At 65.4% G+C, this 57,671-nt stretch carries 48 protein-coding genes and 1 riboswitch (2 of these 49 running past the window's edge); of the genes, 25 read left to right on the forward strand and 23 right to left on the reverse strand.

The annotated features are described in order from the left end of the window. Window positions 1–1,383 carry the 5' portion of a TonB-dependent vitamin B12 receptor gene (btuB, locus tag QP457_RS02735; protein ID WP_205405369.1) on the reverse strand. Its footprint begins 459 nt before the window's first position, so 1,383 of the gene's 1,842 nt are visible here — the first part of the coding sequence; the start codon lies at window positions 1,381–1,383; its stop codon lies off the left edge, out of view. 117 nt (window positions 1,384–1,500) lie between these two features. After that, window positions 1,501–1,722: riboswitch (cobalamin riboswitch) on the reverse strand. Window positions 1,723–1,898: 176 nt separating this feature from the next. Between btuB and QP457_RS02740 the strand changes: the two genes are divergently transcribed. Further along, complete coding sequence (locus QP457_RS02740) at window positions 1,899–2,477, forward strand: histidine phosphatase family protein (protein ID WP_205405368.1); 579 nt, start codon at window positions 1,899–1,901, stop codon at window positions 2,475–2,477. 84 nt (window positions 2,478–2,561) lie between these two features. Here QP457_RS02740 and QP457_RS02745 read toward each other — a convergent pair whose 3' ends face one another. Beyond that, complete coding sequence (locus QP457_RS02745) at window positions 2,562–2,924, reverse strand: TfoX/Sxy family protein (protein ID WP_205405367.1); 363 nt, start codon at window positions 2,922–2,924, stop codon at window positions 2,562–2,564. Then, window positions 2,921–3,403, reverse strand: coding sequence for a GAF domain-containing protein (locus QP457_RS02750; RefSeq protein WP_205405366.1), 483 nt, complete (start codon window positions 3,401–3,403; stop codon window positions 2,921–2,923). Before QP457_RS02750 ends, QP457_RS02745 begins: the two co-directional genes overlap by 4 nt. A 67-nt stretch (window positions 3,404–3,470) precedes the next feature. Between QP457_RS02750 and bioD the strand changes: the two genes are divergently transcribed. Then, entirely contained in the window at window positions 3,471–4,157 is a 687-nt protein-coding gene (gene bioD, locus QP457_RS02755) for a dethiobiotin synthase (protein ID WP_205405365.1), read from the forward strand. 82 nt (window positions 4,158–4,239) lie between these two features. Here the strand turns inward: bioD and QP457_RS02760 are convergent, their stop codons facing one another. The 4 genes from QP457_RS02760 to msrB all read right to left on the reverse strand — a co-directional run bounded on the left by QP457_RS02760 (window position 4,240) and on the right by msrB (window position 8,988). Further along, complete coding sequence (locus tag QP457_RS02760; protein ID WP_205405364.1) at window positions 4,240–5,682, reverse strand: PLP-dependent aminotransferase family protein; 1,443 nt, start codon at window positions 5,680–5,682, stop codon at window positions 4,240–4,242. A gap of 212 nt (window positions 5,683–5,894) precedes the next feature. Further along, the gene (gene msrA, locus QP457_RS02765; protein WP_205405363.1) at window positions 5,895–6,632 is read right to left on the reverse strand and encodes a peptide-methionine (S)-S-oxide reductase MsrA; all 738 of its coding nucleotides are present in this window, start codon (window positions 6,630–6,632) and stop codon (window positions 5,895–5,897) included. A gap of 14 nt (window positions 6,633–6,646) precedes the next feature. Continuing rightward, window positions 6,647–8,410, reverse strand: a complete 1,764-nt coding sequence (locus QP457_RS02770; protein ID WP_205405362.1) for a cytochrome c biogenesis protein DipZ — start codon at window positions 8,408–8,410, stop codon at window positions 6,647–6,649. 2 nt (window positions 8,411–8,412) lie between these two features. Further along, window positions 8,413–8,988: a peptide-methionine (R)-S-oxide reductase MsrB gene (msrB, locus tag QP457_RS02775; protein ID WP_205405361.1), complete on the reverse strand. Its 576-nt coding sequence runs from the start codon at window positions 8,986–8,988 to the stop codon at window positions 8,413–8,415. 144 nt (window positions 8,989–9,132) lie between these two features. Between msrB and QP457_RS02780 the strand changes: the two genes are divergently transcribed. Next, the gene (locus QP457_RS02780) at window positions 9,133–9,852 is read left to right on the forward strand and encodes a response regulator transcription factor (protein WP_025878436.1); all 720 of its coding nucleotides are present in this window, start codon (window positions 9,133–9,135) and stop codon (window positions 9,850–9,852) included. Then, a complete protein-coding gene (locus QP457_RS02785) occupies window positions 9,849–11,321 on the forward strand; it encodes a HAMP domain-containing sensor histidine kinase (RefSeq protein WP_205405360.1) in 1,473 nt (490 codons plus the stop codon). The genes QP457_RS02780 and QP457_RS02785 overlap by 4 nt, the downstream gene beginning before the upstream one ends. On the opposite strand, the gene QP457_RS02790 is transcribed toward QP457_RS02785, so the two are convergent. After that, window positions 11,318–12,661, reverse strand: a complete 1,344-nt coding sequence (locus QP457_RS02790) for an ATP-binding protein (protein WP_205405359.1) — start codon at window positions 12,659–12,661, stop codon at window positions 11,318–11,320. The two genes, QP457_RS02785 and QP457_RS02790, sit on opposite strands and share 4 nt — an antisense overlap. Beyond that, a complete protein-coding gene (locus tag QP457_RS02795; RefSeq protein ID WP_099821602.1) occupies window positions 12,658–13,347 on the reverse strand; it encodes a winged helix-turn-helix domain-containing protein in 690 nt (229 codons plus the stop codon). Before QP457_RS02795 ends, QP457_RS02790 begins: the two co-directional genes overlap by 4 nt. A gap of 345 nt (window positions 13,348–13,692) precedes the next feature. Here QP457_RS02795 and asnB point away from each other — a divergent pair, with 345 nt between their 5' ends. Further along, window positions 13,693–15,594, forward strand: coding sequence for an asparagine synthase (glutamine-hydrolyzing) (gene asnB / locus QP457_RS02800; protein WP_205405358.1), 1,902 nt, complete (start codon window positions 13,693–13,695; stop codon window positions 15,592–15,594). Window positions 15,595–16,161: 567 nt separating this feature from the next. On the opposite strand, the gene queD is transcribed toward asnB, so the two are convergent. Next, window positions 16,162–16,524 carry a 6-carboxytetrahydropterin synthase QueD gene (queD, locus tag QP457_RS02805; protein ID WP_025878441.1) on the reverse strand — a complete coding sequence of 121 codons (363 nt, stop codon included), beginning with the start codon at window positions 16,522–16,524 and terminating at the stop codon, window positions 16,162–16,164. 195 nt (window positions 16,525–16,719) lie between these two features. Between queD and QP457_RS02810 the strand changes: the two genes are divergently transcribed. Together QP457_RS02810 and QP457_RS02815 are read left to right on the forward strand one after the other, a co-directional pair. Further along, entirely contained in the window at window positions 16,720–19,359 is a 2,640-nt protein-coding gene (locus tag QP457_RS02810) for a TonB-dependent receptor (protein WP_205405357.1), read from the forward strand. Between the two features lie 64 nt (window positions 19,360–19,423). Further along, window positions 19,424–22,018, forward strand: coding sequence for a M14 family zinc carboxypeptidase (locus QP457_RS02815; protein WP_205405356.1), 2,595 nt, complete (start codon window positions 19,424–19,426; stop codon window positions 22,016–22,018). Between the two features lie 337 nt (window positions 22,019–22,355). Here the strand turns inward: QP457_RS02815 and QP457_RS02820 are convergent, their stop codons facing one another. Further along, on the reverse strand, window positions 22,356–23,777 hold the full coding sequence (locus QP457_RS02820; RefSeq protein ID WP_205405355.1) for a DEAD/DEAH box helicase: 1,422 nt from the start codon (window positions 23,775–23,777) through the stop codon (window positions 22,356–22,358). 928 nt (window positions 23,778–24,705) lie between these two features. On the opposite strand from QP457_RS02820, the gene QP457_RS02825 reads away from it, so the two are divergent. Continuing rightward, a complete protein-coding gene (locus QP457_RS02825; protein ID WP_191078366.1) occupies window positions 24,706–25,695 on the forward strand; it encodes a fumarylacetoacetate hydrolase family protein in 990 nt (329 codons plus the stop codon). A 14-nt stretch (window positions 25,696–25,709) separates the two neighbouring features. Further along, window positions 25,710–26,378, forward strand: coding sequence for a maleylacetoacetate isomerase (gene maiA / locus QP457_RS02830; RefSeq protein WP_205405354.1), 669 nt, complete (start codon window positions 25,710–25,712; stop codon window positions 26,376–26,378). 33 nt (window positions 26,379–26,411) lie between these two features. On the opposite strand, the gene QP457_RS02835 is transcribed toward maiA, so the two are convergent. The 3 genes from QP457_RS02835 to QP457_RS02845 form a co-directional block, all read right to left on the reverse strand. Next, on the reverse strand, window positions 26,412–27,884 hold the full coding sequence (locus tag QP457_RS02835; RefSeq protein WP_205405353.1) for a UdgX family uracil-DNA binding protein: 1,473 nt from the start codon (window positions 27,882–27,884) through the stop codon (window positions 26,412–26,414). Further along, complete coding sequence (locus tag QP457_RS02840) at window positions 27,865–29,148, reverse strand: putative DNA modification/repair radical SAM protein (RefSeq protein WP_205405352.1); 1,284 nt, start codon at window positions 29,146–29,148, stop codon at window positions 27,865–27,867. Before QP457_RS02840 ends, QP457_RS02835 begins: the two co-directional genes overlap by 20 nt. A gap of 128 nt (window positions 29,149–29,276) precedes the next feature. Beyond that, window positions 29,277–30,404 (reverse strand): PilT/PilU family type 4a pilus ATPase, encoded by a 1,128-nt coding sequence (locus QP457_RS02845; protein ID WP_100554661.1) that lies wholly within the window; start codon window positions 30,402–30,404, stop codon window positions 29,277–29,279. A gap of 121 nt (window positions 30,405–30,525) precedes the next feature. Here QP457_RS02845 and QP457_RS02850 point away from each other — a divergent pair, with 121 nt between their 5' ends. From QP457_RS02850 to QP457_RS02905, 12 genes are all read left to right on the forward strand, one after another. Continuing rightward, window positions 30,526–30,891, forward strand: coding sequence for a DUF4398 domain-containing protein (locus tag QP457_RS02850; protein WP_089238584.1), 366 nt, complete (start codon window positions 30,526–30,528; stop codon window positions 30,889–30,891). Beyond that, complete coding sequence (locus QP457_RS02855; RefSeq protein WP_205405351.1) at window positions 30,888–31,772, forward strand: hypothetical protein; 885 nt, start codon at window positions 30,888–30,890, stop codon at window positions 31,770–31,772. Before QP457_RS02850 ends, QP457_RS02855 begins: the two co-directional genes overlap by 4 nt. Before the next feature lie 323 nt (window positions 31,773–32,095). Then, complete coding sequence (locus QP457_RS02860; protein WP_093818802.1) at window positions 32,096–32,332, forward strand: YdcH family protein; 237 nt, start codon at window positions 32,096–32,098, stop codon at window positions 32,330–32,332. 303 nt (window positions 32,333–32,635) lie between these two features. Next, on the forward strand, window positions 32,636–34,006 hold the full coding sequence (locus tag QP457_RS02865) for a pyridoxal-phosphate dependent enzyme (protein ID WP_180166682.1): 1,371 nt from the start codon (window positions 32,636–32,638) through the stop codon (window positions 34,004–34,006). 123 nt (window positions 34,007–34,129) lie between these two features. Further along, the gene (locus QP457_RS02870) at window positions 34,130–35,314 is read left to right on the forward strand and encodes a cystathionine gamma-synthase (RefSeq protein WP_205405350.1); all 1,185 of its coding nucleotides are present in this window, start codon (window positions 34,130–34,132) and stop codon (window positions 35,312–35,314) included. Window positions 35,315–35,317: 3 nt separating this feature from the next. Then, entirely contained in the window at window positions 35,318–36,100 is a 783-nt protein-coding gene (locus tag QP457_RS02875; RefSeq protein WP_099820396.1) for an ABC transporter permease, read from the forward strand. A 20-nt stretch (window positions 36,101–36,120) separates the two neighbouring features. Next, window positions 36,121–37,329 (forward strand): ABC transporter ATP-binding protein, encoded by a 1,209-nt coding sequence (locus QP457_RS02880; RefSeq protein WP_240196562.1) that lies wholly within the window; start codon window positions 36,121–36,123, stop codon window positions 37,327–37,329. Beyond that, window positions 37,310–38,578: a methyltransferase domain-containing protein gene (locus QP457_RS02885; RefSeq protein ID WP_205405349.1), complete on the forward strand. Its 1,269-nt coding sequence runs from the start codon at window positions 37,310–37,312 to the stop codon at window positions 38,576–38,578. The genes QP457_RS02880 and QP457_RS02885 overlap by 20 nt, the downstream gene beginning before the upstream one ends. Window positions 38,579–38,630: 52 nt before the next feature. Further along, the gene (locus QP457_RS02890; RefSeq protein WP_240196557.1) at window positions 38,631–40,466 is read left to right on the forward strand and encodes a glycosyltransferase family 2 protein; all 1,836 of its coding nucleotides are present in this window, start codon (window positions 38,631–38,633) and stop codon (window positions 40,464–40,466) included. Window positions 40,467–40,606: 140 nt separating this feature from the next. After that, complete coding sequence (locus QP457_RS02895; protein WP_338126724.1) at window positions 40,607–41,707, forward strand: hypothetical protein; 1,101 nt, start codon at window positions 40,607–40,609, stop codon at window positions 41,705–41,707. A 110-nt stretch (window positions 41,708–41,817) separates the two neighbouring features. Next, entirely contained in the window at window positions 41,818–44,013 is a 2,196-nt protein-coding gene (locus QP457_RS02900; RefSeq protein WP_205405347.1) for a hypothetical protein, read from the forward strand. Between the two features lie 24 nt (window positions 44,014–44,037). Continuing rightward, the gene (locus QP457_RS02905) at window positions 44,038–45,027 is read left to right on the forward strand and encodes a glycosyltransferase family 2 protein (RefSeq protein ID WP_205405346.1); all 990 of its coding nucleotides are present in this window, start codon (window positions 44,038–44,040) and stop codon (window positions 45,025–45,027) included. A 52-nt stretch (window positions 45,028–45,079) separates the two neighbouring features. Here the strand turns inward: QP457_RS02905 and QP457_RS02910 are convergent, their stop codons facing one another. The 8 genes from QP457_RS02910 to QP457_RS02945 form a co-directional block, all read right to left on the reverse strand. Next, window positions 45,080–47,155, reverse strand: coding sequence for a hypothetical protein (locus QP457_RS02910; RefSeq protein ID WP_205405345.1), 2,076 nt, complete (start codon window positions 47,153–47,155; stop codon window positions 45,080–45,082). A 44-nt stretch (window positions 47,156–47,199) separates the two neighbouring features. After that, the gene (rffA, locus tag QP457_RS02915; protein WP_205405398.1) at window positions 47,200–48,324 is read right to left on the reverse strand and encodes a dTDP-4-amino-4,6-dideoxygalactose transaminase; all 1,125 of its coding nucleotides are present in this window, start codon (window positions 48,322–48,324) and stop codon (window positions 47,200–47,202) included. A gap of 46 nt (window positions 48,325–48,370) precedes the next feature. Next, window positions 48,371–48,736: an EamA family transporter gene (locus QP457_RS02920; RefSeq protein ID WP_205405344.1), complete on the reverse strand. Its 366-nt coding sequence runs from the start codon at window positions 48,734–48,736 to the stop codon at window positions 48,371–48,373. A 126-nt stretch (window positions 48,737–48,862) separates the two neighbouring features. Next, entirely contained in the window at window positions 48,863–49,570 is a 708-nt protein-coding gene (locus tag QP457_RS02925; protein WP_205405343.1) for a WbqC family protein, read from the reverse strand. After that, window positions 49,567–50,142 (reverse strand): hypothetical protein, encoded by a 576-nt coding sequence (locus QP457_RS02930; RefSeq protein WP_205405342.1) that lies wholly within the window; start codon window positions 50,140–50,142, stop codon window positions 49,567–49,569. Before QP457_RS02930 ends, QP457_RS02925 begins: the two co-directional genes overlap by 4 nt. Continuing rightward, window positions 50,139–51,044 (reverse strand): glycosyltransferase family 2 protein, encoded by a 906-nt coding sequence (locus tag QP457_RS02935; RefSeq protein ID WP_205405341.1) that lies wholly within the window; start codon window positions 51,042–51,044, stop codon window positions 50,139–50,141. The genes QP457_RS02930 and QP457_RS02935 overlap by 4 nt, the downstream gene beginning before the upstream one ends. Before the next feature lie 146 nt (window positions 51,045–51,190). Continuing rightward, window positions 51,191–52,132 (reverse strand): electron transfer flavoprotein subunit alpha/FixB family protein, encoded by a 942-nt coding sequence (locus QP457_RS02940; RefSeq protein ID WP_205405340.1) that lies wholly within the window; start codon window positions 52,130–52,132, stop codon window positions 51,191–51,193. Then, window positions 52,132–52,878 (reverse strand): electron transfer flavoprotein subunit beta/FixA family protein, encoded by a 747-nt coding sequence (locus QP457_RS02945; RefSeq protein WP_019660968.1) that lies wholly within the window; start codon window positions 52,876–52,878, stop codon window positions 52,132–52,134. Before QP457_RS02945 ends, QP457_RS02940 begins: the two co-directional genes overlap by 1 nt. A 287-nt stretch (window positions 52,879–53,165) precedes the next feature. On the opposite strand from QP457_RS02945, the gene rfbB reads away from it, so the two are divergent. Genes rfbB through rfbD form a run of 4 tightly spaced genes read left to right on the forward strand, consistent with a single transcriptional unit; the run spans window position 53,166 to window position 56,567 of the window. Further along, window positions 53,166–54,221, forward strand: a complete 1,056-nt coding sequence (gene rfbB, locus QP457_RS02950) for a dTDP-glucose 4,6-dehydratase (RefSeq protein WP_205405339.1) — start codon at window positions 53,166–53,168, stop codon at window positions 54,219–54,221. 14 nt (window positions 54,222–54,235) lie between these two features. Next, window positions 54,236–55,123, forward strand: a complete 888-nt coding sequence (gene rfbA / locus QP457_RS02955; protein ID WP_205405338.1) for a glucose-1-phosphate thymidylyltransferase RfbA — start codon at window positions 54,236–54,238, stop codon at window positions 55,121–55,123. Beyond that, window positions 55,120–55,677 (forward strand): dTDP-4-dehydrorhamnose 3,5-epimerase, encoded by a 558-nt coding sequence (gene rfbC / locus QP457_RS02960; RefSeq protein WP_205405337.1) that lies wholly within the window; start codon window positions 55,120–55,122, stop codon window positions 55,675–55,677. Before rfbA ends, rfbC begins: the two co-directional genes overlap by 4 nt. Further along, entirely contained in the window at window positions 55,674–56,567 is an 894-nt protein-coding gene (gene rfbD / locus QP457_RS02965) for a dTDP-4-dehydrorhamnose reductase (protein WP_205405336.1), read from the forward strand. Before rfbC ends, rfbD begins: the two co-directional genes overlap by 4 nt. 75 nt (window positions 56,568–56,642) lie before the next feature. On the opposite strand, the gene QP457_RS02970 is transcribed toward rfbD, so the two are convergent. Beyond that, a protein-coding gene (locus QP457_RS02970) for a mannose-1-phosphate guanylyltransferase/mannose-6-phosphate isomerase (RefSeq protein WP_180166696.1) crosses the window boundary here: on the reverse strand, window positions 56,643–57,671 show its 3' portion. Its footprint extends 375 nt past the window's final position; 1,029 of the gene's 1,404 nt are visible here — the last part of the coding sequence; the start codon falls outside the window, past its right edge; the stop codon is at window positions 56,643–56,645.

The raw sequence follows: 57,671 nt of genomic DNA on the forward strand, positions 1-57,671 counted from the left end.
CAGGTCATCGATGCGGGTTTCGTACACGTCCAGGCCCCAGCGCCAGCCCTGGCCCTGCTGCGAGATGCCGAGGTTGGCACTCTTGGACTTCTCCGGGTCCAGCGTCGGCACGCCGCTCCACGGGTCGTACAGGTCGCTGAAGGTCGGTGCCTTGAACGCGGTGCCGTAGCTGGCGTTGACGCGCAGGCCGTGGCCCAGCTCCATCGCCCAGCCGAGGCTGCCGGTGGCATGGTTGCCGAACTGCTGGTTGTCATCATTGCGTGCGCTGGCCTGCAGCTGGTGACGGCCGAAGCGCGCCTGGTACTGCAGGAACACGCCGGTGTTGCGACGGCTGTCGACCAGGTAACCGGCGCTGCTGCCATCCAGGTTGTCCTCGCTCCAGTCCACGCCGGCGCTGAGCAGCTGGCCTTCGGCCACACCGATGTCGGCCTGCAGCGAGGCGCTGTCGCGGTGCGTCTGTGCGCTGCCGCGTGCACCAAAATCGCCGAAGTTGTCGGACTCGTTGTCGCTGCGGCCGACATTGGCAGTCAGCGTCAGCTGCTCGGACGGGGTGTAGCGCACCTTGCCGGCCAGCACCTGCTGGCGGGTCTCGGAGTAGTTGTAGTAGCCGTCGTAGTGGTTCTTGCCGTCGGCGCGCAGGGCGCTGCCTTCCACGGTCCACTGGTCGCTCAGGTTATAGCCACCGCGCAGGCTCTTGGACAGGTTGCGGTAGCCGTCGCGGTCGGGTTCATCGGCGAAGCAGCCGGCAAACAGCGTGGCCGAGCCACGGCAGGCATCGATGCCGTCCGAATGCTGGTAGGCGATGTCGGCGCCGAACCAGCCGCGTTCGGTGCCACCGCCGATGCCGCCACTGGCTTCACGCAGGCCGTTGCTGCCGCCGCCCAGCTGGAAGTGCGGAGCGAAGTCGCCCTGGTTGCGGCGGGTGAAGATCTGGATCACGCCACCGATGGCGTCGGCACCGTACAGGCTGGACTGCGGGCCGCGCACGATTTCCACGCGCTCGATCTGCGCCAGCGGCAGATCCTGGTACATCGCCAGGCCGAGGTCGGCGCTGTTGATGCGCACGCCATCAACCAGCACCACGGTATGCGAGGAGTTGGTGCCACGCAGGAACAGCGAGCTCTGCTTGCCCAGGCCACCGGCATTGGTCAGGTTGATGCCGGCGCGGCCCTGCAGCAGTTCCTGCAGCGAGGTGGCCTGGCTGGATTCGATCTGCGCACGGTCGATCACCTGCGCAGGCGCAATGCTGTCCTGCAGGGCGATCGGCGTGCGGGTGGCGGTGACCAGCACCTGATCGAGGTCGGCGGCGCGATCTTCGGCCAAGGCCAGCGCAGGAAGAGCGGCCAGCACGGCCAGGGACAGCATTCGGGACTGCAGTTTCATCGGGGGGACTCCAGGTGCCGCGCACGCCCGCGCAGCGAAGGGGAGAAGTCACAACAGGCAGGCACGCGCCGATGCCGTGGCCACCGCCACAGACATCCAGCGCCATGCCCACCGCATCGCGACCTGAGGCTTCCGGGCCGGTCTCCGGGCTCGCCGCCGGGTGGCCCGAGGCCACCGTCCAGGCGCCTTCCCATGCCTGCGGCACAGTGGCGGGTTGCCTGGAACTGACGTGCTTACCGTTGCGGGGGCAGCGCCGGCCTGGCGTGTTGTCACGCGTCACCGGCTTCCCGTTTCAACCTGCCGGCAGGGCCGCAGGTCACCTGGAAGTGCGCGCAGTCTACGGCATCGCGGCCGGCCCGTAGCGCCGCACCTGCGCGGTTGATCAGGTGCGTATGTGCCTGCACGGTGCAGCAGACCTGCGCCAGCGCCTAGAATGCAGCTCGAATTATCGTGGTGCCGTTGCCGATGTCCGTCTGTTTTCCGCTGTTCCCGCGCCGCCCTGACTGGGCACGCGCATGATCCTCGACCTGGTCCGCCATGCCGGCAACGGTCGCGATGAGTTCCTCGATGGCCGCAGCGATCCGCCGCAGCTGGCCCGCCTGCCGCAGGAGCTGGTCGATGCCTATGCCGGGCAGTCGTGGGAACGGGTGATCAGTTCGCCGCGCCTGCGTTCGCTGCATACGGCGATGGCACTGGCCACACCGCGCGCGCTGGACGTGGAGGCGGACGAGGAGTGGGAAGAGCTGGATTTCGGCGACTGGGATGGCCAATCGCTGTTCGACCTGCCGGAAGACGCGTTGGCCGCCTTCCACGCCGATCCGCACGCGTTTCCGCCACCGCATGGCGAAAGCTGGGGCCATTTCGAACGGCGCATCGCACGCGCACTGGATCGACTGCTGGATGACGACGACCCGCCGCCGACGGTCGTGGTCAGCCACGGCGGCCCGCTGCGCATGGTGCTTTCGCAGGTATGTGGCCTGCCGATGTCGCTGTGCTGGGCGCTGCGCATCGACCACGGCACCCGCCTGCGCGTGTGGGTCGAGCGCGGTGAAGCAGGGCTGGTGGGCGAGCTGCTGGAGCTGCAGCAGCCCTGACGAATCCGGTAGCGCCGGGCCATGCCCGCCGGATTCCACATCACCCGCGCTACGCGCTCGCCGGGCATGGCCCGGCGCTACCGATCAATCCTCGTCGGTGCTTTCGGCCGTGCCTTCTTCGCCGTCGTCCTCGGCGTCGAAGCGCTGCTCGTGCACCGGGCCTGATGCCGGACCTGCCGCCTTCAGCGGATGCACGGCGATACGCGCTTCGTAGTCCTGCACCAGCGCGGTGCGCTGCGCTTCGCTCAGTTCCTGCCAGTGGCAATCCAGCAGCGCACCTTCCAGCGAATACAGCAGGTTGAGGCTGGGCTTGAAGCCGGCACGCTTGACCTTGACGAAGGCGCCGACGGCACCGATGGCAACCAGATCCTCGCGGCTGCGCAGGCCCACCTGGCGCAGCCATGCCGCACTCTTCGGGCCGATGTTGCGCAGCTTGACCGCGCTCACGCCAACGCCCCGACGAACACCTGGGCGATGGCTTCCAGGCCGGCCTGGTCCTCAGCATCGAAGCGGCCGACGACCGGGCTGTCGATATCGAACACGCCGATCAGCTCCTCACCCCGCACCAATGGCACCACCAGCTCCGAGCGCGATGCAGCATCGCAGGCGATATGGCCGGGGAACGCCTCCACGTCTTCGATGCGCTGGGTCACGCGCTGGCTGGCGGCCGCACCGCACACGCCCTTGTCCAGCGGAATGCGCACGCAGGCCGGCAGGCCCTGGAACGGACCGACCACCAGTTCCTTGCCGTCATACAGGTAGAAGCCCACCCAGTTCAGGTCGGGCAGGGCGTGGTAGACCAGTGCAGCGAGGTTGGCCGCATTGGCGATGCGGTCGGACTCTCCGTAGACCAGGCCACGGGCCTGTTCCAGCAGCTGGGCGTATTGTTCCGGCTTGCTGCCGGTGAGCGAGGCGTTGGCGAACATGGCCGCAGTCTAGCAAGCGTGCCGGGCCAGCGATAATGCAGGCTCTGTTGCCCTGCTGGAGCCTGTGATGTCCCTGCCTGCCACGTTGCCGACGGCCCTGTTCGTCACCGGCACCGATACCGAGATCGGCAAGACCGCCGCCAGTACCGCGCTGCTGCATGCGCTGCGCCGGCGCGGCCTGCGTGCGGTAGGCATGAAGCCAGTGGCCAGCGGCAGCCACGATCTGGGGCAGGGGCTGCGCAACGACGACGCGCTGGCACTGCAGGCCGCCAGCCTGCCGGTGCCGGACTATGCCGATCTGAACCCCTACGCATTGCGCCAGCCGTTGGCGCCGGAGCTGGCGGCGGCAGAAGATGGCGTGCGCATCGAACTGTCCCCGATCGTGGCGGCCTTCGAACGCCTGCGCGCACAGGCCGACGTGGTGGTGGTGGAGGGCGTGGGCGGCTGGCTGGCGCCGCTGTCGGCACAGCTGGACCAGCTTGACCTGGTGCGTGCGCTGCGGCTGCCGGTGGTGCTGGTGGTCGGCATGCGCCTGGGTTGTGTCAACCACGCGCGGTTGACCGCGCAATCGCTGCAGGCCAGCGGCGTGGACTGCCTGGGCTGGATCGGCAACCACATCGATCCGTCGATGCAGCGCCAGGATGAGAATTTCGCGACCCTGCAGCAGCGCCTGCCGATGCCCTGCTGGGGACGGCTGCCGCATCTGCCGGAAGCCGGTGGCGAAGCATTGAGCACACACCTGCACGACGCGTGAGGGTAGCGCAGGGCCATGCCCGGCGAGCGCTCAGCGCGGTAGGCAGAGAAGCCGCCGGGCATGGCCCGGCGCTACCAATCCATCAGCCCGCCACCAGCTCCCGCGCGATCGCACCTAACCGTTCTACCGCACCGATGAAGCGCGCGTCCAGGGTCTGGCAGCACGACAACCGCAGGCAATGCCGGTACCGCGCGCCACGCGAATACACCTGGCCCGGCATGAACACGATGTCCTCTGCCAGTGCGCGCTCGAACAGTTCACGGGTGTCCACGCCCGGCAACTCCAGCCACAGCAGGAACCCGCCCTGCGGCTCGGTCGCGCAGGTTCCGGCCGGGAAATGTTCGGCGACCAGTTGCCGCAGGCGACCGACCTGTTCGCGGTACAACCGGCGCATGCGATGCAGGTGGTGCTCGTAACTGCCTGCTTCCAGGTAGGCGGCCACCGCATCACCGAGCAGCTGCGGTTCGCCGCCGGTGGACTGGAACTTGAGCAGCGCGATGCGTTCGGCAAAGCGTCCGCCATCGAGCCAGCCGATCCGGTAGTCCGGTGCCAGCGTCTTCGAAAAGCCACCGACCACCATCACCCAACCATCGCGGTCGAACGCCTTCAGCAAGGGGGCCGGCGGCTCGCAGAACTGCAGTTCGGCATACACCGCATCTTCGATCAGCGGCAGCTGGCGTGCGTTGACCAGCTCGGCCAAGCGTTGCTTGTCGGCGATCGGCATCGTACAGCCCAGAGGGTTGTGTACGGTCGGCATCACCACCAGCGCCGCCACCGGTGTGCGCTCCAGCAGTGCTTCCAGCGCATCCACGTCCAGGCCGCGCTGCGGATGGGTGGGTAGTTCGATCGGTTGCAGGCCGAGCGTGGTCAGCAGGGGGTACAGGTTGAAGTACGAGGGCGCCTCGATGCCGACGGCATCACCGGCCTGGGTGACCGCGCGCAGGGCCAGCTGCAGTGCCTCCATCGCGCCATGGGTCAGCAGCAGGCGCTCGGCATGGGTATGCAGGCCCAGCCGGGGCCCACGCCGCACGATCTGCGCCAGCAGGCGCTGCGAACCGTTGGGGCGGGCATAGGTCTCCACGGTCTGCTGGCCATGTCGCAGCACCTGTGCGGTATGCCTTGCCAGCTGCGCGCCAGGGTAGAACTGCCGTCCGCGTGGGCCGGCAAAGGCCAGGTCGACCACGCCGGGGCGGCGCTGTGCTTCCAGCACGCGCGCCATCAGCACCTGCTGCAGCGGCGCAGTGGGTGCTGACGGTGCATCGCGCAGCGATCGCTGCGGCGCCGACAGTCGCGGCGCGACTTCGAATCCGGCCTTCGGCCGTGGAATGACCAGTCCGGCGTCTTCCAGCTGGCGATAGGCCGCAATCACGGTGTTCAGGCTGAGCTGGCGCTGCGAAGCCATCTGCCGCAGCGACGGCAACCGGCTGCCGACCGGCAGGCGCCCGCCGTGGATGGCTTCAGCCAGCTCGTCCGACAGCCGCTGGTAGCGGGGTGGGATCATCGTGGTGGTGTCTTCTGTATCCATCGACTCGACCCGCATCTGGTCCTGTACCCATGATGCCGACGAGCCTAGCATGTCGTTGTCGGCCGGGCCTGATCGGGGCCAGGTCGATACTTCCCAAGCGCACGGCCCTGTGGCCGTGCGTCTTTTTCTGTTGTGTGTAGAGCAGAGCGCATGCTCGGCTGCTCTTCCGCCAACAGCAGCCGAGCATGGGCTCGGCTCTACAGAAGAGGGGGTCACCGCATCGGTACCAGCGCCGGATCGCGCCGGTACAACGCCGGGAACTGCTTGCCCAGCGCGGCCAGCTTGGGCGCGTCGTAATAGCGGATGTACGCGGCCTGCGGGTAGTTGCTCATGTAGTTCTGGTGGTAGCTCTCGGCGGGGTAGAAGCGCTGTCCACTGCCCACCTGGGTAACGATCGGCGCGCGGTAGCTGCCGGCCTGGCCGAGCTGGCCGATGTAGGCGCGGCTTGCTGCCAGCTGGCGCGTGTCATCGACGAAGATCGCCGAGCGGTACTGGCTGCCGTGATCGGGTCCCTGGCGGTTGAGCTGGGTCGGGTCGTGCACCACCGAGAAGAACACCTGCATCAGCTGCCCATAGCTGACCTGGCGCGGGTCGTAGTCCACCTTCACCGCTTCGGCGTGGCCCGTGCGGCCACCGCTGACGTGCTCATAGCGGGCATCGGTGGCACTGCCTCCGATGTAACCGGACACCGCGTTGCTCACCCCTTTGACGTGCTGGAACACGCCCTGCACGCCCCAGAAACACCCGCCGGCAAAGACCACGCTGGCATGGCTGGCGTCATCGCGGAACGCCGCGTCGCCGCTGGGCGCAGGCAGCGCCTGCACCTGTGCCGTGGGCTCGGCCGCTGCGGCCACCGCACCGCGGTCCACCAGCAGCACACCGGCGACCAGCGCGGTGGCGACCAGGCCGGCGACGCCGGCGGCAATGCCCTGTTCGAAGGAGAGTTTCATCGTGTGCTCCCGGTTCAACCGAAGGTGAAGGCGTAGGCCTGCACGCCTGCGTCGAGGAATTCGATCTCGAAACGATGCGGACCGATCGTGCCGCGTTGGCGGATCAGCTGGTACAGGCGGTGCTCGTTGACGGTGCCGGTGCCATCGGCCGCCACGTCGGCGCCGGCATCGGCCGCGGGCAGTGGCTTGCCATCAAGCAGCACGCGGAAGCGCACCGGCGTTCCGTCCTCGCCCGGTGCCAGCACCAGATGCAGGTCGCGGGCATGGAACTGGAAGGCGATGCGGCCGCCGGCCTGCTGCAGCTGTCCCGCTTCATCGTCGACCCGCCACTGCCCGGACAGGCCCCATTGGTTCAGCGCCAGGGTGGACGGCAGCGTATAGCCGAAGGCTGTGTCGGCGCGCTGCCCGCCCGGTGAGGCGAACTGCTCGGCACGTGCGTGGCCCAGGTAGGTTTCCGGCGAGCGCAGGTTGCCCATGTCGGCCTGCGTGGCTACGCCCTGCAGGTCGGCCGCAGCGGGGTCTGCAGGCGGTGGCAGGTCGGTCTGCCCGGCTTCCACCAGCAGGCGGCGGATCACCTGTTCGGAGTGCGCGTAGTTGCCCTCGCCGAACTGATGGCCGCGGATGTTGCCCTGCGCGTCGATGAAGTAGTGCGCCGGCCAGTAGCGGTTGTTGAACGCGCGCCAGATCGAATACTGGTTGTCGAGCGCGACCGGATACTCGACCTTCAGCTGCTGCACGGCCTTCATCACGTTGCGCGGGTCGCGCTCGAACGCGAACTCCGGCGTATGCACACCGACCACCACCAGGCCATGGTCGCGGTAACGCTGCGCCCACTCGTGAACGAACGGCATCGCGCGCAGGCAGTTGATGCAGGAGTAGGTCCAGAAATCGATCAGCACCACCTTGCCGCGCAGCTGCTCCGCACTCAGCGGTGGGCTGTTGAGCCAGCCGGTGGCGCCGCTCAGCGAAGGCAGCGTGCCTTCCACTGGCAGCGGCGCGTCTGCCTGCCCGGCCGCCATCATCATCATCGGCGGTGCTGCCGGCTGCGCATCGGGAACAGCATCCAGCAGGCCCTGTTCGATGCGCGCGGTGCTGACCGCAGACAGGCGGGTCAGCAGGCCGGTGTCCCAGCCCAGGCCGATCGCCACCACCGCCAGCAGCGCGGCCACACCCAGCACCCGGCGCACCACATTACCCAGCCCGAGCCGGGCCTGCAGGGCACGGAACACGCGGCCGCCCACCCACACCGCCAGCGCCAGCGCGGTGACTGCGCCCAGCGCGTAGGCCAGCAGCAGCGAACTGGTGCCGACGCTGGCACCGTTCAGGGCGGCGCCGGTCAGCACCAGGCCGAGAATCGGACCGGCGCAGGGTGCCCACAGCAGGCCGGTGGCGATGCCGATCAGCAGCGAAGTCCCGGCGCCGCCACGGCCGGCCGCATCCGCGGCGTCGGCACGCGCGCTCAGCCGCGCACCGATGCGCTGGAACGGCGCCAGCAGATGGTCGGCCAGTGTCGGCCACAGCAGAGCGATGGCGAACACGGCCATCAGCACCAGCGCCACCCAGCGGCCGATCTGGTTGGCCTGCGCCACCCACTGGCTGCCGACCGCGGCCAGGCTGGCAACCACGGTGAAGGTCAGCGCCATGCCCAGCAGCAACGGCAGGGTGCTGCGCAGGAAAGGACGATCGGCGCGTGCGAACACGAACGGCAGCACCGGCAGGATGCACGGGCTGAGCAGGGTCAGCACGCCCCCGAGATAGGCAAGCAGCAACAGCAGCATCATCACGCTCCCGAAGTGGGGGAAGAACCCAGCGGCACGCGCCAGCCGCCAGCGGCGTCCTGTTGTGCAGCCCCAGGAATGAACGCCATCGCCGCGCCGTTCATGCAGTAGCGCAGTCCGGTCGGACGCGGGCCGTCGTTGAACACATGGCCGAGGTGGCCGCCACAACGACGGCAATGTGCCTCCACCCGCAACATGCCGAAGGTGGTGTCACGGTCTTCGCCGATGGCGTTGTGCAGCGGCGCCCAGAAGCTGGGCCAGCCGGTGTGGCTCTCGAACTTGGTGGACGACGAGAACAGCGGCAGCGCACAGCCGGCGCAGGCGAATGTCCCCTGCCGGTGTTCCTTGTTCAGCGGGCTGCTCCAGGGGCGTTCGGTGGCCTGCTGGCGCAGCACGGCATACTGCGCCGGGCTCAGCAGCCGACGCCACTCGGCATCGCTGCGGGCCACCTCGAACTGTCGCGAAGGCCGTGCCTCGGCAGCGGCGGGGGCAGCGCGGCTGCACGCGCCCAGGCCCAGCAGGCCGGCGGCGGTGACAGCACCGCCCAGGCCCAGCAGATGGCGGCGGGTGAGGGACATGGTGGACTCCGGGAAGGGGCGACAGGGTCATGCTGCGCCCCCTCCGGTCAACGAATCCTCACGCAGGATTCAATTTTTCGTGAGGTATCCACGCCGCTCCCGCGCCACAATGCGGGCAGCCTCCCCACTGGCCCGAACCTGCCGATGTCCGCCAAACGTGTCCTGATCGTTGAAGACGATGCCCATATCGCCGACCTGCTGCGCATGCACCTCGGTGATGAGGGCTATGAAGTCGCGCACGCCGCCAGCGGCGATGCCGGCCTGCGCCTGATCGAACAGGAAGGCCCGTGGGATGCGCTGGTGCTGGATGTGATGCTGCCGGGCGTGGATGGCCTGCAGGTCTGCCAGCGTGCACGCGCGATGGCGCGCTATGTGCCGATCATCATCATCAGTGCGCGCGGCAGCGAAACCCAGCGCATCGTCGGCCTGGAACTGGGCGCGGACGACTACCTGGCCAAGCCCTTCTCGATGCCGGAGCTGGTGGCACGCGTGCGTGCGCTGCTGCGCCGCGCTGAAGCCATGGCACAGAACGCGCGCATCGATGCCGGGGCGATCGAACTCGGTGGGCTGCGCCTGGACCCGGTCGCGCGCACCGCCGCCGTCGATGGCAATGCACTGGAACTGACACCGCGTGAGTTCGAACTGCTGCTGTTCTTCGCCCGCCACCCGGACCAGGTCTTTGCGCGGATGGAACTGCTCAACCAGGTCTGGGGCTATCAGCACGATGGCTACGAGCACACGGTCAACACCCACATCAACCGCCTGCGCAGCAAGATCGAAACCGACCCGGGCAACCCACGGCGTCTGCTGACGGTATGGGGGCGCGGCTACAAGCTGGTCGACCCGGCCGGGGCGGCAGCATGATCAAGCCGAACCTGTGGCAGAAACTGGCGCTGGTGATGTCAGCGCTGATGCTGACGTGCTGCATGGCGCTGCTGGCCTTGCAGATGCGCACCAATACCCGGCATGAGCAGGAAGTGGTGCAGCGCCTGTCGCTGGGGTTGGCCGAGCACATCGCACAGCGCAGTGAGCTGATGGACACCAGCGGCATGCGCGATGCGGCGGTACGCGCCTTGTTCGGCCAGCTGATGGCGGTCAACCCCAGTGTCGAGGTGTACCTGCTGGACGACCAGGGCCGCATCCTCGGCCACGATGCGCCCAGCGGCCACCTGATGCGCAGCCAGGTGGACGTGGCACCGCTGCGGCGCCTGCTGTCCGGCGCGGCGCTGCCGATCCTCGGTGACGATCCGCGCAGCACGGATGGTCGCAAGGTGTTCAGTGTCGCGCCGCTGGTGGTGCAGGGGCGGCAGGCCGGCTACGTGTACGTGGTGCTGGTGGGCGAACACCGGCAGATGCTGGCCGATGATCTGGCCGCCGGCAGTCAATGGCACACCACGCTGTGGTCGGTGCTGTTGATAGGCGGGCTGGGGCTGCTTGCCGGCCTGGTGGCCTTCTATTGGGTGACCCGACCGCTGCGTCAGGTCACCCGGCGCATACAGGCCTTCGACATCGACGCACCGACGCCGCTGCCCGCGCCGGTACCGCTGCGCGCGGGTGAGCGCGATGAACTGAAGATCCTCGAACATGCCCATGCACAGATGGCACAGCGGCTGGGCGAGCAGTGGCAGCAGCTGCGCCAGCAGGACCTGCAGCGCCGCGAACTGGTGGCCAACATCTCGCACGACCTGCGTACGCCGTTGTCCTCGCTGCACGGTTACCTGGAAACGCTTGCGCTGAAGGAAGCCACGCTGTCGCCGCAGGAGCGTCGTCGCTATCTCGGTATCGCGCTGGCGCAGAGTGCCAAGGTCGGCCGTCTTGCCCGTGCACTGTTCGAACTGGCACGGCTGGAACACGGCGAAGTGCGGCTGGAGTGGGAAGTATTCGCGCTGCCGGAACTGCTGCAGGACGTGCTGCAGAAATTCGAACTGGCCGCGCAGGCACGCGGGCAGCGCCTGCATGCTGACTTCCCGCCGGGCCTGCCGCTGGTACGCGCCGATCTCGGCCTTGTGGAGCGCGTACTGACCAACCTGCTCGACAACGCGCTGCGACATGCGCCGGACGGTGGCCGCGTGCAGGTGCAGCTGTCGGCGCTGCCCGACAGTGTGCAGGTGGCGGTGCAGGACGATGGCCCCGGAGTGCCGACAGCGCTGCGTGGGCAACTGTTCCAGGCACCAGCGGCACTGGGGGCGCGGCGTGGCGAAAACGGCGGGCTCGGCCTGCTGATCGTGCAGCGCATCGTGCAGTTGCATGGCCGGCGCATCGAGCTGCGCGACAGCGAGCAGGGTGCGCTGTTCGTGTTCGCCTTGCCACGCGCGGATGCGGAGACGAACTAGACGGCTTCTGCCGGCGGCGCCACGCCGCTTTCCATCGGCAGCAGCAGCCGGATGCAGGCACCACCGAGCGCAGAATCGGCCACTTCCACGTGGCCACGATGCTTGTCCGCCACCACCTGCACCAGCGCCAGCCCCAGCCCGAAACCCGGGCTGGCCTGGTCCAGCCGCACGTAGGGCTGCAACACCTGGCTGCGCAATTCGACGGCGATGCCGGGGCCGTCGTCCTCCACCTGCAGGCACAGCCATCCCTCGTTGAGCGTGCTGACGATGCGGATCTGCCGGCGCGCATAGCGCAGCGCGTTGCCCAGCAGGTTGCGCAGCGCCAGTTCCAGCATGTGCCGGTTGACGTTGACCAGCCCTGCCGGCGACAGGTCCAGCTGCACCGGTATCGTCAATGGCGCGAACTGGTCGACCACCCCGCGTACCAGCGCGGCCAGCTGCAGGCGCTGGCGGGTGAGCTGATGGCAGCGCCCGAGTGCCGCATATTCAACGCCGGCGTCGGTCAGGTGCTGCAGCCGGTCCACATCGATGCGCAGCCCGGACAGTGCATCGCGCTGGGCGTCATCCAGTCCGGTTTCTTCCAGGTCCGCAAGGCCGAAGCGCATCCGTGCCAGCGGCGTGCGTACTTCGTGCGCCACCGCCTGGGCCAGCACGCGCTGGCTTTCCAGCAGCAACTGCAGCTGTTCGGCCATGTGGTTGAACGCCTTGGCCAACGGCCGCACCAGCGCGGTACCGGCGCGCGGCGCACGGCTGTCGAGCTGGCCATCGCGCATCCGTCGCGCGGTCTGCGCCAGCTGCGAGACATCGCGCCACAGCCGGTAGACCATCACGTACATCGGCAGGGCCACCGCCACCATCAGGATCAGCAGGATGATGGCCACGCCGGAGGCCTCGCTGTCCTGCCAGCCTTCCTCGGGCAGGGCCTGGTCCAACGGTCCCAGGATCAGCGCACTGCTGCTGTTGCCGACGCGCTGCAGGCTGCGCATGCTGTCCAGCTCGATCTGCACGTGTCCGTTGAGCAAGCCCTTGCGCTGTTTCGCCGGCAGTATCGCGGCAGCCTCGGTCAGCGGCATCAGCTGCAGCGGATAGGCGAAATCGCTGTCCAGCTGTTGTGCGAGGGCTGGCCACTGCGCCGGCGGCGTTTCGGCGAAGCGATGTTGCAGCATCGCATGTGGGCCGCGCATTTCCGCCTGCAGGCTGGCCTCGGTGCGATCTTCCAGCAGGGCATCCCAGGCCCACAACCCGGCGACGATCAGCAGAAGGTGGACGACCAGGAAGCCGATGCCGTAGCGCAGGAAGTGGAAGGCGTGGCCACGCATGGCCGAAGATGGGTGCTTCATCCCCATGCCGATCGGCTGAACAGGTAACCACGGCCGCGCACGGTCTTGATCCGCTCGGGCTGTTCCGGGTTGTCGCCCAGCTTGCGCCGCAGGCGCGAGATGCGCGCATCGATCGAGCGGTCCAGGCCATCGAAGGCGATGCCGCGCAGGCCGCGCAGCAGCGCATCGCGGTCGAGGATCTGGCCCGCGTTGCCGGCCAGCAGGAACAGCAGGTCGAATTCGGCGGTGGTCAGTTCCAGCAGGCGGCCCTGCAGATGCACGTTGCGCGTGGACGGGTCGATGCTCAGTTCACCGAAACGCAGCGCTTCATCGCGTGGCTCGACCCGACGGTGGCGGCGCAGATGGGCGCGCAGCCGGGCCAGCAACACCCGCGGTTCGATCGGCTTGCCGATGTAGTCGTCGGCGCCCAGTTCCAGCCCCAGCACCTGGTCGATGTTGTCGGTACGGGCGCTCAGCACGCAGATGATCCCGTCATAGTGAGGCCGGATCTGCCGACACACTTCGAAACCATCCTGGCCCGGCAGGCCGATGTCGAGCAGGACCAGCGCCGGCTTTTCGCTCAGGATCCGGGCGATCGCGCGCTGGCCACAGCGCTCATGGGCGACCTGGTAACCGTGGCGCTGCAGGTAGTCGCTGACCATCGTGCCCAGCCGAGCGTCGTCTTCAACCAGTACGATATCCAGCATTTACAAGGCCTCCGGGGCGCTTCCGTACCGCCGTGGCACGAGCGCGGCGATGCTATCCCAGCTGTCGGGCCGCCCGGGTCCTGGGGGCGGGCGCCATTCAGCCGGGGTTGCTGGCGCACGGGCCGGGCCTCAGGCCGGGCAATGACTTGGCTGCAGGGTAGCAATCCGGTTGTTACAAAACGTTACGCAAGGCGCGCCTGCGGTGACGGTCGCTGACAGCGCTACGACTGACGTGGCGCGCGGCGGGGCCGAGCATTGCAGCTCTCCCCATCCGCGTGCCGCCCTCATGCCGTCCGCCTCCTGCCCCGTGCGTTCCCTTGATTGCCATTGCCATGGAGGCCAGCGATGAGCGGCGTGGTCGGGGCCTGGCTGCCGCCGGCCGACGACGAGCAGCTGCTGCAGCAGCTCGCGCCGATGCTGCGGGCGCTGCAGCAGCGCGGCCGCGGTCGCATCGGTTACTGGACCGATGCCGAAGCAGGACTGGCCCTTGGTCATTGCCGCGCGCCGACCGACATGCCGTTGCAGCCGCTCAGTTCCAGCTGTGGGCGTTACGTGCTGTGCCTGGATGGGCGCATCTACAACAGGGCGGCGCTGCAGTCGCAGCTGCGCGATCTGCCGCGCAGCTGCACCGATGCACGCCTGCTGCTGCAGGCCATCGTCGAGTGGGGCGTGCAGCGTGCGCTGTCGCGCATCGAAGGGGCGTTTGCGTTCAGCGTCTGGGACCGCCATGCGCATGAACTCTGGCTGGCGCGCGACCCGGTCGGCGAACGGCCGCTGTATTACGGGTGGTACCAGGGCCAGTTCCTGTTCGCTTCGGAGTTGAAGGCGCTGCAGGCCTTCGCCGGGTTCGCTCCCAGCATCGACCAGGATGCATTGAGCCTGCTGCTGCGGCATGACTATGTGCCCGCGCCGCATACCATCTATCGCGGCATCCACAAGCTGGTGGCCGGGGCGATGCTGCGCGTGGACCTCAAAGACCATGCCGCCGGCGGATCAACGCAGGCGACGCAGGGAGGCCATCGCTACTGGTGCGCGCGCGATGCGATGCAATCCGCGCTGCAGGAGCCGTTGCAGCCGGCGCCGAGCCTGGAGCAGGCCACCGACCAGCTGGAGGTGGTGCTGCAGCAGGCGATCGCCGCGCGCATGCATTCACCCGTGGCCTGCGGTGCGTTCCTGTCCGGCGGTACCGATTCGTCGCTGGTGGTGGCGATGATGCAGGCGCAATCGGCGTTGCCGGTCGAAGCATGGACGGTGGGTTTCGATGACCCCGGTCACGACGAGAGCGACTGGGCCTCGCAGGTCGCCCGCCATCTGGGCGTGCATCACCACCTGCACAGGATGGACAGCCGGCAGGGTCTGGATCTGCTGCAGCGCTTGCCGCAGGTCTGGTGCGAACCGTTTGCCGATGCCTCGCAGCTGCCCACCTTGCTGGCCAGCGAGCTGCTCGGCGCGCGCAAGCCGGTGGCGCTGACCGGCGACGGCGGCGATGAACTGTTCTTCGGCCACCCCAGCTACGGCCGCGCGTTGCGCAATGCGCGCCTGTGCGGTGGCCTGCCGGACTGGGTGCGTGATCTCGCGCGGCGTGGCAGCAGCCGCTTGAACGTGGAGCGGGGGCGGCTTGGCGGCTGGCGGGCACTAGTGGCCGAAGTGGCGGCCAACGATGTGGAGGGGCATTACCTGCAGCGTGTCACCCGCTGGCGGCAGCCGACCCAGGTGGTATTGGGCGCACGCGAGCCGGCGACGATCTTCCAGCAGCAGGACACCGCACTGCCGGCAGAAGCACGCATCCAGCTGCTTGATTTCCGCATGGATCTGGCCGAAGGCATCCTTGCCAAGGTCGACCGTGCCGGCATGGCGGCCGGCGTGGAAACGCGCTCGCCGTTGCTGGACATGGAGGTGGTGCGCCTGGCCTGGCGCCTGCCGCAGCACCTGAAATATCACGACGGTGAGCACAAGCGGATCCTCAAGCATCTGCTGTCGCGCTATCTGCCTGCACCGCTGGTCTATCGTCCCAAGCGCGGTTTCGGCCCGCCGATGGCGCGCTGGCTGGCTGGCCCACTGCGTGACTGGGCGGAAGCGCTGCTCGATCCGCAACTGCTGCGCAACCAGGGCTGCTTCGATGCGGTGCGCGTGCGCGCGATCTGGGAGGCGTTCCTGCGCGGCGAGCGTAAATGGCATACGCACCTGTGGAACGTGTTGATGTTCCAGGCGTGGTACCAGCACTGGCACGGCAACCGCGGGCGCTGAGTATTCCTTGCGCGACGAACTCATTCTGCGCGGCGCAGGGCGGAGGCCCTTGCGTGCGAATGTCCTCCGGCGCCGGCCTGTGGCCGTCACCTCCCCCTTTACTTCGCACGCAAGGGCCTCCGCCCTGCGTGGGGAGATCTTCGGTGGCCTCAGGAAAGCAGCGATCTGCGCGCCTGCTGCCGCAAGCCGAGCCTCGTGGTGGCCGGTAAGGGTTTGGACAAAGTAAAGGAGGAGGGGGCGGCCGCAGGCCGGCGCCGGGGGACATTTGTCCAAACCCTTACCGGCCACGGCGAGGCCCATCCGGTCGCGGCTGATCCAGGCGAAGAAGGCTGCCTGGCGGAGGCGAAAAAAAAGACCCGGCAGAGGGAGGGATCTGCCGGGTCCGGATTGCATGGGGGGAGGGACCCATGCAATGAGCGTGGGCGTCGCGCCAGTGGCTGTTGCCAGTCGCATCCGCCGTGCATTTGCGTTGATGCAATGCAGCATACGCCGATCATGTGGCAATGCAACAAAAAATACGAAGGCGCCGTTTCCGGCGCCTGGATTCCTTTCAGATCAATGGGTTGATCAGGCGGCAGGGCCGCGGTAGCGGCAGCCCGAGGTGCAGGTTTCGTGCACCGTGATCTCGCTCAATGCCGGCAGGGTGGGCTTGAGCTCGTTCCAGATCCACACCGCCAGATTCTCGCTGGTCGGGTTCTCCAGGCCGGGGATGTCATTGAGGTAGTGGTGGTCCAGGCGGTCGTAGATCGGCTGGAAAGCCGCCTTCACATCGCCGAAATCCATGATCCAGCCGGTCTGCGCACCCGGCTCGCCCTCCACCTTCAGTTCCACCCGGAAGGAGTGGCCGTGCAGGCGCGCGCATTTGTGCCCCGGCGGCACGTTGGGGAGGCGGTGCGCCGCCTCGAGCATGAAGACTTTGAAGATTTCCATGTCGCGATTGTACGCCGCAGCCGCCCGATCAGCCCGGTCCCGCGTTGTCCTTCCGTGAAGAAATTCTTTCCATCCGGATGAAGAGATGATAGTTTCTCTTATATCCGTATGAAGAGATGTTATTGGCCGCAGCCCGGCCAAGCATGGATTACTGCGGAACTTACCTCGTCCTTCCACTACCTCCCCCACATCGTCATGCCCCAGCACACCCTGCTCGTGGCGGCCCTGGCCGTCGCTCTGGCCGCGCCTTTGTCTGCCGCCGCCGAAACCACCGCCGACGCCAGCGGCGACGCCAGTACCCTGGCTGCCGTGCGCGTCACCGGTTCCAACATCAAGCGCGCCGATACCGAAGCCTCCAACCCCGTGCAGGTGATCGGCCGCCAGCAGCTGGAACAGACCGGCAAGGCCACCGTGGCCGATGTGCTGCGCTCGATCTCGGCCAACACCGGCAACGCCAGCAACGAGACCACCAACAACGGTTGGGCATCGGGCTCGGCCGGCATCGGTCTGCGCGGCCTCTCGCAGAAGAACACGCTGGTGCTGCTCAACGGCCGGCGCCTGGCCAACTACGGCTTCCCGGCCGGCGGCCTGTCGGACACCTTCGTCGATCTCAACGCGCTGCCGCTGGTGGCTGTCGAACGCATCGAAGTGCTCAAGGACGGTGCATCCGCGGTGTACGGCAGCGATGCGGTGGCCGGCGTGGTCAACATCATCACCCGGCAGAACTTCGAAGGCGCCGAGATCGGCGGCAGCTTTGGTGGCGCCGACCAGGGCGGCCTGCACGAGCAGAACCTGAAGTTCGTCGGTGGTCTGGGCGACATCGACAAGGATGGCTACAACATCCTCTTCAGCCTGCAGGCCTACAACCGCGAGCGACTGGACCAGGACGAGCGCAACCTGACCAAGAGCGGCATCTACAGCGACCAGCCCGGGGGCCGCTGGAACGGCTGGTCGGCCAAGGGCGCACGCTATCTGGTCAATGGCACCTCCGTGCCGATGCTCGATGCCAACGGCAACTGCCCCACCGGCACCACCCGCGTGGCCAGCGCGCCGATCGACGGTCTGGCCGGTGACACCTGCGGCTTCAACCAGGCGCCGTACACCACCCTGATCCCTTCGACCAAGCGCTACCAGGCCTACGCCAACGGCACCTTCCGCCTCGGCGACAACGTCGAAGCGTTCGGCGAAGTGCTGTACAGCCAGATCAAGAGTGCTGCCTGGTTCGGCAGCAGCCCGTTCTTCACCCTGGAAAGCGGTCGCTTCGCACTGAACGCGCAGACCGGCCTGGCCGAGCCGGTGTCGTCCAACCTGCCGGCCGGCAATCCGTACAACCCGTACGGCCGCGCGATTCCGATCGAATACACCTTCTTCGACCTCGGCGGCACCATCAAGACCAACCGCTCCACCGCCTATCGCGGTGTGTTCGGGCTGCGTGGCAACACCGAGAAGTGGGACTGGGAAGTGGCCGCGTTCGGCGCGCGCAGCAGCGAGCGCGAAACCGTCTCCGGCGGCTTCGCCAACCGCTGGGCGCTGGCCAATGCGCTGGCGACCGGCAGCTACAACCTGCTGAATCCGGCGGCGACGCCGCAGTCGGTGCGCGACTCGATCAACATCGCCACCCTGCGTCCGGCCGAATCCAAGCTGCAGGGCATCGACGCGAAGATCTCGGGCAGTCTCGGCCACACCTGGGCCGGCGACATCGGTTTCGCCGCCGGTGCCGAATGGCGCCGCGAGAAGCTCGATTCGAACAACCCGTGGCAGATCGATGCCGGCCTGCAGGTACGCCCGGCGATTGCTGAAGTGCACGGCGAGCGCAAGGTCAGCGCCGCCTATGCCGAGGTCAATGTGCCGCTGGCATCGACCCTGGAGCTGTCCGCCGCCGCCCGCGCCGATCATTACGATGATTTCGGCGACGCGTTCTCGCCCAAGCTCGGCCTGCGCTGGCAGCCGCTGGATTTCCTGCTGGTGCGAGCCTCGGCGTCGAAGGGCTTCCGTGCGCCGTCGCTGTCGGAGAACTCCAACAGCACCAGCATCGCCTACGGCAGCGTGGTCGACCCGCGTGATCCGGACGTGCCGGGCTCGCGGCAGAACCCGACCTTCTTCACCGTCGGCAACAACGACCTGAAGCCGGAGCGCACCAAGAGCGTGAACTTCGGCGTGGTGCTGTCACCGTGGGCGAACACCAACCTGAGCATCGACTACTACCGCATCCAGCTGGACAACCTGGTCGGTACCAACAACACCCAGACCCTGGTCAACGACAACGTCGCCGGTGCCGTGCAGCGCGATGAGCGTGGCAAGCTGCAGGCGGTCTACAACCGCTACCAGAACCTGAGCGAGCTGAAGACTTCGGGCATCGACGTCGAGCTGCGCCAGCGCATCCCGACCACCGCCTTCGGTGACTTCACCGTGACCTCGGCCTACACCCACGTGCGCGACTACCGGCGCCCGACCGTGGTCGGTGGCCCGTTGGTGGACTATGCCGGCAGCAACCTTGGCGCCACCCTGCCGAAGAACAAGGCCACCACCACCCTGGACTGGAAGTACAGCGACTACACCGCTGCGGTGACCTGGTACTACACCAGTGGCTACGACCAGAAGGCCAGCACCGCCGCCGCCGCGGTGCAGAGCCGCGTCGATGCCTACAACCAGTTCGATCTGTACCTGGGCTACACCGGCATCGAGAACCTGACCGTGTATGCCAAGGTGCAGAACCTCGGTGACAAGACGCCGCCGTACGACGCTTCGTTCCCGGGCATCCGTGCGCCGTACGACTTCAGCCAGTACGACCTGCGTGGCCGCTACTTCACGCTGGGCTTCGATTACCGCTTCTGATCCACCCGCCGCGGCCGGCCACCCCGTGTGGCCGGCCGTGTTGCCATGTTTCTGGGGAGTCACCGTGTCCTTCCACCGCCGTGCTGTTTTCCCGCTGTTGCTTGCCGTCGCCACCGCCGTATCGCTGCCGTCTGCGGTGCATGCGCAGAGTGCCTATTTCTTCCCGAAGACCACCGATGCAGCGGCCTTCGATAGCGCCATTCCCACGCCGGAGCAGTTCCTCGGCTATCCGATCGGCAGCCGTTACACCCGCCACGACCAGCTGGTGGCCTACTTCCAGGAGCTGGCCAAGCACTCGGACAGGATCAGCGTGCGCGAGATCGGCCGCAGCTATGAGGGCCGTCCGCTGCTGATCGCCACGGTCACCGCTGCCGGCAACCACGCGCGGCTGGAACAGATCCGCCAGCAGCACGCGACCCTGGTCGATCCGGCACAGCCGCGCAGCGCTGCCGGTGACAGTCCGGTGGTGGTGTGGCTGGGCTACAGCGTGCACGGCAACGAGACCTCCAGCGGCGAAGCGGCGATGCTGACCGCGTACTACCTGGTGGCCAACCGCAGCGCGGAAACGCAGCAGTGGCTGCAGCAGGCGGTGGTGCTGTTCGATCCGGCGCAGAATCCCGATGGCCGCGACCGCGCCGCCAACTGGCACAACGCCTGGGCGTCAGATCCGGCCTCGGCCGATCCGGCCGACAAGGAGCACGTTGAGCCGTTCCCGCAGGGCCGCACCAACCACTACTTCACCGATCTCAATCGCGATTGGCTGGCGCTGACCCAGCAGGATTCGCGACCCAAGGTAGCGCAGTTCCACCAGTGGTACCCGAACGTGCAGATCGACTTCCACGAGATGGGCAAGGACAGCACGTACTACTTCGAGCCATCGCCGAAGAGCATGCACAGTCCATTGATCCCGGCGGCGTCGTACGAGTTCAACAAGACCCTGGCCAAGTACCATGCCCAAGCGCTCGATGCGCTGGGTTCGCTGTACTACACCGGTGAGAACTTCGACAATTTCTCGCCCGTGTACGGCTCTACCTATCCGGACTTCCACGGCGCGGTTGGTGTCACCGTCGAACAGGCCAGCTCGCGCGGTCGCGTGCAGGAATCGGTGAATGGCCTGCTGACGTTCCCGTTCACCATCCGCAACCAGGTGGCCACCGGCTTGGGCACCGTGCGCGGCGCGGTGACCGAGCGCAGCGCCCTGTTCGATCTGCAGAAGCAGTTCTTCCAGAGCGCGCTGAAGCAGGCCGCGCAGCAGCCGGTAAAGAGCTTCGTGTTCGGCGATGCGCATGATCCGGCATTGACCCGGCGCCTGCTGGAACTGCTGTTGCTGCACAGGATTGAAGTGCATGCGCTGGATCGCGCCGTCACCGTGGATGGCCAGCGTTTCGAAGCAGGCAGCGCCTACGTGGTGCCGGTGCAGCAGGCGCAGTTCCGGCTGGTCCATTCGATCTTCGCCGAGACCCCGCCGATCAAGGGCGACGTGTTCTACGGCAGCACCAGCTATGCGATCGCCCCGGCCTACGGCGTGGCCTCTGCCGGCAGCCGCAGCCGCATCGACGGCGGCGCCCGCGTGCTCGAGGTTCCCGCGGTACAGGGCGGAGTGATCGGTGGTGAAGCGGGCTTCGCCTACGTCATTGACTGGCGCGACTACAGCGCGGGCCGCGCACTGGCCAGCCTGCAGGCCAAGGGCTTGTCCACGCGTGCCACCTTCCAGCCGTTCACCGCCAGCACCGCGCAGGGCGACGTAGCCTTTGCCGGTGGCAGCATCGTGGTACCGGTGGCCGGGCAGCCACTGCAGGGCGCGGCGCTGCAGGAAGCGGTCGCCGCTGCAGCGCGGGCAGCCGGCGTGCAGGTGCATGCGCTGTCCAGTGGCCGCAGCCGCGATGGCATCGACCTTGGCAGTGATGGCGTCAAGGCACTACGCAAGCCAGCCGTGGCGCTGGTGATGGGCGAGGGCGTGGCCGCCACCGAAATCGGTTCGGCCTGGTTCCTGCTCGACCAGCAGCTGCGCCTGCCGGCCAGCAAACTGGACCCGCAGCAGCTGGGCAAGGTGTCGCTGGACCGCTACACCACGATCGTGCTCTCCGGCGGCACCTACACGGGCATCGACGCAACCGCCGTAGCGGCATTGAAGCGCTGGATCCAGGCCGGTGGGTCACTGGTGACCTATGGCAGCGCTTCAAAGTGGGCGATCGAACAGAAGCTCGCCGACGGAGAGAAGCTGGGCAAGGAAGAGGACTCGGGAGACAGCGCGCGCCGCGCCTTCGGCGACCAGCGCGATATCGCCGCGATCGAGCGTGTCAGCGGCAACATCCTCAGCGCCGACGTCGATCCCAGCCATCCTTTGGCGTTCGGCGTGCCGCGCCGGCAACTGGCGATCAACAAGGAGAACACGGTCATCCTGCAGCCGAGCACGAACGGGTTTTCCACGGTGGTACGGATCGACGACACGCCACGGGTGAACGGGTATCTGTCCGAGCGCAACCGCAGTCGCGTGGCGGGGAGTGCGTGGCTGCTGGTGTCGGCGCAGGGGCAGGGCAACGTGATCCTGTTTGCGGATGATCCGGCGCATCGCAAGTACTGGCATGGCACCGACCGGTTGCTGATCAATGCGATCTTCTTCGGGAATCTGGTGAATCCGAGTAAAGCGCGGGGTTGAAGCGTTCGGCGCCTTGATTGATACGTGGGCGGGGAGGCCGGGCGGGCTGCGCAGGACACGCTGTAAATACGTCCATGTAAGCTCGATGGCGCCTTGCTCGTGTGCGCTGTCCTGCGCACACGGCAAGACCGGGGTTGTGCGTCCTGCCCAACCCGCCCGAGGCATGCCTCGGGCCCATGGCGCCAACGGTCCTGCGCAGCCCATCCGCCCTCGACGCAGCCCACCGCCAGCTCTCAAACCACCCGGCAGCCAGCAACAAAAAAGGGACGACGCGTTAGCGTCGTCCCCTGATAAGCAGCCCCCGCGCAGCGGGAGACGCCATCCCTGTCAGCTGGGATCAGCTGGCGCGACCGCCGCCGCTACCCTGGCCGCGGCCACGACCGCCACCCGTATTGGCACCGCCACCGCGACGCTGGCCCTGACCGGCACCTGCGCCCGCGCGCTGCTGGCCGTTGCCAGCGCCCTCGCGACGGCCACCGCCGGCCTTCTTCGGGCCTGCATGTGCATGACGCGGCGCATCGCCGTGCGGACGGCGGGCGTGGGTCTTGCGCGGCACGCGCTCGCCGGTATCGGCCTCGGCCTTGCCCGGTGCACTGTTGCCCCAGCGGATCGGCGTCTGCAGCTCGAAGCCCGGCACATCGCGGATGTCCATGTCGCGGCCGAGCAGGCGCACGATCGCACGCAGCAGCTTCACTTCATCCTGCGCCACCAGCGAAATCGCTTCACCGGTAGCACCGTTGCGGCCGGTACGGCCAATGCGGTGCACGTAGTCTTCGGCCACCATCGGCAGATCGAAGTTGATCACCTTCGGCAGCTCGTTGATGTCGATACCGCGCGCGGCGATGTCGGTGGCCACCAGTACGGTGACACGGCCGGCCTTGAAGTCACCCAGCGCACGCAGGCGCTGGCCCTGGCTCTTGTTGCCGTGGATCGCCGCGGTCTTGATGCCGGACTTTTCCAGGAACGCGGCCAGCTTGTCGCTGCCGTGCTTGGTGCGGGCAAACACCAGGGTCTGCTCGCGGCTGTCCTGCGCCAACAGGTGCAGCAGCAGGTCGCGCTTGCGGCTGCCATCGACCGGATGCACCTTGTGGGTGATGGTCTCGGCCACGGTGTTCTTCGGCGTCACCTGGATCTGTTCCGGGTTGCGCATGAACTCCAGTGCCAACTGGCGGATGTTGTCCTCGAAGGTGGCCGAGAACAGCAGGGTCTGGCGGTTCTGCTTGGGCAGCTTGGCCAGGATGCGCTTGATCGAGGGCAGGAAGCCCATGTCCAGCATGCGGTCGGCTTCGTCCAGCACCAGCAGTTCAATGCCGGACAGGTCGATGCTGCGGCGCTCCAGGTGGTCGATCAGGCGGCCCGGGCAGGCCACCAGCAGGTCCACGCCGCGACGCAGGATGTCGAGCTGGTTGCCCATGCCGACGCCGCCGTAGATGCAGGCGCTGGGAATGCGCAGGTACTTGCTGTAACCGCGCAGGCTGTCATGCACCTGAGTGGCCAGTTCGCGGGTCGGTGCCAGGATCAGCGCGCGCGGCTTGCGCGGGCCGGTACGCACTTCCTGCGAAGCGGTGCCCAGATGCTGCAGCAGCGGCAGGCCGAACGCGGCGGTCTTGCCGGTGCCGGTCTGTGCGCCGGCCAGCAGGTCGCGACCGGCCAGCACCAGCGGGATCGCCTGCTGCTGGATCGGGGTCGGGGTTTCGTAGCCCTGCTCGGCGAGCGCACGCAGCAGGAAGGGCGCAAGGCCCAGGGATTCAAAAGACATCGAGATTGCTCCAAGTACAGTTAACGCCTGTCCGAACGGACAGACGGGGGCAGATCAAACTGATCGGCTGACTCGGAGCGTTCCCGTGAACCGCGCTGCGAGAATTGGGTGCAGCCAACGCGAAGCGCAGGCTGGAATGCGTGACGAACGGCGTCGGAGTGGGGGCGGGCGATGGGGCGGACCCCTGTCGCCGGCGATCCCGGAGGGAAACGGACGGCCGCTGCAGACCCGCATAGTCTAGCGGAAGGATGAGACCTGACGCAAAACAGGCTGTTCAGGTTGGGGTTTCCGGCAGGGCTGCGCCCTGCACCCGCCGAGGCCAAGGCAACGGCAACGTCAACAGCGGGCATTCCGTGGGATGGCGGGGTGGGTCCGGTTGCGGGGGACGCCGCAAGTACGTCCCTGTAGGCTTGGCCGCGGCATCCATGCCGCGGACACCCCCGCAACCGGACCCACCCCGCCTTCGACAGATTTCCGCGATCTGTCGGAATTGCATGGCCTGCTCCTGGTAGGTGTCGACCTTGGTCGACACGGTGATCCACGCCATGCGTGGATCTACGTTCAATTGTCGAAATATTCGATTTCGATGGAGATTCATCCACGCATGGCGTGGATCTACCAGACACCGGAAAACTGTCAGAGGCGGGGTGGTGTCGGATTGCGGGGTGTCCGCGGCATGGATGCCGCGGCCAAGCCCCCAGGGATGGGTTTACGGCGTCCCCGCAATCCGATACCGCCCCGCCATCCCACGGAATGCCGCTTTGGATGTTGCTCCGGCTGTGGCTTGAAAGCATCTGCAGGTGCAGGGCGCAGCCCTGCCTGACACCCCCCACTACGGTAGGGTGGCCCGATGCCGCGCTGCAGCTTGGCGCCGCCGCATATTTTATTACACTTGAAACTTGTTTGCCCACGACTCCGGACACCCACCATGAAGCTTGGTTCCTTGAAGGAAGGCGGCCGCGACGGCACCCTGATCGTCGTCTCGCGTGATCTGCGCCACGGCGTGCGCGCCACCGGCATCGCCGCCACCCTGCAGTTGGCCCTGGAGGACTGGAGCCATCTGGCTCCGCGCCTGAACGCCCTGTATGACTCGCTCAATGCCGGTGACGCCGATGGCGTGTTCGACCTGGACCCGCAGGCCCTGGCCGCGCCGATGCCGCGCGCCTATGAATTCGTTGATGGCAGCGCCTACCTGCCGCACGTCGAGCGGGTCCGTCGCGCCCGCGGCGCCGAGGTGCCGGAGAGCTTCTACAGCGATCCACTGATGTACCAGGCCACCAGCGCCGGCTTCTACGGCCCGCGCGACGCGGTCAAGGTGGTCAGCGAGGACTACGGCATCGACCTGGAAGCAGAGATCGTGGTGATCACCGACGATGTGCCGATGGCGGCCACCCCTGAGCAGGCCGCCGGCCACATCCAGCTGGTCGGTCTGGTCAACGACGTCTCGCTGCGCAACCTGATCCCGGGCGAGCTGGCCAAGGGCTTCGGCTTCCTGCAGTCCAAGCCGCGCTCGGCGTTGTCGCCGGTGTTCGTCACCCCCGATGAGCTGGGCGCTGCCTGGCAGGACAGCAAGGTGCACCTGCCGCTGCTGACCCACATCAACGATAAGTGGTTCGGCGCGCCGGAAGCCGGTGTCGACATGCAGTTCAACTTCGCCCAGCTGGTTGCACACGCGGCGAAGACGCGCCCGCTCAGTGCCGGCACCATCGTCGGCTCGGGCACCATCGCCAACGAAGACACCAGCAAGGGCGCGTCCTGCTTCGCCGAACAGCGCGTGGTGGAAACCCTGCGCGACGGCAAGCCGAGCACGCCGTTCATGTCCTTCGGCGACGTGGTCCGCATCGAAATGCTCGATGCCGCCGGCAACAGCATCTTCGGTGCGATCGAGCAGCGCATCGAACAGGCGGCCAAGCCCTGAGCATGGAGGCGGCGATGGAGATTCCGGTCGACGACGGCATCGTGCTGTACACCTACTGGCGATCCAGCGCCGCCTACCGCGTGCGCATCGGCCTGGCATTGAAAGGCCTGGCCTTCGAATCACGACCGGTGCACCTGGTGCGCGAGGGCGGTGAGCAGCACCAGGACGCCTACCGCGGGCTCAACCCGCAGCAGCTGGTGCCGACGCTGCTGCACGACGGTCACGTGCTGACCCAGTCACTGGCGATCCTGGATTATCTGGAAGAGCGCTTCCCGCAGGTGCCGCTGCTGCCGGCCGATGCCGCTGGCCGTGCACGGGTGCGGGCGCTGGCGCAACTGGTGGCCTGCGACATCCACCCGATCAACAACCTGCGGGTGATGCAGTACCTCGAGCGCGATCTGCAGTTGCCGGCCGATGCACGCACGCAATGGACGCTGCACTGGATGGCCGAAGGCTTCGCGGCGATGGAGACGATGCTGGCAGCCAGTGGGGAGACAGGCACGTTCTGCCACGGTGACCGCCCGGGCCTGGCTGACATCTGCCTGTTGCCGCAGATGTACAACGCGCATCGGTTTGGTCTGGATCTGGCGCCGTACCCGATCCTCCGCCGGATCGAGACTGCCTGCCAGCAGCTGGACGCATTCACCGGTGCACGCCCGGAAAAGCAGATCGACGCCGCCTGACGTGCCGCTGTGCTCGCCGGGCATGGCCCGGCGCTACCGGTCTCCGGCGCGCGCGGAATCGGCCACCAGCAGCTGCCGCAGGTCATCGCGGAACAGCCTGTAGGCGTCCTCGCGCCGCGCTTCATCCTTCTGCCGCAGCACCCAGGCCGGATGCACCGTGGCGTAACCACGGGTCCCATCGTCCAGCACGTGCCAGCGACCACGGTCGCGCATCAGGTTGAAGCCGCTGCCGAACAACGCGGTCGCTGCGGTGGCACCCAGGCAGACGATCACCTGCGGTTTCACCCGTGCGACCTCGCCCTGCAGCCACGGCCGGCAGGCGTGTACATGACGGCTCTCCGGGCGCTTGTGCAGGCGCACCTTGCCGCGCCGTTCGTGGTGGAAATGCTTCACCGCGTTGGTCAGGTACAGCGTGCTGCGTTCGATGCCCAGTTCCTGCAGCGCGCGGTCCAGCAGCTTGCCGGCCGGGCCCGCGAAGGGGCGGCCACTCAGGTCCTCGACATCGCCGGGCTGTTCGCCCACCAGCATGATGTGTGCATCGGCACGACCTTCGCCGAACACGGTCTGGGTGGACGCCTCCCACAGCGGGCACTGCCGGCAGACGGCTGCTTGCTGGCGCAGTGCCTGCAGGCTGCCATCGTCCGCAGCGGCATCGATGGCACCGTTCGGCCGCGCTGGAATACGTCGTTGCGGGGCCTGCGCCGGCCGATCGTGCATCTCCTGCACGCGGTTGGCCGCATCGCGGACAAGGCCAGGCAACAGCTGTGCTTCGGGAAGGTGCTTCCAGTACCGGGTGGGCATTTCCTGCTGCATCATCCGCGTGTTGAGCCGCGCCGGATTGAAGATGCTGGCGTAATAGGTCTGCCACAGCGTTTCGCGTGCGTCTTCGGCGGGGGCATCCTGGCGGGTGCCGCCATCGCCGAACCATAACGCGCTGCCATCCCACTGCACGCTGCGCGTGGGCGTCAGGATCGCCCAGCGCATGCCGGCGAAACGGCGGGCGAAGAACGGCGCGACGCGATCGACGATGTTGTGATCGGGCTCGAACCAGGCGATGAACGCGTCGGTCTCGCCGGGCACCTCGCGGAAGCGCACGAAGGCCTTCATCTTGTGCGTATCGCGGCGCACCGCCTGCGCCAGCGCCATCAAACGCAGCACATCGGCATCGGCCGGATTGGACAGCACCGTACGTTCGCCGTGGGCGATGCGCCACAGCAGGCGGTACAGCAACGGCAGGCGCTGCGGATCGCGATGGCACAGGCAGGTCGCGGCCAGTTCCACGAAGTCGCGCGGCACGTTCGGTGCGGTGGCACCGTCGGGCAACGGCGCCTGCTGCACCGCTGGCGCATCCAGCAGGGACGATTCTGAATCCACCAGCCAGTCCAGCTGTTCAGGGCGCACGCCGCGCAGCAGCGCCTCCCGTGCCGCGTTGCGCCAGGCGTCCAGTGACCACGGCGGGTCCACCCGCAAAGACCAGCGTTGCATCTCAGGCAGCGGGCGCGGCATCGAACAGCGAGCCCTGGCGCGGCGGTGGGGCCAGCTTCGCGCGTAGCGCCGTCGGATCATCGAGCGCGTTGCGGGGATGGTGGTCGGCCAGCTGCACGAACGGCAGCAGCTTGCTCATCGGTGCCTTCAGCCGGGCCAGGTCGGCGACGCGTAGACGACCGTGGCGGCGTGCCATCAGCACGCGCTTGACGTTGCGCACGCCCAGCCCGGGCACCCGCAGCAGCAGCTCCTTCGGTGCAAGGTTCAGGTCCACCGGGAAGCGCTCCGGATGCCGTATCGCCCAGGCCATCTTCGGATCGATGTCCAGGTCCAGCATGCCGCCCTGGGTGGTGTCGGTGATCTCCTCCACGCCATAGCCGTAGAAACGCAGCAGCCAGTCGGCCTGGTACAGCCGGTGCTCGCGCTGCAGCGGGGGCGGTTGCAGCGGTAGCTGGCGGCTCGCATCGGGAATCGGGCTGAAGGCGGAGTAGTACACCCGGCGCATGCGGTAGTTGCCGTAGAGGCTGTCGGCGCTGGTCAGGATCTGCTGGTCACTGGCACCGTCGGCGCCGACGATCATCTGCGTGCTCTGCCCGGCCGGTGCGAAGCGGGGCGGGCGAGGGCGCGCGCTGCGGCTGGCAACCGGCGCGATCACTGCCGGTGCCTTGCGGGCCTCCTTGGCTTCTTCGATGCGCCAGCGCAGCTCCCCCATCGCGCCGCGGATCGATGTGCTGGTCTTTTCCGGGGCGAGGGTGGCCAGGCCCGCCTCGGTGGGCAGTTCAACGTTGATCGACAGGCGATCGGCGTAACGACCCGCAGCGGCCAGAAGCTCCGGCGATGCCTCGGGGATGGTCTTCAGGTGGATGTAGCCGGCGTACCGATGTTCCTCGCGCAGCCGTCGTGCCACTTCCACCATGCGTTCCATCGTGTAGTCCGCATTGCGGATGATGCCGCTGGAAAGAAACAGGCCTTCGATGTAGTTGCGCTTGTAGAAGTCCAGGGTGAGCGTGACCACTTCGTCCACGCTGAAACGCGCGCGCTGCACGTTGCTGGACACCCGGTTCACGCAGTAAGCGCAGTCGTAGACGCAGAAGTTGGTCAGCAGGATCTTCAGCAACGACACGCAGCGGCCATCGGGCGTGTAGCTGTGGCAGATGCCCATGCCTTCGGTACTGCCGATGCCGCCGGAGGCGCGCGAATCGCGCTTGCCCGCGCCGCTGGAGGCGCAGGACGCATCGTATTTTGCGGCGTCGGCAAGGATGGCCAGCTTGCGTATGGTTTCCATTGAAGAAACCTACGCACGAGGGGTCTCATCGGATGAGACCACCCCTTAACCCTTCAGATTCCGCCGGGCATGGCCCGGCGCTACCGGACGCGTGGTGGTGCGCCGGGCCATGCCCGGCGGGCGCGTCGTCAGAACCCGTGGGTAATGCTCGGCGCGCCGGCCGAGAAGTCCGCATACGGATCATGCTCGCCGCTGCCGCCTTCGGACAGGCGGAATTTCAGCGCCAGGCCATCGCGGGAGTCGGCCGCACGCAGTGCCTCTTCCTGATCGATGGTGCCGTTCTTGGCCAAACGGAACAGGCACTGGTCGAAGCTCTCCATGCCTTCTTCCAGCGACGCCTCCATTGCTGCCTTGATCTCGTGCACCTGGCCGCGACGCAGCAGGTCGCGGATCATCGGCGTGTTGATCAGCACTTCGGTGGCTGGCAGGCGGCGCCCCTCCTTGTTCTTCACCAGACGCTGGCTGACCACCGCACGCAGGTTCAGCGCCAGGTTCATCAGCACGTTCTTGTGCGCGCTTTCCGGGAAGAAGTTGAGGATGCGCTCGATGGTCTGGTCGGCGTTGTTGGAATGCAGGGTGGCCAGGCACAGGTGACCGGTTTCGGCGAAGGCGATTGCCGCCTCCATCGTTTCCGCATCCAGGATCTCGCCGATCAGGATCACGTCGGGTGCTTCACGCATCGCGTTCTTCAGCGCGTCGTGGAAGGTGTGGGTATCGAGCCCGACCTCGCGCTGGTTGACGATCGACATCTTGTGTTTGTGCAGGTACTCGATCGGGTCCTCGATGGTGAGGATGTGACCGGTGGTGGTGCTGTTGCGGTGATCGATCATCGACGCCAGCGAGGTGGACTTGCCGGAGCCGGTGGACCCCACCACCAGCACCAGCCCGCGCGGAGTCATGATGACGTCCTTCAGCACCTGCGGCAGGTTGAGCTCTTCGATGCTCGGAATCCGGCTGCGGATGGCGCGGATGACCATGCCCACTTCACCGCGCTGCTTGAACACGTTGACTCGGAAACGCCCGGCATCGGCCAGGGCGATGGCCATGTTGAGCTCCAGCTCGCGCTCGAACTGGGGCACCTGGCCCTCGTCCATCAGCGAGTAGGCGATCTTCTTCACCATTCCCGGCGGCAGGCCGGTATTGCCGAGCGGATACAGCTTGCCCTCGATCTTGATGTACACCGGCGCGCCGGTGGTCAAGAACATGTCCGAAGCGTTCTTTTCGGTCATCAGCTTCAGGAAGTAGCCGATATCCATTGCGAATTTTCCCCAACGAAACTGCCGGTGCCCGTTGCAAGCACGGTACCGGCTTGACGACAATGGCCGCGAACCGACAACCGGTACGGCCTCCCCAATGAAACGACTTAGCTTCGCACGAATGCGCCACAGCCTGTATGTGATGGCGTTTGCATTCGCACTCTCTGCCCCCGCCTGGGCGCAGGACGGCGCGTTGGAACTGGCGCAGGCCCGGCAGGCGGTGGACAAAGCCACCCAGGCCGATGCCGACCAGTACGCCCCGGACCTGATCGGGCTGGCCCGTCAGGGACTGGAGCAGGCCCAGCGTGCCGCGGGCGACCGCCGCGAGCGCAAGAACGCGCCGGCCATGGCCCTGCGTGCAGCCGTTGACGCCGATCTGGCCCGTGCCCGCAGCGAGGAAGCCACGGCGACCGCACAGTTGCAGCTGCGCCGCAACGAGGTCAATCAGCTGCAACGCCAGTTGTCGACCGGGGAGGACCGCCGATGAAGACCATCTCCGCCCTGACCCTGGCCACGCTGCTGGCCCTGCCGACGCTGGCCCTCGCCGCGGACAACCCGATGGTCGGCCAGCTCAGCCAGCGCCTGCTGTCGATCCAGGCCAATCCGGACACCGCCGAGCTGGGCGCCTTCGAGCGCATGCAGGCGCAGCAGGCCATTGCGACCCTGGAGAAGGCCAAGCGCCGCGACCAGGAACTGGCTACCTACCTGGCCGAGCGCCGGGTCGAGATCGCCGAGACCGCCGTGCGGGCTGCGCTGGCCGCACGTGAGGTCGACCGCCTGGAACGCACCCGCAGCGACCTGCTGATCGAAGCCAGCCGCCGCGATGCCGCCCGCGCCCGCCAGGAAGCCGAGCAGCTGCGGATGCAGGCGCAGATGCAGGCAGAAGAGGCCGAACGCCTGCGCCAGGCGGCCGAGGCCGAAACCCTGGCCCGCCAGGATGCCGAGAACGCCCTGACCAGCGTGGCCGGCAAGCAGCAGCAGCGCCTCAGCAGCGCCCAGCAGAATGCGGCCAAGCTGGCCCGTGAGGAAGCCGAGCTGGTGTCCGGGCAGAAGCTGCCGGGCTCGAAGTTCGATGGCCGTGGCGAGGTCTTCACCTTTGCCGGTGACGCGTTCGCTGCCGGGGCCTCGAGCCTGTCCGGCGGCGCCCGCAACCAGGCCAAGGCCCTGGCCGAGTACGTGAACATCGGCAAGAAGGGCAGGATCCGCATCGAGGCCTACGACAGTGCCAATGGCGTAGGCCAGAAGCGCGCCGATGCACTGCGTGACGCGCTGGTCTCGGCCGGCGTCGCCAGCAGCCGCATCCAGGTTGCCGGCAAGAAGGCGGCGTCCACCCGGGCCCGCTCGGCCGAGGTCGTCATCGCCCCGTAATTGCTTGATATTGTTTGTTTTTCGTTGTGTTGAGTATTCAGCCTGAACCCCGCCTCGGCGGGGTTCGGTCTTTTTGCCGCAGGGGCTTGAACCCCGTCCAGAGCAAGCGTAGGGTCAATTGTCCGGGACGCAATAACGCAGACCGGACGATGGGAGGGCCGGGCCGATGCAAGCAGGGCGCGAACCGCAGCAGATCGACGTGCGCAGGCCAGTGCCGCACGTTGTTGTGGGCACCCATGTGGGCATCGATCGGCACTCCTCCATGAACAACGCCCCGGGCCTTGCGGCCGGGGCGTTCGTGTATCTGTCGAAGGAGGTCCATCATGTTTGAAGATCAGCCCCAGAGCGAGATCGACGCCCGTCGCGCGCGCGATCCGGAGTTCCGGGCACTCCATGACCAGCACCGCAAGTTGAACAAGAAGTGCATGGATGCGGAGTTGGGTGTACTCCCGATCGATGATGTCACCCTGGGTCGAATGAAGCGCGAGAAGCTGCTGGCCAAGCAACGCCTTCTGCGAATGTACGAAACACCGCTCGCAGCGTCGTCCCCCACGCATTGACGCACCCCGGTCGTGCCCGGAATGGCATGACCCGGCCATCGATGGCCCCGCCAGGCACTCCTGACCTGGCAACGCGGCGCCGCTGAACGCAGGCGTCGCGCCAAGGCACCACACGCGGTGGTGCCTTGGCCCTGCAGGCACGTCCCCCGATGCGGGCGGTACCGGTCTCCTCGTCGATCCGGGGCCGTCCGCATCCCTTTTTGGGCGGGCTGTCGCCTTGGCATCGAACCGGCCTGACTTTCGTCGCCATCCGTCGGATAATCATCGGTCCGGCCCTGCGTGGCGCGAACCGAAGTCCCCCGAATGCCTATCCATTCTTCCGTCCTCGAACTCATCGGCCAGACCCCGATCGTCAAGGCCCAGCGCCTGGATGCCGGCGTCTGCGAGCTCTACCTGAAGCTCGAAAGCGCCAACCCGGGCGGATCGATCAAGGATCGCATCGGCCTGTCGATGATCGAGGCGGCAGAAAAGCGCGGCGACCTGAAGCCCGGCGCCACCCTGGTCGAAGGCACCGCCGGCAATACCGGCCTGGGCCTGGCACTGGTGGCCCAGCAGAAGGGCTACAAGCTGATCCTGGTGGTGCCGGACAAGATGAGCCGGGAGAAGATCTTCAACCTGAAGGCGATGGGTGCCGAAGTGCGCCTGACCCGCTCGGACGTGGCCAAGGGCCACCCGGAGTACTACCAGGACCTGGCCAAGACCATCGCCGAGCAGACCCCGGGCGCGTACTTCATCAACCAGTTCGGCAACCCGGACAACCCGGCCGCACACGAATTCGGCACCGGCCCGGAGATCCTCGAGCAGATGGGCGGCGATCTGGATGCCATCGTGTTCGGCTGTGGCAGCTCCGGCACCATGACCGGCCTGTCGCGCGCCTTCGCCACGCTGTCGCCGAAGACCGAGCTGGTGCTGGCCGATCCGGTCGGCTCGATCCTGGCCGAATACATCAACGACGGCGTGCTCAACGACAAGTCGGGCAGCTGGCTGGTGGAAGGGATCGGCGAGGACTTCCTGCCCTCGATCTCCGACTTCAGCCGGGTGAAGCAGGCCTACGCCATCACCGACGCCGAGAGCTTCCACACCGCGCGCGAGCTGCTGGCCAAGGAGGGCATCCTTGGCGGTTCCTCCACCGGCACCCTGCTGGCGGCGGCGCTGAAGTACTGCAAGGCGCAGACCACGCCGAAGAAGGTGCTGGTGCTGGTCTGCGATACCGGCAACAAGTACCTGTCGAAGATGTACAACGACTACTGGATGCTGGACAACGGCTTCCTTGAGCGCCCGCAGCACGGCGACCTGCGCGACCTGATCCTGCGCCCGTATGGCCAGCGCGACACCGTGGTGATCGGCCCGAACGACCTGCTGACCACCGCCTACCAGCGCATGAAGCTGTACGACGTGTCGCAGCTGCCGGTGATGGATGGCGACCAGCTGGTCGGCATCGTCGACGAAAGCGACGTGCTGCTGCATGTCTATGGCGATGAAGCACGCTTCCGCGACCCGGTGGCCACCGCCATGGTCAGCAAGCTGGACCGCCTGGATGTGAAGTCGCCCATCGAGGCGCTGCTGCCGGTGTTCGACCGTGGCCAGGTGGCCATCGTGATGGATGGTGATGCCTTCCTCGGCCTGATCACCCGCATTGATCTGCTGAATTACCTGCGTCGGCGCGTTCAGTAAGGCGTTTATCGCCGCAGATCGCTGCTGAATCCCGGTTTATCCGCGTCAAAGCTCGTTAAGGCCGCGCTGATAGACTCCCGCTCCTTCGACGGCGCCGGTCATCGGCGCCAATCAGGAAACGACATGTCCAACGCTTCTTCCCCGGACCGCGCGCTGGCGCTGGCCACCCTGGCCATCCATGGCGGCCAGTCGCCCGACCCGAGCACCGGCGCGGTGATGCCGCCGATCTACGCCACCTCGACCTATGCGCAGTCCAGCCCGGGCGAGCACCAGGGCTTCGAGTACTCGCGCACGCACAATCCGACCCGCTTCGCCTACGAGCGTTGTGTGGCCTCGCTGGAAGGCGGCACCCGCGGCTTCGCCTTTGCTTCGGGCATGGCCGCCAGCTCGACGGTGATCGAACTGCTGGATGCAGGCAGCCACGTGGTGGCGATGGACGACATCTATGGCGGCAGCTTCCGCCTGTTCGAGCGCGTGCGCCGTCGCACCGCCGGGCTGGACTTCAGCTTTGTCGACCTGACTGATCTGGCGGCGTTCGAAGCGTCGATCACGTCGAAGACGAAGATGGTGTGGATCGAGACCCCCACCAACCCGATGCTGAAGATCGTCGATATCGCCGCGGTCGCCGCCATCGCCAAGCGCCATGGCCTGATCGTGGTGGTCGACAACACCTTCGCCTCGCCGATGCTGCAGCGTCCGCTGGAGCTGGGCGCGGACCTGGTGCTGCATTCGGCCACCAAGTACCTCAATGGCCACTCGGACATGGTCGGTGGCATGGTCGTGGTCGGTGACAACGCCGAACTGGCCGAGCAGATGGCCTTCCTGCAGAACTCGGTGGGTGGCGTGCAGGGCCCGTTCGACAGCTTCCTGGCGCTGCGCGGCCTGAAGACCCTGCCGTTGCGCATGAAGGCGCACTGCGCCAACGCGATGGCGCTGGCACAGTGGCTGGAAAAGCACCCGGCGGTGGAGAAGGTGATCTACCCGGGCCTGGCCTCGCACCCGCAGCATGCGCTGGCGGGCAAGCAGATGAACGGCTACGGCGGCATCGTCTCGATCGTGCTGAAGGGCGGCTTCGAAGCCGCCAAGCGCTTCTGCGAGAAGACCGAGCTGTTCACCCTGGCCGAGTCGCTGGGCGGCGTGGAAAGCCTGGTGAACCACCCGGCGGTGATGACCCATGCCTCGATCCCGGTGGCACGTCGCGAGCAGCTGGGCATCAGCGATGCGCTGGTGCGGTTGAGCGTGGGTGTCGAGGACCTGGGGGATCTGCAGGTGGATCTGGAACGGGCGCTGGAAGCAGGGAATCGCTGATCCATGCAGAAGCATGCCAATCTCCTGTTCCTCTTCCGCCAGCTGCTGGGGCGTGAGTTGGCAGCGCGGTATCGCACCACTGTGCTTGGCGTGTTGTGGCTGGTGCTGCAGCCATTGCTGATGCTGAGCGTCTATACGTTGGTCTTCAGTGGTGTCTTCAAGGCCCGATGGGCTGGCGCCGAATCCACCGGTGATTTCGCGCTGATGCTGTTCGCAGGTCTTGTGCCATTCACCTTGTTGTCGGAAGTGCTGATCACCGCACCGGGCATCATCGCTGGTCAACCCAACTTCGTTAAGAAAGTGGTGTTCCCGCTCCCAATGCTGTCTATTGTCAAGGTCGCGGCCGCACTGACCACGTCGGCAATCGGCTTGGCCATCCTGTTGATCGTGTTGACCTGGCAGTCCGGTCCTCCTTCGCCTTGGGCGCTGGTCTCGCCGCTGATCCTGCTGGAAATGACCCCCATGCTGCTGGCCATCGCCTGGTCGCTGTCGGCATTGGGCGTATACCTGCGCGACATCGGCCAGTTTGTCGGCATCCTCAGCAGCGTGCTGCTGTTCCTCAGTCCGATCTTCTTCCCGGCACATGCGATGCCGGCGGCGGCCAAGGGGCTGGTGTACTTCAACCCTCTGGTGACTCCAATTGAACAGTTGCGGGCGGTAACACTGCAGAACACGGCACCTGACCTGGCCGTGCTGCTGCCGCATTTCCTGCTGTCGATTGTGGCGGCCATGATTGCCTATGCTCTTTTCCGTCGCCTGTCGCGCGGTTTCTCGGACGTCCTATGACCAACACACAGCCCGCCCCGATGCAGGGCAACGCCGATTCGGCGATCGAAGTGCTGAGTGTGACCAAAGACTATCCGGTCTATGCCAGCCCACGCGATCGTTTGCTGTCATTGCTCAAGCCCTCCGGTGATCGTACCAGCCGCACCTTCCGTGCCCTGGATGGTGTCAATCTGGTTGTACCCCGAGGGGAAACCGTTGGCATCATCGGTCGCAATGGCGCCGGCAAGTCCACGCTGCTGCAGATTCTGTGCGGCACCGTGCGGCCCACCTCCGGTTCGGTGGCCATCCATGGCCGCTTCGCAGCCCTGCTGGAACTGGGAGCGGGATTCAATCCTGATTTTTCTGGGCGTGACAACGTCTACCTGAGTGCATCGCTGCTCGGCCTGAGTCGCAGGGAAGTGGATGACAAGCTGCAGTCGATCATCGACTTCGCTGATATTGGTGATTTCTTCGACCGTCCGGTAAAGACGTACTCCAGCGGCATGTATGTACGACTCGCGTTCTCCGTGGCCATCCACACCGAGCCGGACGTACTGATCATCGATGAAGCCCTGTCGGTAGGCGACATCCGCTTCCAGATGAAGTGCCTGGCAAGGATCGAGCAGATCCGCGCACGCGGCGCTACCATCCTGTTCGTCTCCCATTCGCTGGAGCAGGTAAAGCGCTTCTGCCAGACAGCGTTGTGGCTGGAAGGTGGGAAGGTGAAGCTGCACGGTGAGGCGAGTTTTGTCGCCGACCGTTTCCGCGATTATGAGCTGGGGCGCGAACAGGCCAGCGAGGCGGCGACCGAGTCGTGCAGGGCACCGCGTCCGGACAGCATCCCCGCGCATCTGGAGACGGTTGCGTTGAGTACCGACATGCTTGCGCCGTTCGAGCCGCTGAGTGTGGACATCAGCTATACCGTGGTCGACGACACTGTGCAGGGACTGTTGCTTGGTGTGGCCATCAAAGGCATGGATGGCCTGCATATATTCGGCCCCAATACCTATCTGGAACGCGTGCAGATCCCAACCTCACGCGGATCGCACCGGGTCACCTACCACATCCCGTCGATGACCCTGCTTACCGGTACCTACCGTATCGATGTTGGCCTGTTCACCGACAAGGGTCTTGTCTGTCTGGACTACCTGTCCGAAGCCAGCGTGTTTACCGTGGCTGCGCCGTACTTCAGTGAAGGCGTGGTCTATATCCCCCATGAGTGGAAGGTCCATGACGTCGACGCTTCTTGATATTCCGTTCGACCATTACCAGCGTTACGCTGCGGCCGCCCACCTGCTCCAGGCCCTGGCGCTTGATGCGCCGCGCGTGCTGGAAGTTGGCGCCAACCGGCAGCGCCTGCTGGGCCAGTTCCTGCCGCAGGCTACCTTCCTGTACACCGACCTGCACGCCGAGGGCGATGAAACGGACTTTGTGGTCGCCGATGCCACCGCGCTGCCGTTTGCCGACCAGCAGTTCGACGCGGTGGTGTCCCTGGATGTGCTGGAACACATCCCCGCTGCGCTGCGCACGCGCGCGATCGCGGAGATGGCACGGGTGGCCGGTCGTGCCGTGATCGTGGGCTTCCCCCCGCAGCGGCCGTGGGTTGAGCGGGCCGAGCTGGACGCCAACGGGCGCTGGCACGAACTGTTCGGCGAAGATTACGTCTGGCTGCAGGAGCACAAGGAATTCGGCCTGGTGCAGACCGAAGACGTGGTGCAGACGTTCGAAGCAGCCGGCATGGAAGTGTTGCGCTTTGGCCAGGGCAATGCCGATTTGTGGGCCGGCCTGATGGGCGCGCATTTCATCAAGGTGAAGTTCCCCGAACTGGAGCCGCTGGTGCAGGCTGCCGACCGCCTGTACAACAGCCGCGTCTTCGCCGGTGACCACAGCGATGCGCCGTACCGCGAGTACTACGTGGCCGTGCGCAGCGATGCCGATGCGGCGCGCCTGCGTGCCGATCCTCCCTTCCAGGCAGGCTCCGACGCCGAAGCGACGGCCCTGCTGACAGGGTTGGCCGGCGGCCTGCGCGCGCTGGCACTACGCGCCCACAACGCCGAGCGCGAGTGGGAATCGACCGCCCGCATGCTCGATGCGTACATCGCCGACCTGGCCGTGGCCAAGCGAGAATGGGGCACCACGGCCGAGTACGTACACCAGTTGCAGGCAGCCAAGGACCAAGGCGATGCTGACTGGTTGTCGCGCGAGGCCGCAGGCCAGGCGGCGTTGCAGCAGGTGCAGGCGGCATTGCAGCAGCGGAGTGCGGAGATCGACGAACTCGGCCAGGTCGTCGCCCAGCGCGACGATCAGCTGATCCAGGCCGATGCGCGCCTCCAGGACGAACGCGAGCAGCAGGCGCGGGCCCGGCAGGACCTGCAGCACAAGCTTCAGGAGGATGCCGAGGCCTACGCACGCTCGCGCAGGAAATGGAAGCTGGCGATGCTGGCATTGGCGGTGGGCGGCCTGGTAGCCGGCTACCTCGTTGCTTGGGCTACGTCGTGAGCCGGTCGACGATGGTGTGCGATCTGGCACCGAACCAAAAGGGAGATATCTGATGCTTTCCAAGCTGCGCAACGTGCTCAAGGCAATCTACTGGAGCTTGCGCCGTGCGCAGGGCCAAGGTGTTTCGGCAGGAAGCATTTTCTCCGCGCTCGTGCGTGCCTCACGCAAGGGCCCGCGCCAACTGGTGCGGGCCATCCTGGCCTATGCCAATGGCCCCCAGGCGCAGCCCAACGCGTTGGCGCCCGACGCCTACGCGCAGTGGCTGGCCGCCCAGCCACCGGTGCCGGTGCCGGCCGATGCCGGGCTGATCAGCATCGTGATGCCGGTCTGCAACACCCCGGAGAATTTCCTGCGTGAAGCCGTGGCCAGTGTCCAGTCCCAGACCTATGTCCACTGGGAACTGTGCATCCACGACGATGCCTCGGACCAGCCGCACGTGGCCCGGATCCTGGCCGAACTGTCTGCGCGGATGCCCAATCTGCGCGTCTCGCGCACCACCACCCGCCAAGGTATCGCCGCCACCACCAACGCCGCCATTGCGCTGGCGCAGGGGCGTTGGATCACGTTCCTGGACCACGACGACCTGCTCGAGCCGGAGGCCTTGGCCGCGGTTGTGGCCAGCCACCTGGAGACCGGCGCACAGGTGGTCTATACCGACCACGATGTGCTCGGCGATGATGGCCAGCTGCGCCATCCGTACTTCAAGCCGGACTGGAACCACGACCTGTTCCTGTCGCAGATGTACCTGGGCCACCTGGTCAGTTTCGATGCGGCGCTGGTGCGCCAGATGGGTGGCCTGCGCAGCGACTGCGATGGCTCCCAGGATTACGACCTCGTGTTGCGCTGCGTAACCTCCGGCGCACGCGTCGCCCATGTCCCGCGCGTCCTGTACCACTGGCGTGCGCATGCCGGTTCCACCGCGGCCAATGCCGGGTCCAAGCCGTATGCCCACGATGCGGGCAAGCGCGCGCTGCAGGCCCATGTCCAGAGCCGCCACCCAGGGGCATACGTGGACGACGGCAGCCAGTTGTTCTGCTACGACGTGCGCTATGGCTATGCCGACCAGGGCGCGCTGGCGAGCATCATCATTCCCACCCGCGACGGGCTTGACCTGCTGCGCACCTGCGTGGAGTCGCTGTACGCGCAGACCGTGTACCCGGCTTTCGAGATCATCGTCGTGGACAACGGCTCGACCGACCCGGAGACGCTGGCGTGGCTGCAGCAGATGGGCCAGCGTGATGACTTCCGGGTGATCCGCGCCGATGTGCCGTTCAACTGGTCGGCCCTGAACAACCTTGCCGCCCAGCAGGCGCGTGGCGAGGTACTGGTGTTCCTCAACAACGACACCGAAGTCATCGATCCGCACTGGCTGCAGCGCCTGGCCGAAAACGCGCTGCGTCCGGACGTCGGTGTCTGCGGCCCGCTGTTGCTGTATCCGGACCGGACCATCCAGCACGCTGGCGTGGTCATCGGCATGGGCGGCTGGGCAGACCATGTCTTCAAGGGCGAGGCGCCGGTACACAACCAGAACCTGTTCGTCTCGCCAGTGCTGCAGCGTCAGGTACTGGCGGTGACGGGCGCCTGCATGGTGGTGGCGCGTGACACGTTTGACTCGCTGGGCGGCTTCGATGAGAGCTTCATCGTCTGCGGCAGCGACGTGGAACTGTGCCTGCGTGCCTATGCGCGTGGCCTTTCCACGGTTTACGTGGCCCGTGCGGTGATGATCCACCATGAGTCCAAGACCCGTGACCCGCGCGCGATTCCGGAAAATGACTTCGTCCGCTCGGCGCAGGCCTATTCGCCGTACCGGGAGGAGGGCGACCCCTTCTTCAGCCCCAACCTGGACTACATGGCCTCTTCGCCGCGCCTGCGCGGGGCGGCACGATGAGCCGTCTGGGGAATCTGCTGCGGCGGGTGGCCGCGCGGCTGGATGCCAGCGCGCCAGGCGTTGCTGCACCCAACACCCACGTTGGTGAGATCACGCCCTGCACGCCGCGGCGTGACCCTTGGGAAGGCAAGCGCCTGAACCTGGTGCTGCCCTCGATCAACAAGCAGCACTACTTCGGTGGCATCCATACGGCCGTGCTGATCTATCGTGAACTGTGCCGGCATTTTCCCGCCTCGCGGATCCTGCTGGTGGACAGCGCACCGGATGAGGAAGCGCTGTCGCGCTTCGGCGACCATGTGCTGGTGCCTGCGGACCAGACCTCGTCGGCGCTGCGCCAGATCGTGCCGTTCAGCGACCGGTACCAGAAGACCCTGCCGGTTGCCGACCAAGACATATGGGTGGCGACTGCCTGGTGGACTGCGTATGCAGCACAGCGGATGTCGCAGTGGCAGGGTGAACACGGCGGCGTTGATCGTCCGATGATCTACCTGATCCAGGATTTCGAGCCTGGCTTCTACGCTTGGTCCAGCCAGTATGCGCTCTCACTGAGTACCTACCGACCGGCGCGCGACATTGGCATCTTCAATACCGCCCTGCTTGCCGACTTCTTCGAGCAGCATGGCCTGCGCTACGACCAGCGCTCGGTGTTCGAACCGGTCCTGCATGACGGGCTGCGCCCGGCACTTCAGCAGGCGCGTGATGCCGCAGTTCCACGCAAGCGCCGCATCGTGGTCTACGCGCGTCCGGGTACCCCGCGCAATGCCTTCGAACTGATCTGCGAAGGCCTGCGCCTGTGGGGGTGGAAGGATCCGCGCGCGGCGCAGTGGGAAGTGGCGGCGCCGGGAGAGCTGCAGGGCGACCTGGACCTGGGGCCGTTCGCGCTGAAGGCGCTCGGCAAGCTCGATATCGATGCGTACGCGCAGCTGTTGTCGACCTCCGCCATCGGCCTGTCGCTGATGGTTTCGCCTCACCCCAGTTATCCACCGCTGGAAATGGCGGCGTTCGGCATGGATGTGCTGACCAACCGCTATGACAACAAGCGATTGGATGAGACCGTGGACAATGTCCATTCCTTGGAATCGATGACACCCGAGGCGATCTGCGCGGGACTGAGTGCGCTGGTCGATGCATGTGAGTCGCGCGCCATGATGGCTGCACCGATAGCCTCGGCAGGTCATTCGATGTTGGCACTGGGCAGTTTCGACCAGATTGCGGCCGACGTTGCACGAACCGTGGAGTAACTACGGTGATCGGCGCGCGAAGAGGCGGGGAGGCTGGCAAGGGCCCATTGGAAGTCGTGAGGCACCGTCTTGCTGGTCGGACAGCCGTGTTGGCGCTATGCCTGGTGAGCATGGCTGTGTTCGCGAGAACGCACTGGCAGTTCGAGTTCATGCTGCTGCTGTCAGTGTCGCTGCTGACGATGTCTCTGATCGGGCATCGTCTGCTTACGTGGTTTGGACCCTCCCCGCAGCCCGGGGCGCCGCTCCTGTTCTTCAAGGCGCTGCTGGGGCAGTTCGTGCTGGTCGTCGCATGGCTGGTCTGCAGTCCGCTTACTTACGTCTGGACAGTGACCCTGGACTTGCCGTTGGCGCTGCCGCTGTTGGTGATGGGCCTGGCGGGGCTGGCGGTCTGGAGCCTGTCCAAGGACAGGGCTGAAGGAACGGCTGGCGATCTGCCCACGCCGTCCGTCCTGGCATGGCTGCCCATTGTGCTGGGCGGCTTGGTCTGCATTAAGTTGGCGTCTTATTACTCCTTGCGCGCCGGCAGCCTGGGCTTGGATACGCATCAGCATATTGCCTTCAGCCTGGATCTGTTCCGTGCCGGCTATCCCAAGCTGAGTGCAGGCAACACCGATTGGCTGGAAAAATACCCCAAGATGCTGCATGTGCTCACCTCATTGTGGGCCTGGCCGGGGATGGGCAACCACATGGGCCCGTTCCTCAAGGTGCAGCCGGTCCTTCAAGCAACGTTAGCCTTGTTCGCGTTGCTCGAGCTGATCTGCTGCCTTCTGCGGCGGACGCTGCTTCACGCGTCGCTGCAGATTGCGTTCGCCACCGTCGTGTCGGTGCTGTGGTGCTACGTGTTGTTACGCGGAACGGCTTACTTCTATCCGGTGATGGACCTCAACAGTACAGGTCGGTTGGCCGGATTCGGGGTGATTCTGCTACCTACGCTTTGCGCTCTGCTGTGCTGGCTGGTTCCCACCAAGGCGAATCAGCTGCTGACATGGGCGATATTCGCGTTGGCTGGCGCCATGGCGGCCAAGCTCAATCCGTCGCTGGTGATTGGGTACGTCAGCTTTGCCGCGCCCTTGTTCCTGGTGGTCATGGCGGGCACCTGGTGGAGGTCTGGAGGCGTTGCCCAACGCGTTGGCTATCCAATGCTCGGAATGTTCATTGGCGGACTGGTCGGGGTGCTGCTGCTGGCGAGCGATCCGTACTACCTACACTTGCTGGCAGACGTCAGTCCGGCTGTTCACGGTTTTGTCCAGCACAGCCTGGGCCTGCGTTTACTGGAAACCACCCCTGACATCAGCTCGGCGACTGGCGGATTGACACGGCTGTGGGAGGTCCTGCGCTGGGAGCTGTGGTATGGCCCGCAGCCCGCCCTATGGGATCAATGGCTGCCGCCTGCGCCGCAGATATTTAGCGCCAAATTGCTGTGGGTGACGCGTGCGGGCGCCATGCTGGGTCTATTGCTTAGTCTTGCGTTCGTTGTCCTCATACCCGTCCGCCGGCCACAGCGTGCGGGATTTGCCCTGCTGTTCACCCTTCAGCTCGGGGTGATGGTCGCGGTCATGGCTGCGATGCGTTCGTCCAACGTGATATCGCTGGTGATGGGCCACGAAACATTGCAGGCCAGTCTGCTGAGCACCTACACCCAGCGTTACGTCGACCTGCTGGCGATGTACAGCGTGCCGATGCACTGGCTGTTGCTGTCTGCCTTTGGGGTCCTTGCCTGGGACACGCTGCGCCCGACAGCAACCATGGCGCCCACGTCGCCTATCGCCCAGCGATGGATGATGTGGGGACTGTTGTTGGTTCTACTAGGCTCCGCCATCGCGCTTCGCAAAGTCGACGTGCACGGACCGGCGCCCAAGAGTATGGGCTGGACTGTGCCCATCACAGAAAAAAAGGTACGCCAGTTCCGTGCTGCCGAGGCCAAGCTGCCCAAGGGCGCTGTTGTGCTGGCGCCTGCTTACAGCAAGGTACTCAACGGCCGCGAGGACTGGGTGCTGCCAGCCGCTGACATCGCGTCCTACTTGCCATTTGGTGCCCGTGACTACCTGTTCAATGTTCGCCTGGGCAGCGGTTATCCGCTGCAAGCCAATGACCTGGATGCCGCGTTCTGCCATGCCTCGCGTGCGGACGCGCGTGCACTGCTGCGCAGCCACGGCATAACGCACATCATTGCCACCCGCGGTACTGCCCGGGCCCCGCTTTACGACCGGGAGTACTGCTCGCTGAGCTACCGGGACCTGGGCCTGTGGGGCCACGAGGTATCCCAAGGGCCAGATGGCATCGTCTTCTACCGTATTCTGCCCTGACGTGATGATCTCCGAGCCATGCCGATGAGTTTCCTTCAGACCACGCCCCCCAGTTCGCCACGGATTGCAGTGGTGATCCCCTGTTACAAGGTGACGCGGCACATCCTTGGCGTGATATCGGCGATAGGACCAGACGTTGCAGCCATCTACTGCGTCGACGACGCCTGTCCGGAATCATCGGGGGATCTGATCGAGCGCCAGAACATCGATCCCCGCGTCAGGGTGGTCCGTCGCGTCGAGAACGGCGGCGTTGGCGCGGCGGTCCTCAGCGGCTATGCGCAGGCGGTTGCCGACGGAATGGATGTGATGGTCAAGATCGACGGCGACGGTCAGATGGATCCGAAGCTGCTGCCACATTTCGTCAACCCGATTCTGCGTGGTGAGGCCGACTACACCAAGGGCAACCGTTTCTGGGATCTTACGCAGATCCGTCAAATGCCATGGCTCCGCCGCGTCGGCAACCTCGGCTTGTCTTTCTTGGCCAAGGCCTCAACGGGCTATTGGGACACCTTTGATCCTACCAATGGCTATACCGCCATTCACGCGCGAGTGGCCGAGCGCCTGCCAGTAGATGCAATCAGTAAACGCTACTTCTTTGAAACCGACCTGTTGTTCAGGCTCAACACCATGCGCGCAGTGGTAGCGGATGTACCCATGGACGCTGTCTACGGCGATGAAGAAAGCAATCTGAGCATCGGAAAAGTGCTCGGCGAGTTCGCGCTGAAGCACCTGCGCAACCTGCTCAAACGTGTTGCCTACAATTACTATCTGCGCGATCTGTCAATTGCCTCGTTGGAGCTCATTGCAGCGGTCGTCCTGCTCATGGGTGGCAGCGTGTACGGAGGGTGGCACTGGTGGCAGGCCGCCTCGCACCAGGTGCCTTCGCCTGTCGGAACAGTCGTCCTGCCGGCCATTGCCTTGGTAAGCGGACTACAGTTCCTGCTCGCTTTCATTGGCTATGACATCGCTGCAGTACCGCGTCGTGCACTGCATGACGCGTTGCAGCCGAAATAGTTCCGCCGCACCCGCCCCTCCGTCCCGCGTGTTCCGAGGGAGAGGGGTCAGGTCAGGTCAGGTACGGAAAGCCAAAGGTGACGTAGGAATACAGCGATGTCACCGCGACGCAAAGAACCAGGGCTGTGAACACGACGCGGCTTCTATCCGATTCTCCGACCCACTGGAAGATGGGGACGGCCATGATCAGAATGCCGAGCACATAGCGCCCTTGTGGCTGGAAGTCGTACGTCCAACTGTGCAGGAAGGATGCCCCGACCAGTGCCGTGGCGCAGCCAACGCTGATAATCGACTGGGATGCGGTCAAGCGGCCAGTCAACTGTCCCCAGATCATCGCCAGCAGCAGCGTGGCCAATGCGAGACAGCCGATGAAGCGGTAGCCGGCCTCGGAGTTGAAATACTCCATATACCCATACGCGCCGAAGAAGCTACGGAAGGTGCCCACGTGCCACTCTTTGGGCGCATCCAGCAGCGCCGCCATGGGCATGCCCTTGGCCTGCAGCTTGAAACTCGATTGCTGGACTGACATCGCGTTCGCGGCCGAGATCTTGAACGCTGGTTCGGCGTAACGCTCGCGCATCTGTTCAGCCACGGCGATCTTTCCTGGTCCGCCGCTGTTCTTCAGCATGTCTACCGTGATCCACGGCAGAGCGACGAGGAGTGAGAGGCACAGCAACGCGCCAATGCGCAGCAGGGCGCGCCGCAGCAGCACGTCCTTCAACACCCGCCATGCCTCCAGCAGGCAGGCGATCAGGGCCGCCAGCACCACCGCAAGGGAAACCCATGCAAGATGGCTACCGAACTCTTTCACCAACGCGGCACCTGCAGTGTTTCCCCATACCGCAACGATGAATAGTGCCATGAGTGCGAGCGCCACCCTCGCACGGCTGCGCAGGGCCATTGCGGCCATCGAGACCACGATGAACACCGCCACTGGCCAGTAGTTCTTCTTGGAAATGATCAACAAACCGAAACAGGTCACAAACAGAAGGCTGTGTGCAATCAGTGGCCAGTCAAGTTGAGTTTTACCGGATATGAAGGCTGCAAGCCGTCCATTGGGTGAGAGCGCCACAGTTGTGGCGATCATAGCCACTGCGAACGGCAGTGCATCACCATTGAAATAGGAGAACACGTACCAGAGCTGTGGCGTCAGCAGCAGCGGGATGAAGCTGCCTCGGGGCGCCCGTATGTACACCAGCGCGGCCAGCATGAGCCCGAACAACGCAACATTGAACATCCTGTAGGACAGGATGGCGCTCGCCCCAAGCTCGGAGAATACCCGCGAGCTCTTCGCGGCCAGAAGGTAGACGACGTTCCATTCCACCAGGTAAGACACGCCGTACGGACTGCTCTTGTAACTGGTTACCAGGTCTGGTGCATCCAGTGCTGGTGGTGTCCAGTGCCGTTGGAAGTAGCTCGCATCGGCATCATGAAGAAGCTCGTCCGGGTGGACCGAGTGCTGGGTGAAAGACATCAACGCCATCGCCGCGCACAACCCGAGGACAATCAGGCTCAGGCCCAGCGTAGGCAGCGGCCGGCGCACGAACTGCAGGGCAATGGCGATCAGTACGCTTGCCCAGAAAAAAATCCAAAGGCGTGACCAGGCCTTCTCGGAGATGCCCTCATGTGAAGCGACCGGATGGATGAGTGGGACTGTGATCTGTGGGTCGGTTGCCCCCTCCGCGATTGCGAACGTCGTCCCACCGGGCGTGCCATTGTCAATCGCGTCCATCTCGTGGCCGGCCGGCAACTGATCCGCCAGCGCAAGCCATTCGATCGGTCTGGAGAAACCGCGAACGCCGATGCCCGACAGGGTGATCTCACGCGCGGACGCCTCCGGGTCGATCCGTACCGCCTGGGTTTCTCCAGGCGGCAGCGGGAACTCCACGCGGGAAAATCCGGACGTGTAGCGCCGATGCAACGAGAGTGCTTCGGTCGGCCCGGTGCCCTGGTCAAAGTAGACTTGAAGCTTGCCCGGCGACTCACTCTGCACGTCGATGATGATGGCGTTGCGGCTGAAGGGTACGCTGACCAGAGTCAGAAGCAGCAGGGCCGATAGCACCAAAAACGCGCCTTGCACCTTGCGTCGGATCGGCATGCGTGCAATCTCAGAGAGCAGCATCGTCATCGTCCCGCGTGTACTCCTTTCATTCCCATTGATCATTGCCATGCTCAGGAAAGTGCCTTGTCAGCGGCGGCGAATATGGTGTCCAGATGATCCTCGACGCCGATCCATAGTGGAAGGCGGACCAGACAATCGCTGACCGTATCGGTCACCGTCATCGCGCCATGGGGGCGCCCCAGCGCTTGGCCAGCAGGTGCTGAATGCAACGGAATGTAATGGAAGACCGTCTGCACTCCGGATGCCTTCATATTGGCGATGAAGGCTGTCCGCGCCTGCAGGCTGGGCAGCAGCAGGTAGTACATGTGCGCGTTGTGGTGGCACTGCTCCGGGATCGTGGGTAGGCGCACCTTGCCCTGATCGGCATGCTGGCGTGCCCAGGTGTTGTAGCGCTCCCAGATGGCAAGGCGCCGCTGGTTGATCTGCTCGGCCTCATCCATCTGCGCCATCAGGAACGCGGCCGTGATCTCGCCAGGCAGGAATGACGAGCCGCGATCAACCCAGGTGTACTTGTCGACCTGCCCACGGAAGAAGCGGCTACGGTTGGTGCCCTTTTCGCGGATGATCTCGGCGCGCTCGGCGTACTGGCTGTCACGGCACAGCAGTGCGCCGCCTTCGCCGGAAATGATGTTCTTGGTTTCGTGGAAGCTGAGCGCGCCCATCTCGCCAATCGCACCCAGCGGACGACCCTTGTACGTAGACATGATGGCCTGCGCGGCATCCTCCACCACCACCAGCCCGTGGCGCGCGGCGATCTCCATGATCGTATCCATCTCGCATGCGACCCCGGCGTAGTGGACGACACAGATGGCCTTGGTGCGCGGGGTTATCGCTGCCTCCACCAAGCGTTCGTCCAGATTGAGCGTGTCCGCACGGATGTCCACGAACACTGGGACCGCCCCACGCAATGCAAACGCATTCGCTGTGGAAACGAAGGTGTAGGAGGGCATGATCACTTCGTCGCCTTCCTGCAGATCCAACAGAAGGGCGGACATCTCCAGCGCCGAGGTGCAACTGTGAGTGAGCAGTGCACGGTTCGCACCGGTATTCTGCTCCAGCCAGGCATGGCAGCGCTTGGTGAACTGGCCATCGCCGGACAGGTGGCCATTGGCGTGCGCCTGGGCAATGTGCCACAGCTCGCGGCCAGTCATGTAGGGCTTGTTGAACGGAATCATGATGCGTTCTCTGCAGGTGCGGGTTACGGGGCTTGGGGAGGACTGATCAACCGACGGACCGCGACAGGACGAGGACGCCAACCATGATGATGGCGGTGCCTGCGATCTTGTATGCATCCAGATGCTCGCGGAACAACCACGAAGCCAATAGCGCTACCAGGAAGAAGTTGACCGCCATGAACGGGTAGGCGCGGCTCAACGGCAGCTTGCTGATCGCCGCCATCCAGCATAACGACGCCCCAAATGCGGCAGCAAACGCCGAAATCACCCAGGGTTTCAGCAGAAGGGTGGCGATGTTCTGCAGGCTGAAAGGCTGGCTGATCAAGTGCGGATAGACACCAACCTGCCATTTAAGAACCAGCTGTCCATATACAGTCAGCAGGATGGTAAGGGCGACGAATAGATAGGCCATGGCTCGTTGCTCATTGAAGTAGATGTTCAGGCGACGCCCCATGCGCAGTGGGCGCGCCGCACCTCCCGGGTTGGGAGCGAAAATCCGGACGGATCAGACGTTTGCACACGGGCGTGCCGCCCGCAGTCAGCGTCCGTCGCGCCAGCCCCAGATATGTTCGGCAGCCTTGTCGCCGGTATTGAAGATCAGATCCAGCACGCTTACAGCGTGTTCGAACGCATCCCCCTGCTGACGGTATGTCGGGTATCCGGCGTAGTTTTTGTACTCCAGCTGGATCCCTTCCCGTTCGAATGCGGCTGGGTCTATATAGGCTTTCGCTGCGGGTCCGGACAGATAGTGTGTGGCGCCGGACTGGCGAACCAGATCAACCAGCCGCTCCAGTTTGCTGCCGTGCAGGTCAAATTCAGTAGAACTACGGAATTCCACCTCGATTTTCAGCAGGTCCTGCGCGATCACCCGAATGAAATGCTGATTCATTTCCGAGAGCGAAGTCCACTCGCGTTCAAGATAAAGGCGCTCCACCACCTCGGCGAATTGCTTGAAACAGGGCGCCTTGGTATACGCGTGACGCAGCGTGGACCAATGCTTGCGCTGCCACGCGGCATTTGGCAGCGTCACTTCATTGATCAAACGTTTGATATCGCTACCGGTGGGCACGGTCATCCACACTGGCGCCCCATTGGCGATGATGCGGTTGCGCGACCGCCAATCCTGGCGGGTGAACTGAACATCGTCGTAGAAGATAAAGGTGTCTACATCATTGATGATGTCGAAGTAGCCCTTCCAAGGGATGTAACTTGATTGAAGGACAGCAACGCGTTTGGTGGAAGTCATGTGTTCGGGGGCCTGCTGTTGTGCCGGCTACCGGCCTTGATGAAAGACGAGGCGGGCAGGATCGACCCATCGATGATGACGCTGTTGGCGCCGATGAAGCTGGAGACGCCAACGTTGACGAACCCGCACAACGTCGCAGCCGGACTGATGAACGTGTTGGCACCCACAGTGCAGTCATGGCTCACGGTTGCCTGCGGCCACAGTACGCACGCTTTGCCAATGGCAGCAAAGGCATCCACGTTGGCCCCTGCCATGATCATGGCCCCGGCACCGAGGGTTGCCTTGCGACTGACATACGCGGCGGGGTGCTGTAGCACCGGAAACGAAAACCCCCGCTCCGAAAGATCTCTGAACAGCGCGAGGCGCCGTTCCAGGTGTTTGTAGCCGATGGCCATCACCAATTCATAGGTGTCCGCTTTCAACCCTCGGCCAAGGTCCTGGGTGCGGCCGCACAGTGCTTCATCATTGCTGTAATCATCGACGAAGCCCCTTACTTCCCGGCCTGAATCCTCTGCGAGTATCTTCACCAGGCGCCCAAATGACGAGGCGCCGATGATCAACAGCGGCTTCACTGTCGGGTCTCCTGCTCCACCAGGAACAGGGGCATGGACGCGGTCTTGAAGTTGATGCGTGCCAGGTACTCGCCGAATATGCCAAGGATCAACAACTGGATTCCTCCGAGGAAGGTCATTCCTGCCATGATCGAGGCGTAACCGCTGACGCCCAGCGAGCCGGTCAGCTTTGCCACCAGGATCGCAAGACCCCACAGTCCGCCACCGAGCGATGCACTCAGGCCCAGCCACGTCGCCATGCGAAGTGGCAGATCGGAAAAAGTCACGAAGATGTTGACCATGTGCACGATCAACTTGCGAAGGTTGTAGCTGCTGCTTCCGTGCACGCGCTCATCGTGTGGCACCACGACGGTCGCATAGTGATTGGTGATCCAGGAAATGTACCCGTCGATAAAGGTAAACGGCGACTGGAAGCGATCCAGTCCTGCCGCAACCGATCGATGGATTACCCGGAAGGATGTGTATTCGCGATTAAGCGTGGGGATGGCGAACTTGAAGAGGCTGCGCCCCACTTCCGAGGTAAGGTTACGCCACCAGGCGTGGCTTCGCTGTTCGGTGACGCCATAGACGACGAGGTGTCCCTCTTCGGCCTTGGCCAACATGGATGGCAGTGACTCGGGTGGTTGTTCCAGATCTTCGTCGATAGTGACGATCCATTCGCCACGGGCGCTGGAAATCCCACACAGCGTGGCTGCATGCTGGCCGAAGTTCCTGCTGAGGCGGATACCACGGACATGCGGATGTGCCGCACTCAGTGCTTGGATCACCTCCCAGGAGTTATCGCCACCGCGGTCATCCACGAAAATGATCTCATGCCCGCCCTGCTCGCCGGCCAGGGCCGCATCGACCCGCTTCTGGAGCGGGCCGATCGACTCCGCGCCCCGGTATACGGGCACGACCACGGAGATCCGCACACTTTCCACAGGGGCGTCAGTCGGAGCTAGCATGTCTACACGCGTCTAAATGAATACTTGCCGACAAGTATAGAGGCTGCTGGCCCGCCCTCGGCGTGCCGATGCGGCCATTCCGCCGCACCGGACTCTTCTCCTCAGCCCAGCGCCGCTTCCAGCTCCGGCAGCAGGGTGAACAAGTCACCCACCAGGCCGATGTCGGCGATCTCGAAGATCGGCGAATCCGGGTCCTTGTTGATGGCTACGATCGTGCCGGCATCCTTGATGCCGGTCAGGTGCTGGATCGCACCGCTGATGCCGACGGCCACGTACAGCTCCGGCGAAATGATCTTGCCGGTCTGGCCGACCTGCAGATCGCTGGGCACGTAGCCGGCATCGACCGCGGCGCGCGAGGCACCGACGGCGGCACCGAGCTTGTCGGCCAGCTGGAAGATGACCTTGAAGTTCTCTTCCGAACCGACGCCACGGCCGCCGGAGACCACGCGCTTGGCGCTCTGCAGGTCCGGGCGGTCGCTGGCGCCGGCGGCCAGGCCGACGAAACGGGTGTGGCTCGGCAGGGCCGCATCGACGCTGGCGGCTTCAATCGAGGCACTGCCACCCTGGGCGGCTTCCGGCCACGACGCGGCACGCACGGTGGCGACCACGATCTGGTCGGCCGGCGCTTCGACGGTGATGATCGCGTTGCCGGCGTAGATCGGGCGCTTGAAGGTGTGGCTGCCTTCGACGGCCATCAGGTCCGAAACCTGGTTGACGCCGAGCAGGGCGGCCACGCACGGCATCAGGTCCTTGCCGAAGGTGGTCGACGGGCCGAACACGTGGGTGTAGCCCTTGGCCAGCTGCGCGATCTGCGGCGCCAATACCTGGGCCAGGGCCTGGGTGTTGGCGGCGTTGGCCACGGTCAGGACCTTGGCGACGCCGGCGATCTTCGCCGCTTCAGCAGCAACGGCGGTCGGGTCGGCAGCCAGCACCAGCACATCGATGCTGGCGCCGGAAATGGCGGCCGCAGCGCTGACGGTCTTGGCGGTGGCGGCGTTGAGCTTGCCGTCGTGGTGCTCGGCGATGACGAGAATCTTGCTCATTACAGCAACCCCTTCTGCTTGAGTGCGGCGACCAGTTCGGCCGCGTCCTTGACCATCACACCCTTGCTGCGCTTGGACGGCGCGGCGTACTGGGTGGTCTTGAAGGTATCGGCGGCTTCAACACCGAGGTCGGCCAGTTGCAGGGTCTCCAGCGGCTTGGCCTTGGCCTTCATGATGTCGGGCAGCTTGATGAAGCGCGGCTCGTTCAGGCGCAGGTCGGTGGTGACCACGGCCGGCAGATCGACTTCCAGCGTTTCCAGGCCAGCATCGACTTCACGGGTCACCGTGGCCTTGCCGTCGGCGATCTCGAGCTTGCTGGCGAAGGTCGCCTGCGGACGGCCCCAGAGGGTGGCCAGCATCTGGCCGGTCTGGTTGGCGTCGTCGTCAATGGCCTGCTTGCCCAGGATCACCAGATCCGGCTGTTCCTTCTCGATCAGCTTGAGCAGGGTGCGGGCGGCGGTCAGCGGCTGGATGGCCTGGTCGGTGACCACGTGGATGGCACGGTTGGCACCCATGGCCAGGCCGTTGCGCAGATGCGCCTGGGCGTCGGCCGGCGCGATGGTGGCAACCACGACTTCGCTGGCGATGCCCTTGTCGCGCAGGCGCAACGCTTCTTCCAGGGCGATTTCATCGAAGGGATTGGGGGACAGCTTGACGCCGTCGGTGACCACGCCGGAACCGTCCGGCTTGACCTGAATGCGGACATTGTAGTCCACCACGCGCTTGTACGCGACGAGGATTTTCATCTGGTACGAGATCCTTGTAGTGCCGGTTGCTGGCCGGCTCACAGTTGCTGGAGAACGTCCGGCTCTGCGACAGCAACCGGTTCGGGGGTGGGACCCCGATTCTAGCTGGCTTGGGGTGACCATGCGAATGCGTATGGTTTGCTGCGGCGCGGCAAAAAGCACCGCCCTGGCGGTGTCCCGTTCACGTCGCGCAGGCAGTCGTGAAGGCCAACGGCATGTATCCTGTGCCGCTGTGCCGGGGCGCCTGCGGGTGCTCCGTGGATGAATTTCGATAAGGAGAACAGGTAGTGCCCACATGGCTTGTCACCGGCGGCGCCGGATTCATTGGCGGTAACTTCGTTCTCGAGGCTGCCGCCCGCGGCATCAAGGTCATCAACCTCGATGTGCTGACCTACGCCGGCAATCTGAAGACCCTGTCCAGCCTGGACGGCAATCCCAACCACGTGTTCGTCCAGGGTGACATCGGTGACCAGGCCCTGGTTGCCCGCCTGCTGACCGAACACCAGCCGGACGCGGTGCTGAACTTCGCGGCCGAGAGCCACGTTGACCGCTCCATCGATGGCCCCGGCGCGTTCATCCAGACCAATGTCGTCGGCACCCTCGGCCTGCTCGAGGCGGTACGCGATTACTGGAAGGCGTTGCCGGCTGAACAGGGCGCAGCCTTCCGCTTCCTGCATGTCTCGACCGACGAGGTGTACGGCACTTTGGGCGAGACCGGCAAGTTCAGCGAAACCACGCCGTATGCGCCGAACTCGCCGTACTCGGCGTCGAAGGCCGCTTCCGACCATCTGGTCCGCGCCTTCCACCATACCTACGGGCTGCCGGTGCTGACCACCAATTGCTCGAACAACTATGGCCCGTATCACTTCCCGGAGAAGCTGATCCCGCTGGTGATCGCCAAGGCGCTGGCCGGGGAGCCGCTGCCGGTGTACGGCGATGGCAAGCAGGTGCGTGACTGGCTGTTCGTGTCCGACCACTGCGAAGCGATCCGTACCGTGCTGGCCAAGGGCGAGGTCGGCGAGACCTACAACGTCGGCGGCAACTCGGAAAAGCAGAACATCGAAGTGGTGCAGGCAATCTGTGCGCTGCTGGACCAGCGCCGCCCGCGTGCGGATGGCCAGCCGCGCAGCAGCCAGATCACTTACGTCACCGACCGCCCGGGCCATGACCGCCGCTATGCGATCGATGCCTCCAAGCTGAAGAACGACCTGGGCTGGGAACCGGCCTACACCTTCGAGCAGGGCATCACCTTCACCGTCGACTGGTACCTGGACAACCAGGAATGGGTCAACGGCGTGCTCGACGGCAGCTACCGTCTGCAGCGCATCGGCACCGCAGCCTGAATCCAGGAGACCTCATGACCCAGCGCAAGGGCATCATCCTCGCCGGCGGCTCCGGCACCCGGCTGTATCCGATCACCAAGGGCGTCAGCAAGCAGCTGTTGCCGGTGTACGACAAGCCAATGATCTACTACCCGCTCAGCGTGCTGATGCTGGCGGGCATCCGTGAAGTGCTGATCATCAACACCCCGCACGAACAGGCTTTGTTCCAGCAGTTGCTGGGTGACGGTTCGCAGTGGGGCATGGATATCCAGTACGCCGTACAGCCCAGTCCCGATGGCCTGGCGCAGGCCTACCTGATCGGGCGTGACTTCGTTGGCGGCAAGCCGAGCTGTCTGGTGCTGGGCGACAACATTTTCCATGGACATGGCCTGCGCGAGGTGCTGCGCAATGCCGATCAGCGTGACCACGGCGCGACGGTGTTCGGCTACTGGGTCAATGATCCGGAGCGCTATGGCGTTGCCGAGTTCGACAAGTCCGGCAAGGTGGTCGATCTGGTGGAGAAACCGGAGAACCCGCGTTCCAACTACGCCGTGACCGGCCTGTACTTCTACGATGGCAGTGCCAGCGACCATGCAGCAGAGCTGAAGCCGTCGCCTCGTGGCGAGCTGGAGATCACCGATCTGAATCAGCGCTACCTGCGTGAAGGGAACCTGCATCTGGAAGCGCTGGGGCGCGGCTACGCGTGGCTGGATACCGGCACCCACCAGTCGCTGCTGGAAGCATCCAACTTCATCGAGACCATCCAGACCCGTCAGGGTCTGCAGGTCTGCTGCCCTGAGGAAATCGCCTTCGGCCAGGGCTGGATCAGCGCCGAGCAGCTGGAAGCGCTGGCTGCACCGCTGATCAAGAACGGCTACGGCCAGTACCTGCACAAGCTCGCTCTGCGTGGAGTTGTTCCGTGAAAGTGATTGAAACCAAGTTGCCCGGTTGCGTGGTGATCGAGCCAGCCGTGTTCGGCGATGAACGCGGCTATTTCTTCGAGACCTGGAATGCCGAGCGCTTCGCTGCGCTGGGCCTGCCAGACCGCTTCGTGCAGAGCAACGTATCGACCTCGGCACAGGGGGTGTTGCGTGGCCTGCATTACCAGTGGCCGCGACCGCAGGGCAAGCTGGTCAGCGTGCTGGAAGGCGAGGTCTATGACGTCGCCGTGGATATCCGCCGTGGCTCGCCGACCTTCGGTCAGTGGGAAGCGGTGGTGCTGAGCGCGGAGAACAAGAAGCAGTTCTGGATTCCGGAAGGTTTCGCGCATGGCTTTGCCGTGCTGTCCGAGCGCGCAGTGTTCAGCTACCTGTGCACTGAGGTCTACCTCAAGGACTTCGATGCCGGCGTTCGCTGGAACGATGAGGACATCGCAGTAAACTGGCCGGTCAGTGCACCGACGCTGTCGGCCAAGGACGAGAACGCCCCCTTCCTGAAGGACATTGCTGAAGACCGCCTGCCGGTCTACGTGCCATGACCGTGCTCGTGTTCGGTGGCAACGGCCAGGTCGGCCAGGAGCTGCTACGCGCGCTGGCCCCGCTGGGGCCGGTGGTGGCGACCACCCGCAGTGGCCAGCTGCCCGATGGCAGTACCTGCGAGGTGGCCGATTTCGGCCAGCCCGACAGCCTGCCGGCTCTGCTGGATCGCCTGCAGCCGTCAGTGGTGGTCAATGCCGCCGCCTACACCGCCGTCGACCGTGCCGAGCAGGACGTGGAGGCCGCGTTCGCGGCCAACGCGCAGACTCCCGGCGTGATCGCGCGCTGGTGTGCGGCGCATGGCGTGCCTTTCGTGCATTACTCCACCGACTACGTGTTCGATGGCCAGGGCAGTGTGCCTTACCGCGAAGACGAGCCGACCGCGCCACTGGGCGTGTATGGCACCAGCAAGCGTGACGGCGAAGATGCCGTGCGCGCTGCCGGTGGTCGCCACCTGATCTTCCGCACTGCGTGGGTATATGCCTCGCATGGTGCGAACTTCCTGCGCACGATGCTGCGCGTGGGTGCCGAACGCGATCAGCTGCGAGTGGTGGCCGACCAGATCGGAACGCCGACCCCTGCGGCGCTGATCGCCGATGTCACCGCACAAGCGCTGCAGCATCCGGGTCAGCTTTCAGGTACCTGGCATCTGACTGCCAGTGGCCAGACCAGCTGGCATGGTTTTGCCGAGGCGATCTTCGCCGAAGCGCTGGCCATGGGCGTGCTGGCCAAGGCGCCCACGGTGGAAGCGATCGCCAGTTCCGAGTACCCCACCCCGGCCAAGCGGCCGGCATGGTCGGTGCTGGACAACGGCAGGTTGCAGCAGGATTTCGGCATCGTGCTGCCGTCGTGGCAGGACGGGTTGAGGCGGGTGATGGCTGAAATTGCCTGACCCGGTCGGCGGCGTGCCGACCCACGGTCGGCACCCACCCCGACCCACGGTCGGCATGCACCGCAGGGCGACGGGTCAACTGCGCCCGTACGTATCCTCGAACCGGACGATGTCATCCTCTCCGAGATAACTGCCTGACTGCACTTCGATCAGTTCCAGCGGCAGCTTGCCCGGGTTGCGCAGGCGATGGGTCACCCCCAGCGGGATGTAGGTGCTCTGGTTCTCACTCAGCAGGATTACTTCATCGCCACGGGTGACCTCAGCCGTGCCGCTGACCACGATCCAGTGCTCGGCACGGTGGTGATGCATCTGCAGGCTCAACGTACCGCCCGGCTTGACCGTGATGCGCTTGACCTGGAAACGCTCGCCGTTGTCGATCGAGTCGTAGGCCCCCCATGGGCGGTAGACCTTGCGGTGCCAGGTCGCTTCGCTGCGGCCGTCGGCCTTCAACTTCGCCACCACTGTCTTGACCTCCTGCATGCGGTCGGCCTTGCCGACCAGCACCGCATCGTCGGTCTCGACCACGATGACATCATCGAGCCCGACCATCGCCACCAGGCGCTGGCCATAGGCATAGGTGTTGCGGCAGTCGATGGCGATCACATCACCCTGGTGCGCATTGCCGTCGCCATCCTGCTGCGATACATCGCGCAGTGCGGTCCAGGAGCCGACATCGTTCCAGCCGGCATCCAAGGGCACGACGACGGCATCGGCGGTCTTTTCCATCACCGCATAGTCGATCGAATCTGACGGCACCGCAGTGAACGCGTCCTTGTCCAACCGGGTGAAGTCCGCATCGCGGCGCGCGCCCTGCCATGCCGTGCGGCAGGCCGACAACATGGCCGGCTGCAGGCGTTCCAGCTCCTGCAGGTAGCGCGAGGCCTTGAACAGGAACATGCCGCTGTTCCAGTAGTACTGGCCACTGGCCACGTAGCCGGTGGCGGTTTCAAGATCGGGCTTTTCGACGAAACGCTCGACCGCGCGTACGCCCTGGCCATGGGCTGCCTTGATGTAGCCATAGCCGGTTTCCGGACCGGACGGCACGATGCCAAAGGTGACCAGTTTGCCGGCTTCAGCGGCGCTGGCCGCCGCCTGCACCGCCGC

Source organism: Stenotrophomonas sp. As-7 (assembly GCF_030291015.1).
Taxonomy (GTDB): Bacteria; Pseudomonadota; Gammaproteobacteria; order Xanthomonadales; family Xanthomonadaceae; genus Stenotrophomonas; species Stenotrophomonas lactitubi.

Excerpts from the sequence above, each read along its gene's own strand:
- QP457_RS02740 (WP_205405368.1), top strand. The coding sequence starts at position 1,899 with ATGATCCTCGACCTGGTCCGCCATGCCGGCAACGGTCGCGATGAGTTC.
- QP457_RS02750 (WP_205405366.1), bottom strand. The coding sequence starts at position 3,403 with ATGTTCGCCAACGCCTCGCTCACCGGCAGCAAGCCGGAACAATACGCC.
- bioD (WP_205405365.1), top strand. The coding sequence starts at position 3,471 with ATGTCCCTGCCTGCCACGTTGCCGACGGCCCTGTTCGTCACCGGCACC.
- QP457_RS02760 (WP_205405364.1), bottom strand. The coding sequence starts at position 5,682 with ATGGATACAGAAGACACCACCACGATGATCCCACCCCGCTACCAGCGG.
- msrA (WP_205405363.1), bottom strand. The coding sequence starts at position 6,632 with ATGAAACTCTCCTTCGAACAGGGCATTGCCGCCGGCGTCGCCGGCCTG.
- QP457_RS02770 (WP_205405362.1), bottom strand. The coding sequence starts at position 8,410 with ATGCTGCTGTTGCTGCTTGCCTATCTCGGGGGCGTGCTGACCCTGCTC.
- msrB (WP_205405361.1), bottom strand. The coding sequence starts at position 8,988 with ATGTCCCTCACCCGCCGCCATCTGCTGGGCCTGGGCGGTGCTGTCACC.
- QP457_RS02780 (WP_025878436.1), top strand. The coding sequence starts at position 9,133 with ATGTCCGCCAAACGTGTCCTGATCGTTGAAGACGATGCCCATATCGCC.
- QP457_RS02785 (WP_205405360.1), top strand. The coding sequence starts at position 9,849 with ATGATCAAGCCGAACCTGTGGCAGAAACTGGCGCTGGTGATGTCAGCG.
- QP457_RS02790 (WP_205405359.1), bottom strand. The coding sequence starts at position 12,661 with ATGAAGCACCCATCTTCGGCCATGCGTGGCCACGCCTTCCACTTCCTG.
- QP457_RS02795 (WP_099821602.1), bottom strand. The coding sequence starts at position 13,347 with ATGCTGGATATCGTACTGGTTGAAGACGACGCTCGGCTGGGCACGATG.
- asnB (WP_205405358.1), top strand. The coding sequence starts at position 13,693 with ATGAGCGGCGTGGTCGGGGCCTGGCTGCCGCCGGCCGACGACGAGCAG.
- queD (WP_025878441.1), bottom strand. The coding sequence starts at position 16,524 with ATGGAAATCTTCAAAGTCTTCATGCTCGAGGCGGCGCACCGCCTCCCC.
- QP457_RS02810 (WP_205405357.1), top strand. The coding sequence starts at position 16,720 with ATGCCCCAGCACACCCTGCTCGTGGCGGCCCTGGCCGTCGCTCTGGCC.
- QP457_RS02820 (WP_205405355.1), bottom strand. The coding sequence starts at position 23,777 with ATGTCTTTTGAATCCCTGGGCCTTGCGCCCTTCCTGCTGCGTGCGCTC.
- QP457_RS02825 (WP_191078366.1), top strand. The coding sequence starts at position 24,706 with ATGAAGCTTGGTTCCTTGAAGGAAGGCGGCCGCGACGGCACCCTGATC.
- maiA (WP_205405354.1), top strand. The coding sequence starts at position 25,710 with ATGGAGATTCCGGTCGACGACGGCATCGTGCTGTACACCTACTGGCGA.
- QP457_RS02835 (WP_205405353.1), bottom strand. The coding sequence starts at position 27,884 with ATGCCGCGCCCGCTGCCTGAGATGCAACGCTGGTCTTTGCGGGTGGAC.
- QP457_RS02840 (WP_205405352.1), bottom strand. The coding sequence starts at position 29,148 with ATGGAAACCATACGCAAGCTGGCCATCCTTGCCGACGCCGCAAAATAC.
- QP457_RS02845 (WP_100554661.1), bottom strand. The coding sequence starts at position 30,404 with ATGGATATCGGCTACTTCCTGAAGCTGATGACCGAAAAGAACGCTTCG.
- QP457_RS02850 (WP_089238584.1), top strand. The coding sequence starts at position 30,526 with ATGCGCCACAGCCTGTATGTGATGGCGTTTGCATTCGCACTCTCTGCC.
- QP457_RS02855 (WP_205405351.1), top strand. The coding sequence starts at position 30,888 with ATGAAGACCATCTCCGCCCTGACCCTGGCCACGCTGCTGGCCCTGCCG.
- QP457_RS02860 (WP_093818802.1), top strand. The coding sequence starts at position 32,096 with ATGTTTGAAGATCAGCCCCAGAGCGAGATCGACGCCCGTCGCGCGCGC.
- QP457_RS02865 (WP_180166682.1), top strand. The coding sequence starts at position 32,636 with ATGCCTATCCATTCTTCCGTCCTCGAACTCATCGGCCAGACCCCGATC.
- QP457_RS02870 (WP_205405350.1), top strand. The coding sequence starts at position 34,130 with ATGTCCAACGCTTCTTCCCCGGACCGCGCGCTGGCGCTGGCCACCCTG.
- QP457_RS02875 (WP_099820396.1), top strand. The coding sequence starts at position 35,318 with ATGCAGAAGCATGCCAATCTCCTGTTCCTCTTCCGCCAGCTGCTGGGG.
- QP457_RS02880 (WP_240196562.1), top strand. The coding sequence starts at position 36,121 with ATGCAGGGCAACGCCGATTCGGCGATCGAAGTGCTGAGTGTGACCAAA.
- QP457_RS02885 (WP_205405349.1), top strand. The coding sequence starts at position 37,310 with ATGACGTCGACGCTTCTTGATATTCCGTTCGACCATTACCAGCGTTAC.
- QP457_RS02890 (WP_240196557.1), top strand. The coding sequence starts at position 38,631 with ATGCTTTCCAAGCTGCGCAACGTGCTCAAGGCAATCTACTGGAGCTTG.
- QP457_RS02900 (WP_205405347.1), top strand. The coding sequence starts at position 41,818 with ATGGCTGTGTTCGCGAGAACGCACTGGCAGTTCGAGTTCATGCTGCTG.
- QP457_RS02905 (WP_205405346.1), top strand. The coding sequence starts at position 44,038 with ATGAGTTTCCTTCAGACCACGCCCCCCAGTTCGCCACGGATTGCAGTG.
- QP457_RS02910 (WP_205405345.1), bottom strand. The coding sequence starts at position 47,155 with ATGACGATGCTGCTCTCTGAGATTGCACGCATGCCGATCCGACGCAAG.
- rffA (WP_205405398.1), bottom strand. The coding sequence starts at position 48,324 with ATGATTCCGTTCAACAAGCCCTACATGACTGGCCGCGAGCTGTGGCAC.
- QP457_RS02920 (WP_205405344.1), bottom strand. The coding sequence starts at position 48,736 with ATGGCCTATCTATTCGTCGCCCTTACCATCCTGCTGACTGTATATGGA.
- QP457_RS02925 (WP_205405343.1), bottom strand. The coding sequence starts at position 49,570 with ATGACTTCCACCAAACGCGTTGCTGTCCTTCAATCAAGTTACATCCCT.
- QP457_RS02940 (WP_205405340.1), bottom strand. The coding sequence starts at position 52,132 with ATGAGCAAGATTCTCGTCATCGCCGAGCACCACGACGGCAAGCTCAAC.
- QP457_RS02945 (WP_019660968.1), bottom strand. The coding sequence starts at position 52,878 with ATGAAAATCCTCGTCGCGTACAAGCGCGTGGTGGACTACAATGTCCGC.
- rfbA (WP_205405338.1), top strand. The coding sequence starts at position 54,236 with ATGACCCAGCGCAAGGGCATCATCCTCGCCGGCGGCTCCGGCACCCGG.
- rfbD (WP_205405336.1), top strand. The coding sequence starts at position 55,674 with ATGACCGTGCTCGTGTTCGGTGGCAACGGCCAGGTCGGCCAGGAGCTG.